Source organism: Bradyrhizobium sp. USDA 241 (genome assembly GCF_049739505.1).
GTDB lineage: Bacteria > Pseudomonadota > Alphaproteobacteria > Rhizobiales > Xanthobacteraceae > Bradyrhizobium > Bradyrhizobium liaoningense.
Genome location: NZ_JBMGPZ010000005.1, coordinates 1,763,696 through 1,820,116, shown reverse-complemented (window position 1 = coordinate 1,820,116; position 56,421 = coordinate 1,763,696). Strand labels below are relative to the sequence as shown.

General features: G+C 64.7%; 54 protein-coding genes and 1 pseudogene (2 of these 55 only partly in view). 15 read left to right on the top strand and 40 right to left on the bottom strand.

Features of this window, described 5'->3' with window-relative positions:
* A protein-coding gene (locus ABIF91_RS30535; RefSeq protein ID WP_038960272.1) for an IS256 family transposase crosses the window boundary here: on the top strand, positions 1-366 show its final stretch. 861 nt of this gene lie to the left of the window's left edge; the window shows 366 of its 1,227 coding nt (coding positions 862-1,227); its start codon lies off the left edge, out of view; its stop codon occupies positions 364-366.
* 35 nt (positions 367-401) lie between these two features.
* Here the strand turns inward: ABIF91_RS30535 and ABIF91_RS30530 are convergent, their stop codons facing one another.
* The 25 genes and pseudogenes from ABIF91_RS30530 to ABIF91_RS30410 form a co-directional block, all read right to left on the bottom strand.
* Positions 402-839 carry an IS66 family transposase zinc-finger binding domain-containing protein gene (locus tag ABIF91_RS30530; protein WP_424579563.1) on the bottom strand — a complete coding sequence of 146 codons (438 nt, stop codon included), beginning with the start codon at positions 837-839 and terminating at the stop codon, positions 402-404.
* 50 nt (positions 840-889) lie between these two features.
* Positions 890-1,246: an IS66 family insertion sequence element accessory protein TnpB gene (tnpB, locus tag ABIF91_RS30525; RefSeq protein ID WP_018273742.1), complete on the bottom strand. Its 357-nt coding sequence runs from the start codon at positions 1,244-1,246 to the stop codon at positions 890-892.
* On the bottom strand, positions 1,243-1,665 hold the full coding sequence (tnpA, locus tag ABIF91_RS30520) for an IS66-like element accessory protein TnpA (protein ID WP_424578819.1): 423 nt from the start codon (positions 1,663-1,665) through the stop codon (positions 1,243-1,245). Before tnpA ends, tnpB begins: the two co-directional genes overlap by 4 nt.
* Positions 1,666-1,825: 160 nt before the next feature.
* Entirely contained in the window at positions 1,826-2,776 is a 951-nt protein-coding gene (locus ABIF91_RS30515) for a sugar-binding transcriptional regulator (RefSeq protein WP_028177152.1), read from the bottom strand.
* Positions 2,777-2,783: 7 nt separating this feature from the next.
* Entirely contained in the window at positions 2,784-3,446 is a 663-nt protein-coding gene (locus ABIF91_RS30510; protein WP_028177153.1) for an HAD family hydrolase, read from the bottom strand.
* 72 nt (positions 3,447-3,518) lie between these two features.
* Positions 3,519-3,776 (bottom strand): annotated as a pseudogene (locus ABIF91_RS30505) (protein norD); the annotation flags it as partial.
* A 15-nt stretch (positions 3,777-3,791) separates the two neighbouring features.
* Positions 3,792-4,982, bottom strand: coding sequence for a multiple monosaccharide ABC transporter permease (gene mmsB, locus ABIF91_RS30500; protein WP_028177154.1), 1,191 nt, complete (start codon positions 4,980-4,982; stop codon positions 3,792-3,794).
* Entirely contained in the window at positions 4,979-6,556 is a 1,578-nt protein-coding gene (gene mmsA / locus ABIF91_RS30495; RefSeq protein WP_028177155.1) for a multiple monosaccharide ABC transporter ATP-binding protein, read from the bottom strand. Before mmsA ends, mmsB begins: the two co-directional genes overlap by 4 nt.
* Before the next feature lie 191 nt (positions 6,557-6,747).
* Complete coding sequence (gene chvE / locus ABIF91_RS30490; protein ID WP_028177156.1) at positions 6,748-7,818, bottom strand: multiple monosaccharide ABC transporter substrate-binding protein; 1,071 nt, start codon at positions 7,816-7,818, stop codon at positions 6,748-6,750.
* Positions 7,819-7,890: 72 nt separating this feature from the next.
* Positions 7,891-8,769 (bottom strand): SMP-30/gluconolactonase/LRE family protein, encoded by an 879-nt coding sequence (locus ABIF91_RS30485; protein WP_028177157.1) that lies wholly within the window; start codon positions 8,767-8,769, stop codon positions 7,891-7,893.
* Positions 8,769-9,845, bottom strand: coding sequence for an aldose epimerase family protein (locus ABIF91_RS30480; protein ID WP_028177158.1), 1,077 nt, complete (start codon positions 9,843-9,845; stop codon positions 8,769-8,771). The genes ABIF91_RS30485 and ABIF91_RS30480 overlap by 1 nt, the downstream gene beginning before the upstream one ends.
* Positions 9,846-9,847: 2 nt before the next feature.
* Entirely contained in the window at positions 9,848-10,774 is a 927-nt protein-coding gene (locus ABIF91_RS30475; RefSeq protein WP_028177159.1) for a Gfo/Idh/MocA family protein, read from the bottom strand.
* The gene (locus ABIF91_RS30470) at positions 10,771-11,547 is read right to left on the bottom strand and encodes a FadR/GntR family transcriptional regulator (RefSeq protein WP_035669732.1); all 777 of its coding nucleotides are present in this window, start codon (positions 11,545-11,547) and stop codon (positions 10,771-10,773) included. Before ABIF91_RS30470 ends, ABIF91_RS30475 begins: the two co-directional genes overlap by 4 nt.
* Positions 11,544-12,524 carry a galactofuranose ABC transporter, permease protein YjfF gene (gene yjfF / locus ABIF91_RS30465; RefSeq protein ID WP_028177160.1) on the bottom strand — a complete coding sequence of 327 codons (981 nt, stop codon included), beginning with the start codon at positions 12,522-12,524 and terminating at the stop codon, positions 11,544-11,546. Before yjfF ends, ABIF91_RS30470 begins: the two co-directional genes overlap by 4 nt.
* Entirely contained in the window at positions 12,521-13,513 is a 993-nt protein-coding gene (locus ABIF91_RS30460) for an ABC transporter permease (protein WP_028177161.1), read from the bottom strand. Before ABIF91_RS30460 ends, yjfF begins: the two co-directional genes overlap by 4 nt.
* Positions 13,510-15,054, bottom strand: a complete 1,545-nt coding sequence (locus ABIF91_RS30455; protein WP_028177162.1) for a sugar ABC transporter ATP-binding protein — start codon at positions 15,052-15,054, stop codon at positions 13,510-13,512. Before ABIF91_RS30455 ends, ABIF91_RS30460 begins: the two co-directional genes overlap by 4 nt.
* Before the next feature lie 120 nt (positions 15,055-15,174).
* Complete coding sequence (ytfQ, locus tag ABIF91_RS30450) at positions 15,175-16,140, bottom strand: galactofuranose ABC transporter, galactofuranose-binding protein YtfQ (RefSeq protein ID WP_028177163.1); 966 nt, start codon at positions 16,138-16,140, stop codon at positions 15,175-15,177.
* Between the two features lie 559 nt (positions 16,141-16,699).
* Complete coding sequence (locus ABIF91_RS30445) at positions 16,700-17,872, bottom strand: fumarylacetoacetate hydrolase family protein (protein WP_028177164.1); 1,173 nt, start codon at positions 17,870-17,872, stop codon at positions 16,700-16,702.
* Between the two features lie 124 nt (positions 17,873-17,996).
* Complete coding sequence (locus ABIF91_RS30440; RefSeq protein WP_028177165.1) at positions 17,997-19,055, bottom strand: YeiH family protein; 1,059 nt, start codon at positions 19,053-19,055, stop codon at positions 17,997-17,999.
* Positions 19,056-19,165: 110 nt separating this feature from the next.
* Entirely contained in the window at positions 19,166-19,384 is a 219-nt protein-coding gene (locus tag ABIF91_RS30435; RefSeq protein ID WP_028177166.1) for a hypothetical protein, read from the bottom strand.
* Between the two features lie 166 nt (positions 19,385-19,550).
* Complete coding sequence (locus ABIF91_RS30430) at positions 19,551-20,264, bottom strand: ABC transporter ATP-binding protein (protein WP_028177167.1); 714 nt, start codon at positions 20,262-20,264, stop codon at positions 19,551-19,553.
* Positions 20,261-21,016 (bottom strand): ABC transporter ATP-binding protein, encoded by a 756-nt coding sequence (locus ABIF91_RS30425; RefSeq protein ID WP_028177168.1) that lies wholly within the window; start codon positions 21,014-21,016, stop codon positions 20,261-20,263. The genes ABIF91_RS30430 and ABIF91_RS30425 overlap by 4 nt, the downstream gene beginning before the upstream one ends.
* A 2-nt stretch (positions 21,017-21,018) precedes the next feature.
* Complete coding sequence (locus ABIF91_RS30420) at positions 21,019-22,038, bottom strand: branched-chain amino acid ABC transporter permease (protein ID WP_028177169.1); 1,020 nt, start codon at positions 22,036-22,038, stop codon at positions 21,019-21,021.
* Positions 22,035-22,937 (bottom strand): branched-chain amino acid ABC transporter permease, encoded by a 903-nt coding sequence (locus tag ABIF91_RS30415; RefSeq protein WP_028177170.1) that lies wholly within the window; start codon positions 22,935-22,937, stop codon positions 22,035-22,037. Before ABIF91_RS30415 ends, ABIF91_RS30420 begins: the two co-directional genes overlap by 4 nt.
* A gap of 87 nt (positions 22,938-23,024) precedes the next feature.
* Positions 23,025-24,284, bottom strand: coding sequence for an ABC transporter substrate-binding protein (locus tag ABIF91_RS30410; RefSeq protein ID WP_028177171.1), 1,260 nt, complete (start codon positions 24,282-24,284; stop codon positions 23,025-23,027).
* 173 nt (positions 24,285-24,457) lie between these two features.
* Between ABIF91_RS30410 and ABIF91_RS30405 the strand changes: the two genes are divergently transcribed.
* Genes ABIF91_RS30405 through ABIF91_RS30395 form a run of 3 tightly spaced genes read left to right on the top strand, consistent with a single transcriptional unit; the run spans position 24,458 to position 28,496 of the window.
* Positions 24,458-25,951 (top strand): AMP-binding protein, encoded by a 1,494-nt coding sequence (locus tag ABIF91_RS30405; RefSeq protein ID WP_035669721.1) that lies wholly within the window; start codon positions 24,458-24,460, stop codon positions 25,949-25,951.
* Positions 25,948-26,589, top strand: coding sequence for a TetR/AcrR family transcriptional regulator (locus tag ABIF91_RS30400; RefSeq protein WP_028177173.1), 642 nt, complete (start codon positions 25,948-25,950; stop codon positions 26,587-26,589). The genes ABIF91_RS30405 and ABIF91_RS30400 overlap by 4 nt, the downstream gene beginning before the upstream one ends.
* Positions 26,586-28,496, top strand: a complete 1,911-nt coding sequence (locus ABIF91_RS30395) for a flavin-containing monooxygenase (protein WP_028177174.1) — start codon at positions 26,586-26,588, stop codon at positions 28,494-28,496. Before ABIF91_RS30400 ends, ABIF91_RS30395 begins: the two co-directional genes overlap by 4 nt.
* 72 nt (positions 28,497-28,568) lie before the next feature.
* Here ABIF91_RS30395 and ald read toward each other — a convergent pair whose 3' ends face one another.
* Positions 28,569-29,684, bottom strand: a complete 1,116-nt coding sequence (gene ald, locus ABIF91_RS30390; RefSeq protein WP_424579561.1) for an alanine dehydrogenase — start codon at positions 29,682-29,684, stop codon at positions 28,569-28,571.
* 144 nt (positions 29,685-29,828) lie between these two features.
* Between ald and ABIF91_RS30385 the strand changes: the two genes are divergently transcribed.
* The 6 genes from ABIF91_RS30385 (at position 29,829) to ABIF91_RS30360 (ending at position 37,197) form a co-directional block, all read left to right on the top strand.
* Complete coding sequence (locus ABIF91_RS30385; protein ID WP_028177176.1) at positions 29,829-30,308, top strand: Lrp/AsnC family transcriptional regulator; 480 nt, start codon at positions 29,829-29,831, stop codon at positions 30,306-30,308.
* A gap of 137 nt (positions 30,309-30,445) precedes the next feature.
* On the top strand, positions 30,446-30,937 hold the full coding sequence (locus ABIF91_RS30380) for a (2Fe-2S)-binding protein (RefSeq protein WP_028177177.1): 492 nt from the start codon (positions 30,446-30,448) through the stop codon (positions 30,935-30,937).
* A complete protein-coding gene (locus ABIF91_RS30375; RefSeq protein ID WP_035669718.1) occupies positions 30,934-31,950 on the top strand; it encodes an FAD binding domain-containing protein in 1,017 nt (338 codons plus the stop codon). Before ABIF91_RS30380 ends, ABIF91_RS30375 begins: the two co-directional genes overlap by 4 nt.
* 7 nt (positions 31,951-31,957) lie before the next feature.
* Positions 31,958-34,159 (top strand): xanthine dehydrogenase family protein molybdopterin-binding subunit, encoded by a 2,202-nt coding sequence (locus tag ABIF91_RS30370; protein WP_028177179.1) that lies wholly within the window; start codon positions 31,958-31,960, stop codon positions 34,157-34,159.
* A 99-nt stretch (positions 34,160-34,258) separates the two neighbouring features.
* Complete coding sequence (locus tag ABIF91_RS30365; protein WP_028177180.1) at positions 34,259-36,616, top strand: Orn/Lys/Arg decarboxylase N-terminal domain-containing protein; 2,358 nt, start codon at positions 34,259-34,261, stop codon at positions 36,614-36,616.
* A 5-nt stretch (positions 36,617-36,621) separates the two neighbouring features.
* Positions 36,622-37,197 carry a GNAT family N-acetyltransferase gene (locus tag ABIF91_RS30360; RefSeq protein WP_028177181.1) on the top strand — a complete coding sequence of 192 codons (576 nt, stop codon included), beginning with the start codon at positions 36,622-36,624 and terminating at the stop codon, positions 37,195-37,197.
* 3 nt (positions 37,198-37,200) lie between these two features.
* Here ABIF91_RS30360 and ABIF91_RS30355 read toward each other — a convergent pair whose 3' ends face one another.
* Positions 37,201-37,413 carry a hypothetical protein gene (locus ABIF91_RS30355; protein ID WP_028177182.1) on the bottom strand — a complete coding sequence of 71 codons (213 nt, stop codon included), beginning with the start codon at positions 37,411-37,413 and terminating at the stop codon, positions 37,201-37,203.
* A gap of 62 nt (positions 37,414-37,475) precedes the next feature.
* Here ABIF91_RS30355 and ABIF91_RS30350 point away from each other — a divergent pair, with 62 nt between their 5' ends.
* The gene (locus tag ABIF91_RS30350; RefSeq protein ID WP_424579560.1) at positions 37,476-38,510 is read left to right on the top strand and encodes an ornithine cyclodeaminase family protein; all 1,035 of its coding nucleotides are present in this window, start codon (positions 37,476-37,478) and stop codon (positions 38,508-38,510) included.
* 71 nt (positions 38,511-38,581) lie between these two features.
* Here the strand turns inward: ABIF91_RS30350 and ABIF91_RS30345 are convergent, their stop codons facing one another.
* Positions 38,582-39,031 (bottom strand): flagellar basal body rod protein FlgC, encoded by a 450-nt coding sequence (locus ABIF91_RS30345; protein WP_028177184.1) that lies wholly within the window; start codon positions 39,029-39,031, stop codon positions 38,582-38,584.
* Between the two features lie 122 nt (positions 39,032-39,153).
* Positions 39,154-40,203 carry a hydroxyacid dehydrogenase gene (locus tag ABIF91_RS30340; protein WP_035669715.1) on the bottom strand — a complete coding sequence of 350 codons (1,050 nt, stop codon included), beginning with the start codon at positions 40,201-40,203 and terminating at the stop codon, positions 39,154-39,156.
* A gap of 240 nt (positions 40,204-40,443) precedes the next feature.
* Between ABIF91_RS30340 and ABIF91_RS30335 the strand changes: the two genes are divergently transcribed.
* The 3 genes from ABIF91_RS30335 (at position 40,444) to ABIF91_RS30325 (ending at position 42,066) form a co-directional block, all read left to right on the top strand.
* Positions 40,444-41,007 carry a thiamine pyrophosphate-binding protein gene (locus ABIF91_RS30335; RefSeq protein ID WP_028177186.1) on the top strand — a complete coding sequence of 188 codons (564 nt, stop codon included), beginning with the start codon at positions 40,444-40,446 and terminating at the stop codon, positions 41,005-41,007.
* A gap of 8 nt (positions 41,008-41,015) precedes the next feature.
* Positions 41,016-41,612 (top strand): thiamine pyrophosphate-dependent enzyme, encoded by a 597-nt coding sequence (locus tag ABIF91_RS30330; protein WP_028177187.1) that lies wholly within the window; start codon positions 41,016-41,018, stop codon positions 41,610-41,612.
* 76 nt (positions 41,613-41,688) lie between these two features.
* Complete coding sequence (locus ABIF91_RS30325; protein WP_028177188.1) at positions 41,689-42,066, top strand: hypothetical protein; 378 nt, start codon at positions 41,689-41,691, stop codon at positions 42,064-42,066.
* A 42-nt stretch (positions 42,067-42,108) separates the two neighbouring features.
* On the opposite strand, the gene ABIF91_RS30320 is transcribed toward ABIF91_RS30325, so the two are convergent.
* The 11 genes from ABIF91_RS30320 to ABIF91_RS30270 all read right to left on the bottom strand — a co-directional run bounded on the left by ABIF91_RS30320 (position 42,109) and on the right by ABIF91_RS30270 (position 55,410).
* A complete protein-coding gene (locus ABIF91_RS30320; protein ID WP_028177189.1) occupies positions 42,109-42,492 on the bottom strand; it encodes a DUF1236 domain-containing protein in 384 nt (127 codons plus the stop codon).
* 114 nt (positions 42,493-42,606) lie between these two features.
* Positions 42,607-43,494: a 2-hydroxy-3-oxopropionate reductase gene (locus ABIF91_RS30315; protein WP_424579559.1), complete on the bottom strand. Its 888-nt coding sequence runs from the start codon at positions 43,492-43,494 to the stop codon at positions 42,607-42,609.
* A gap of 210 nt (positions 43,495-43,704) precedes the next feature.
* Positions 43,705-44,490: a hydroxypyruvate isomerase gene (gene hyi, locus ABIF91_RS30310; RefSeq protein ID WP_028177191.1), complete on the bottom strand. Its 786-nt coding sequence runs from the start codon at positions 44,488-44,490 to the stop codon at positions 43,705-43,707.
* Between the two features lie 9 nt (positions 44,491-44,499).
* The gene (gcl, locus tag ABIF91_RS30305) at positions 44,500-46,290 is read right to left on the bottom strand and encodes a glyoxylate carboligase (protein ID WP_028177192.1); all 1,791 of its coding nucleotides are present in this window, start codon (positions 46,288-46,290) and stop codon (positions 44,500-44,502) included.
* A 152-nt stretch (positions 46,291-46,442) separates the two neighbouring features.
* Positions 46,443-48,248, bottom strand: a complete 1,806-nt coding sequence (locus ABIF91_RS30300) for an adenine deaminase C-terminal domain-containing protein (RefSeq protein WP_424579558.1) — start codon at positions 48,246-48,248, stop codon at positions 46,443-46,445.
* A gap of 85 nt (positions 48,249-48,333) precedes the next feature.
* The gene (locus ABIF91_RS30295; RefSeq protein ID WP_028177194.1) at positions 48,334-49,134 is read right to left on the bottom strand and encodes an NYN domain-containing protein; all 801 of its coding nucleotides are present in this window, start codon (positions 49,132-49,134) and stop codon (positions 48,334-48,336) included.
* Positions 49,135-49,187: 53 nt separating this feature from the next.
* Entirely contained in the window at positions 49,188-50,687 is a 1,500-nt protein-coding gene (locus ABIF91_RS30290) for a tripartite tricarboxylate transporter permease (RefSeq protein ID WP_028177195.1), read from the bottom strand.
* A complete protein-coding gene (locus tag ABIF91_RS30285) occupies positions 50,687-51,172 on the bottom strand; it encodes a tripartite tricarboxylate transporter TctB family protein (protein ID WP_028177196.1) in 486 nt (161 codons plus the stop codon). The genes ABIF91_RS30290 and ABIF91_RS30285 overlap by 1 nt, the downstream gene beginning before the upstream one ends.
* Positions 51,169-52,137, bottom strand: coding sequence for a Bug family tripartite tricarboxylate transporter substrate binding protein (locus ABIF91_RS30280; protein WP_028177197.1), 969 nt, complete (start codon positions 52,135-52,137; stop codon positions 51,169-51,171). The genes ABIF91_RS30285 and ABIF91_RS30280 overlap by 4 nt, the downstream gene beginning before the upstream one ends.
* A 107-nt stretch (positions 52,138-52,244) precedes the next feature.
* Positions 52,245-53,087: an IclR family transcriptional regulator gene (locus tag ABIF91_RS30275; RefSeq protein WP_028177198.1), complete on the bottom strand. Its 843-nt coding sequence runs from the start codon at positions 53,085-53,087 to the stop codon at positions 52,245-52,247.
* Positions 53,088-53,280: 193 nt separating this feature from the next.
* Positions 53,281-55,410 (bottom strand): acetate--CoA ligase family protein, encoded by a 2,130-nt coding sequence (locus ABIF91_RS30270; protein ID WP_028177199.1) that lies wholly within the window; start codon positions 55,408-55,410, stop codon positions 53,281-53,283.
* A 351-nt stretch (positions 55,411-55,761) separates the two neighbouring features.
* Between ABIF91_RS30270 and ABIF91_RS30265 the strand changes: the two genes are divergently transcribed.
* Positions 55,762-56,421: the 5' portion of a GntR family transcriptional regulator gene (locus tag ABIF91_RS30265; protein WP_162131044.1), read on the top strand. It continues 36 nt past the right edge of the window; only the first 660 of its 696 coding nucleotides appear in the window; its start codon is at positions 55,762-55,764; the stop codon falls past the right edge of the window.

Below are 56,421 nucleotides of genomic sequence, written 5' to 3'. Positions count from 1 at the left end.
CATGCCGAGAATGCCGACGCCGCTCTGCTCAGGCTCGAGGACTTCGAAGCCGAGTGGGGCAAGCGCTATCCCGCGATCGGGGCGGCCTGGCGCCGGGCGTGGGAGCACGTCATTCCGTTCTTCGCCTTCGCGCCGGAGATACGCAAAATGATCTATACCACCAACGCGGTCGAGGCGCTGAACCGTTCGCTGCGCAAGATCATCAAAACACGCGGCAGCTTCCCCAACGACGAGGCGGCGATGAAGCTGCTTTACCTCGCCATCAGAAATGCCGGCATCCATTGGCGACGACCGGTTGCATGGACGGCCGCAATGGGCCAGTTTGCCATCCAGTTCGGCGAGCGCTTTGCAGGCTCAGCGGACTGACCCCATGGGGTCAGTCCGCTGACCCCGCAAACCCCTCACAGAGACGCTCTTACACAAAACTTCTGACACTCCCACGCGGGAACCCGATCGAGCGCTTCGCTGCTCTCCTCGCCGATCCGATGCATCTGACCCGTGCAGCACGGGCACAGCGTGGACGCCGGCTCGATCACCCGCTCGACCCGAGGCAGATGCGCCGGCAGCGCGCCGATGTTGCGCTTCGCTTTGCGCCGCTCCGGCCGCGGCGCGTCCGGTTTGTCGTCATTGGCCGGGAGCTGTGAGCCGGCGGTCCGTTCCAGATCAAACGCGATCTGTTCGGCGCAGACGATCGCCGCGCGCTCCGATCGTGCGCCGAAGATCAGGCTCTTCAACGTGGCGATCTCTGCGCGCAGATCATCGTTCTCGCCTTCGAAAGCCAGCACCATCTCGGCAAGAGCCGCAGGGTCAGAGGGGAGATCTTCGGGGCGAAGCGCCATATCGCAGAGCTACACGAACGCACTCGCAATCGCCAGCAAAACAAGACGCTTCAGGCAACCTTCGTCGGCCGCTTCGTCACCTTCGGGACCACACGCGACCACTCCGCAAGACCTTCAATCAGCATCGCCAGTTGCGCCCCCGTCACCGGCATCGTACCCTCGCGAACAGGTGGCCAGGCAAAGCCCCCATTCTCCAGCCACTTCGTCGCTAGAACCATTCCCGAGCCGTCAAAAACCAGTAGCTTCAAACGATCCGATCGCTTCGATCGGAAGACATAAACGTCACCGCTGTAGGGCTTGCCGCCTAATCCCTCCGCTACCAGCGCGACAAGGCCATGAACGCCTTTACGAAAGTCAATCGGCTGCGTCGCGACGAACACACGGACCATTGGACCGAAAGAGATCATCGCGTCGATCTCACCGCCGCCAGCACGCGCTCCAGCGTCGCGGCGTCGACGCCGACGGGCACGCGCACCGTCGCGCCCGCGATCATCACCTCGATCCGCTCGGCCGGATCCGTCAGAACATGCGCCTTATCGATCGCGTTCGGCTGCGCCTCGACGGCGGCCTGGAGCCTGACTTGCACGAACTGCGGCGCTTCGCTCGACGCGAGCCGCGCCTGGCGCCGCCACACACTGAGCAGTCCCCGGTTCACCCCGTTGCGTCGAGCCACCTCGGAAATGCTCGTCTCCGGATCGGCACTCTCGGCCACGATCCGCGCCTTCTCCGCATCGCTCCAACTGCGCCGTCGCCTCTCCCCTGTGATCACCTCGATCCGCTGATAGGAGGCGGCATCATGCCCGTCTTGATGTCTGTCTTGATGCATGGAACGAGCGTCCCTCGCGTTGTCAAATCCACGCGCGAGTCTCGCTCATCCCGTCCACCTAAACGAGGTGGGGTCGTCGTACCGCTATCGACCCTCTCCCCAACCCTCTCCCGCACGCGGGAGAGGGAGCGAAGTCCCGCTGCCGTGCTAGCCCCGCCCCCTATCGCTCCAGAATCGCCCTGGCGGTCGTCTCGTCGGTAATCAGCCCGTTGATCAGGCCCCCGTTCAACGCCGCGGCGATCGCCGTAACCTTGGCCGCGCCCACTGCCGCGCCGATCGTCGTGGTCTTCGCTGGCACTTCCGGCGGGATGCTGGTCAGGCGCTTGTTGGTGCCGGCCTTGAGCAGACGGCCCCTGGAATCATAGGCCCAGCCGGTGATCTCGCCGATGGCGCCAAGCCGCATCATCTCGAACAATTCGTCGCGGGTGACGAAGCCGTCGATGTGGACCTGCGCCTTCTGGTCCATCTGGCCGATGCCGACCAGACGCAAATCTGCCTTGGCCGCGACCGCCTTCACCTTCGCGATCGGCTCGATGCGCACCATCCTGTTGCGCTCGTCCTCCGACGACATCAGGAACGGCAGCGGCATCGGATAGTGCCGCGCGCCGGTGCGGTCGGCGAGCCGGCCGACGGTGTCGTAAAAGCTCGCCGAACCGTCGGCAGAGATGTTGCCGACCAGCGAGACGATCTGGTGATTGGGCCGGTCGATCGGCGTGACGCGCTCGACCGCGGCGCGCACCGCGCGGCCGGTGCCGAGCGCGACGATGACGGGCGTCTCCGATCGCAGCGTCGCGTCGAGCAGATTGGCGCAGCGTTCGGCGATTCCGGCGGTCGCCTGCGGCGCGTCGGGATCGGCCGGCACCACCTCGCAATGGACGAGATCGAACCGCTCCTTCAGCCGCGCCGCCAATTCCATGCAGGCGGCGATGGGATGCTGGAGCCGGAAGGTGATGAGACGTTCGGCCAGGCACAGCGACACCAGCCGCTGCGCCGAGGCGCGCGAGACCTGGAGCATCCTTGCGATCTCGTCCTGGGTATGGCCGGCAATGAAATACAGCCAGCCGGCGCGGGCGGCATCGTCGAGCCTCGACTTGTCGTTCTCGGCGGCCATGCGGGCCTCACGCCTCCCAGAAATCGCTCATATGCGCGAAGACCCGATCGGCCCCGGCGGCGGACAATATAGCGCGGCCGTCGCGCGCGCGATAATGGCTGCCACCGACAAATCCCCAGACGGTCATGCCGGCCGCCTTGCCCGCCTGCACGCCGCTGACACTGTCCTCGATCACCAGCGTGCGCGCAGGTTGCGCCCCCATCTTCTCCGCCGCGTAGAGGAAGAGATCGGGCGCCGGCTTGCCGCGCGCGACCATCTGTGCGGTATAGATCCGATCGCCGAAATGCGTCCGCAGATCGGTGACGTCGAGCGAGAGCGAGACGCGATCGATGTCGCTCGATGAGGCCACGCAGACCGGCACGGACAATCCCGAGATCACCGCCCCTACCCCCGGGATCGGCTCCAGCGAGGCGGCAAACGACTCGAGCACGCGCGACTTCAATCCCGGCAGGAAGCTGTCCGGTAGCGACTGCCCGAGATCACGATAATGCTGCTCGATCGCCTTGGTGCTGCGCCCGAGAAACAATTCCAGCGCCTGCGCCTCGCTGAGCGTGAAGCCGAACCCGGCCAGCACTTCGGACAGGCAACGACAGCTCAAAAGCTCGCTGTCGACGAGCACGCCGTCGCAGTCGAAGATGATCAGATCGGGTTGTGGCGGGCGCTGGTCCATCCGGGCATTCGATCATATACCCACCATCTGAGCAATAGCTCGCAAAAGACAACCGCGGTTCGTTCGACCGGGTCAATGCGCCACCTGCCGGTAGATCGCCGGCAGCGCCCCCGGCAACCGCTTGATGTTGCCGACGATGGCGTAGCCACCGCGTCCGAACAGCGTCGGAAAGTAGGTTTGTGCCGCCGCGTCGATCGTCACACCGAACACCGCAATGCCGAGACGGCGCGCTTCCTGCACGGATTTCCTGGTGTCTTCGACCGCAAAGCGCCCTTCATAGTGATCGACGTCGTTCGGCTTGCCGTCGGTCAGGACGAGCAGCAGCTTCTTGGACCGTCAATGCGGCTACCGCCTCTGATTGTACACGTCGATGCACACCGCCCCCAGCAGCACCAGGCCCTTGATCACCTGCTGGTAATCGATGCCGATGCCGAGGATGGACATGCCGTTGTTCATCACGCCCATGATCATGGCGCCGACCACGGCGCCGCCGACGCGCCCCACGCCGCCATAGGCCGAGGCGCCACCGATGAAGCAGGCGGCGATGACGTCGAGCTCGAAGCCGAGACCTGCCTTCGGGGTCGCGGTGTTCAGCCGCGCGGCGAAGACGAGGCCGGCGAGCGCGGCGAGCACGCCCATGTTGACGAATGTCAGGAACGTCAGCCGTTCGGTCTTGATGCCCGACAGGCTCGCCGCCTTGGCGTTGCCGCCGACGGCATAGATCTGCCGCCCGATCACGGTGCGGCGGGTGACGAAGCCGTAGAGCGCGATCAGCGCACCCATAATCACCAGCACGTTGGGCAGGCCGCGATGCGAGGCGATCAGATAGGTAAAATAGAGCACGGCGCAGGCCAGCAGGATGCTCTTGCCGAGGAAGAACGCATAGGGCTCGACCTCGATTCCATGCGATTGCTCGCGCGATCTCCCCTTGGCGCTGGCGTAAACCAGGCCGAGCGCCAGCACGGCGCCGATCAGCATCGATGTCGGATGCAGCGTCCCGGCCTCGGGCAGCAGTTCGGGAATGAACCCCGACGACAATTTCTGGAAGGTCGCCGGGAACGGCCCGAGCGACTGGCCCTGCAGCACCGCCAGCGCGAGGCCCTTGAACACCAGCATCCCCGCCAAGGTGACGATGAAGGACGGGATCTTGAAATAGGCCACCCAATAGCCCTGCGCAGCGCCGATGGCGGCACCGACCAGGAGGCAGGCGATGAAGGCGAGCGTGTAGTCGACCTTGTAGGTCACCATCAGCACCGCGGCCACGGCGCCGATGAAGCCTGCGACCGAACCGACCGAGAGGTCGATATGGCCGGTGACGATCACCAGGAGCATGCCGAGCGCCATGATGACGATATAGCTGTTCTGCAGCACCAGGTTGGTGAGGTTGAGCGGCTGCAGCAGCGTGCCGCCGGTCACGACCTGGAAGAACAGCATGATCGCGATCAGCGACATCAGCATGCCGTAATTGCGCAGATTGTTCTTGATGAAGCTGCCGTGCCGGCGCTCCTCGGGCAGCGACACCGTCTTGTCGGTCATGGCTGCGATCCTCCCATCTCCGCGGCCTCAGGCACGCCGTTTCCATTGCTTCGTTGGTTGCGCATGATGGCGCGCATGATCTTCTCCTGCGTCGCCTCGGAGCCCTTGAATTCCCCGACGAAGGCGCCGTCGTTCATGACGCAGATGCGGTCGCAGATGCCGAGCAGCTCGGGCATCTCCGAGGAGATCACCACGACCCCGCGGCCGGCCTCCGCCAGCTCGTTGATGATACAGTAAATCTCGTATTTGGCACCGACGTCGATGCCCCTTGTCGGCTCGTCCAGGATCAGCACCTTGGGGTCGGTCATCAGCCATTTCGACAGCACCACCTTCTGCTGGTTGCCGCCGGAGAGCTGGCCGGTCTCCTGGTAGACGTCGGAGCAGCGGATGCGCATGCGGCCGCGGTAGTCGCTGGCGACCTTCAGCTCGGCGATGTCGTCGATCACCCGCCTCGGTGCGATCTGGTCGAGGCTGGCGAGCGTGATGTTCTTGCGGACGTCGTCGGCGAGGATCAGGCCGAGTTGCTTGCGGTCCTCGGTGACATAGGCGAGGCCGGCGTCGATCGCGGACGCGACGCTCGGCAGCACCATCTCCCTGCCTTCGAGCCGGAGAGAGCCGCTGATCGTTGTGCCCCAGGAGCGGCCGAACAGGCTCATGGCGAATTCGGTGCGGCCGGCCCCCATCAGGCCGGCGATGCCCACGACCTCGCCTCGCCTGACGCTGAAATTGACGTTCTTGATCACCTGTCGTTCGGGATGGATGGGGTGATAGACCGACCAGTTCGCGACGTCGAGCACCGGTTCGCCGATCTTCGCGCTACGCTCCGGGAAGCGATGCGCGAGATCGCGGTTCACCATGCTGCGGATGATGCGATCCTCCTGGATCGGCTCGGCGTGACAGTCGATGCTGTCGACGGTGCGGCCGTCGCGCAGCACCGTGATGTGGTCGGCGACCTTGGCAACCTCGTTGAGCTTGTGCGAGATCAGGATCGAGCCGATGCCCTGCTCGCGAAATGTCATCAGGCGTTCGAGCAGCGCGGCGCTGTCGGCTTCGTTGAGGCTCGCCGTCGGCTCGTCCAGGATCAGCATGCGCACACGCTTGGACAGCGCCTTTGCGATCTCCACCAGCTGCTGCTTGCCGACGCCGAGATCGGTGATCAGCGTGTCCGGCGATTCCTTGAGGCCAACCTGCGCCAGGAGCTCCCGGGTGCGGCGGTAGACCTCGTCGCGGTCGATCACGCCGAACTTCGACGGCGGATGCGACAGGAAGATATTCTCCGCGATCGACATCAGCGGGATCAGCGCCAGCTCCTGATGAATGATGATGATGCCGAGCGCCTCGGAATCGTTGATGTCGCGGAAGCGCCGCTCCTCGCCTTCGAAGATGATGGTGCCCTCGTAGCTGCCATGCGGATAGACCCCGCTCAGCACCTTCATCAGCGTCGACTTGCCGGCCCCGTTCTCGCCGACGAGGGCGTGGATCTGCCCGGCCTCGACCTGGAAGTTGACGTCGCGCAGCGCCTGCACGCCGGCAAAGCTCTTGCTGACGTTGCGCATCTCCAGCATGGCGGTCATCGGATCATTCTCCCGGACTTTGCCACGTCGTCATGACCGGGCTTGTCCCGGCCATCCACGTGCCACCGCTTGCGGGGAAGGCCGTGGATGCCCGGGACAAGCCCGGGCATGACGGAGTACGTGGACTACGCTTCGTCCCTCATAGAGAGCTGCCTCTCGCACGCACGCGGGGTGAGGGAAAAGAAACAGTCTCACTGGAACTGCGACTTCTTGTAATAGCCGCTGTCGACCAGCACCTTCTCCCAATTGTCCTTGTAGACCACCACCGGCTTGAGCAGATAGGACGGCACGGTCTTGACGCCATTCTCGTAGGTCTTGGTATCGTTGACGGTGACCTCCTTGCCGGCGAGTGCGGCGTCGACCATGTCGGCTGTCACCTTGGCGAGATCGCGGGTGTCCTTGAAGATGGTCGAATACTGGTCGCCGCGCAGCATGGCCTTGATCGAGGGCACCTCGGCGTCCTGACCGGAGATGATGGGCATCGGCTGGTCGGCGCTGCCGTAGCCGACACCCTTCAGCGAGGAGATGATGCCGATCGAGATGCCGTCATAGGGCGACAGCACGGCGTTTAGCTTCTTGTTGCCGTAGTAGGCGCTGAGCAGATTGTCCATGCGCGCCTGCGCGGTGGCGCCGTCCCAGCGCAGGGTCGCAACCTTGTCCATGCCCATCTGGCCCGACGCGACGACGAGCTTGCCGCTGTCGATGTAGGGCTTCAAGACGCTCATCGCGCCGTTGTAGAAGAAGTAGGCGTTGTTGTCGTCGGGCGAGCCGCCGAACAGCTCGATGTTGAAGGGACCCTTGCCTTCCTTCAGCCCGAGCCCCTGCTCGATCGACTGCGCCTGCAAGACGCCGACCTGAAAATTGTCGAAGGTTGCATAATAGTCGACGTTCGGCGTGCCGCGGATCAGACGGTCATAGGCGATCACCGTGATGCCTTTTGCTTTCGCCTGCTTGAGCACGTCCGACAGCGTGGTGCCGTCGATCGCGGCGATCACCAGCGCTTTCGCGCCCTTGGTCACCATGTTCTCGACCTGCGAGAGCTGGTTCGGAATGTCGTCCTCGGCATATTGCAGGTCGGTGTTGTAGCCGCGCTCCTTCAGCACCTTGACCATGTTGTTGCCGTCGTCGATCCAGCGCGCCGACGACTTCGTCGGCATGGCGATGCCGACGGTCGCCTTCTGGGCGAAGGCGGTGACGCCCGTGGCCATCGTGGCAGCGCCGGCCAGCGCCAGCGCGAGGAACGTCGTCTTCAGTTTCAGCATGTTTCACTCCCTTGGGTATCAGACTGTTTCTTCGTGACGTCGAGAACGTGGTCGTGTGATGCCTCTGGTCTCCTATGCGAGCTTGACGTCGGGCTCAGCGCGTCCGCGCGCGGATGCCTCCAACAAGAAAGTGCAACCGGCTTGCGGATCGGCGGCGCGCGCGGTCGCGTCCATGTCCTGCCAGGCCGAGGTGACGAGCAGGCGCGACAGATCCGGGCCGACAAAGGCGGGACAGCTCGCCTGCCTTGCGGGCACGCTGAGTGAGCGCAGGCGCTCGCCTTGCGGAGAATAGACATCGATCCGGCTCGCGCCCCAGCACGCGTTCCAGATGTTTCCTTCGGCATCACACACCGAGCCGTCGAGGCCGCCGATGCCGCTGTGGCGCAGCAAGACCTCCGGCTCGCCGCGCGGCAGGCCGGTCGCGGGATTGAGCGGCACGGCGTAGAGCACGGCGCGCGCGCTGTCGGCGAAATAGCCGATCGCGCCATCCGGCGAGAAACAGATCGAGTTGGGAATACTGATGCGGGGAAACAGCAGCGCGATCTTGCCGCGATGGAACGCGTAGATCGCGCCTACCCCCGGCTCCGCCTCGCGTCCCATGGTGCCGATCCAGAACGTGCCGGACTGATGCACCCGCGCGTCATTGGAGCGGGTCGCGTGATTGTCGGCTTCGAGCGGACAGAGCAGCGTCATCACGCCATCGACGAGCTTGCGGATGTAGAGACCGTCCTCGGCGACGATCAATTGGCGCTCCGCATCGATGCGTCCGAGTGCGCTCGCCATCCGGCCGAGCGCGTGGACGCGGATGCTGCCGCTGTCGAGCTGGGCCTCGAACAGCAGCCCTTCGCGGATGTCGAACCACCAGGCGGTGTCAGTGGTCACGTCATAGGTCGGCCCTTCGCCCAGATGGCAGGGATGATCCGAGAGCACAGTCGTGGGCACCTGTTCCATCATGGTGACCTCACTGAAAAGCGATAGATCGTATGATGGCGATAGACTTCGCCGGGGTCGAGGCGCGGGCTCGGGAAATCCGGCCGGTTCGGCGCGTCCGGCCAGATGTGAGGTTCCAGGCACATGGCGTCCGATTGACGAATGAGCTTACCGCCCTTTCCCAAGATCGTGCCATCCAGATAATTGCCAGAATAGATCTGGAGCCCGGGCTGATCGGTGAACAGCTCCATGATCCGCCCCGCGCGCGGCGCTACCAGCCGCGCCGCGAGCCCGAGCCTGCCGTCGCGCCTGAAGCAATAAGTGTGGTCATAGCCTCTGCCGCTCTGCAATTGCTGATCGCTCTCACGGATACGCTCGCCGACCGGCCGCGGCTCGCGGAAGTCGAACGGCGTGCCCGCCACCGGGCGTGGCGGCTCCCGCAGCGGAATGGCGGTGGGATCGATCGCGAGGAAATGCTCGGCGGCGACTGTCAGCTCATGGTCGAGAACGGACCTGCCCGACGTCGCGCCCTCGAGGTTGAAGAAGCTGTGGTTGGTCAGGTTGACGATGGTCGGCCGGTCCGTCCGCGCCTCCATGATGAGCGAGAGTTCGGTCGGGCCGGTGACGCGATAGGTCATCCGCACGTCGAGCCGGCCGGGATAGTTCTCTTCGCCATGCGGGCTGACACAGGTAAGCGTCACCGCGGGTTCGGCGCCCTCGTCAAGATCCGCAATCTCCCAGAGCTTGCGGTCGAATCCGTCGAGGCCGCCATGCAGCGCATTGGGGCCGTTGTTGACGGCAAGCTGCACGGTCTCGCCGTCGAGCGAGAACTGCCCGTTGGCAATGCGGTTGGCGTAGCGGCCGACGGTCGCGCCAAAAAACTTTCGTTCGGCGAGATAGCCGGCGAATGTGTCATGGCCGAGCACCACGTCGTCGTGGCCGCCCCGCGCGTCCGGGGCGATCAACGCCTGAAGCACGGCGCCATGGGTGATGATCCGCGCTTCGAAGCCGCCCTTCCCGCGCAGCACGATGCGCTCGACCTTGCGGCCGTCCGACAGCGTCCCGAAAACGTCTCTGGTGATTTTTGATGCGGCCATGTTCAGTCCACAAATGGCTCGACGATCGTGCGTTTGCCCAGCAGGAAGGCGTCGGCGACGAGACGCAGCGGGGTCAGGTCCACGTCACTCGCGCCGGTCGCTGCGAGTTCGACGAAGCGCCGGTAGAGCCCGCGATATTCCTCATCGGGCGCCTCGGCAAGCACCTTGCCGTCGACGGCCATGCGCGCGCCTCCGCTGGACAGTGTCATCCGGCCCCGATCCGTTTCGACGACGATATCCCAGCTCTGCGGCCCGGTCTGGCGAAAATCGAACTCGGCGGTCACAGGCAGACCGCTGATATCAGTCAGTGTCAGGTTCGCCGCGATCGGCGCCTGGCAATTGGCCGGGAAGGCCAGCTCGGCCGCGGTGACGAACACGGGCTTCGGTAGAATCCTGGTCAGGATCGACAGCGCATTGATGCCGGGATCGAACACGCCGAGGCCGCCCGGCTCCCAGATCCAGGCCTGGCCGGGATGCCAGACGCGGACGTCTTCCTTCCAGCTGATCTGCACGGAGGCGATGCGACGCTCGGCGAGCCATTGCCGCGCCGGCTCGACCGCCGGCGCATGGCGCGAATGCCAAGTCGCAAACAGCGTGCGCTTCGCCTCCACCGCCATTGCGATCAACGGATCGAGCTCGGCAACGCCGGTGCCCGGCGGCTTCTCCAGCATGACATGCTTGCCGGCGGCGAGAGCTGCTGCGGCCTGTGCGCGCCGTACCTGCGGCGGCGTGCAGAGCGAGACGGCGTCGATCGGCGGCCCCTGCTCCAACAATTCCTCGATGGTGGCAAAATGCGGCAGTTCCGGCAGCGAAGCGTTGCGGCTGGCGACGGCCGCCAGCGTCGCGCCCGGCACCGCGGCGATCGCGCCGACATGCTGGTCGCGCGCGATCTTGCCGAAGCCGACGATGGCGATGCGAAGGTCTGTCACGCTCGTTCTCCAGTATCCGCCGACGGCAGCGCCTCGGCCGGCGCGGTCTCGATCGCGGCACCCTCGTGGCGATGCATTCCATTGTGAATGACGAAGACCATCGCTTCGGCGGCGGCATCGGCGTCGCCGGCCGCGATGGCATCGACGATCCTCTGGTGCCACAGCAGCACGGTATCGCGATCCTCCGGCTCAACCGGGGCGCTGAGCAGGAAGGACGCGCGCAGCGCGGCCTCGATGACATGCCCGATCGAGCGCATGAACAAATTGCCCGAGGCGCGCGCCACGGCCACGTGAAGCGCGAGATCGGCATCGGCAAAGCCCACCGAGTCGGACGCTTCACGCCGCATGCGCTCCATGCTGCTCCGGAGCTCGGCAAGGTCTTCCTCCGACCGCCGCGTCGCCGCGAGCATGGCCGCACGCGGCTCGACCGCAAGACGGATCTCGGCGAGATCGTTGAGGAAGCGCTTGTCAATGCCGGCGTCGAGGTGCCAGGCCAGCACATCAGCGTCGAACATGTTCCAGGCGCCGCGCTCGCGCACGACGGTCCCGACCCGCGCCTTGGTGGTGAGCAGGCCCTTGGCGACCAGCGTCTTCACGCTCTCCCGCAGCACCGGCCGCGACACGCCGAACATCGCGATCATCTCGGCATCGCCCGGCAGGCGCGTGCCTTCCGCATAGCGGCCGGCGATGATGTCGACGCCGATCGAACGGGCCACCTCCGCATGGTTGGAGTGGGCCCGCCGCGTCGGGATGACGAGGATGCGCGAGGTCATGACGCCGCTCCTGCGCTCTTGACCACCGGCCGGCGCGCCAGCGCGACCAGTCCCTGCTGCAAGGCGATGAAGGCGAACAGTAGCACGCCGGTCGCGATCTTGGTCCACCAGCTCGACAAGGTGCCGTCGAAATTGATGTAGGTCTGGATCAGGCCCTGGATCAGCACGCCGAGGAAGGTGCCGATCACCGAGCCCTGGCCGCCCGTGAGCAGCGTGCCGCCGATCACGACGGCGGCGATGGTGTCGAGCTCGACACCGACGGCGGAGAGCGAATAGCCGGCGCTGGTGTAGAAGGAGAAGACGATGCCGGCGATGCCAGCGAGCAGGCTCGACAGCATGTAGATCTTGATCGTCATCTTGCCGACGGCAACGCCCATCAGGCTTGCGGCGGTCCGGTTGCCGCCGAGTGCATAGACGTTGGCGCCGAACCGGGTGAGATGCAGAAGCAAGGCGCCGCCGATCACGATCACGAGCATGATGATCGCGATCGCGGTCAGTCGCCCCCCGCCAGGCATCCGCAGCGCGAAGTCCGACACGGTGGAATAGACCGGCGCGGTGATCGGCACCGATTCGGTGGAGAGCAGGAAGCTCGCGCCGCGCGCCAGGAACATGCCGGCAAGCGTCACGATGAACGGTGGCAAATCGAAGACATGGATCACCGCGCCCATCGCCGCACCGAAGGCCGCCGAGAGCACGAGAATGGCGACGAAGGCGACCAGCGGCGGCATGCCCCAGCGCTCGATCGCGAGCGCGACGAACACGGTGGTGAAGCCGATCACCGATCCGACCGAAAGATCTATGCCGCCGGAGATGATCACAAATGTCATGCCGGTCGCGACGATTCCGAGGAAGGCGTTGTCGGTGAGGAGATTCCCGACCACGCGCGTCGAGGCGATATTGGGAAACTGCATCGCGCAGAGCGCGAAGCCCGCAACGAGCACGATGGCCGTGATGAGGACGGGCGGCAGGCCTTTCATGCTTTGGTCCTCCGCAGCCGCATAGCGATGCTGGCGAGCCCCGACAGTTTCGGCGATTGAAGCAGCAACACCGCGAGCACCACCACCGCCTTGACCAGCAGGTTGAACTCCGGCGGATAGCCCGACAGCAAAATTCCAGTATTCATGGTCTGGATGATGAGCGCCCCCAACACGGCGAGCACGAGGCTGAAACGGCCGCCGAACAGCGAGGTGCCACCGATCACCACCGCAAGAATGGCATCGAGCTCGAGCCAGAGGCCGGCATTGTTGGCATCGGCACCCATGATGTCGGCCGCCGCGATCACGCCGGCGAGCGCGGCGCAGACGCCGCACCAGACGTAGACCGAAAGGATCATGGCGCGGGTACCGACGCCGGCGAGCTCGCTCGCCCGCGCATTGCCGCCGGTTGCCTCGATCAGCAGCCCGAGCGCCGAGCCGCGCACCACTGCGGCGGTGAGGATCAGCATGCCCAGGGCAATCACGACCGGCACCGGCAGGCCGAGTACCGAGCCATTGCCGAGCCAGACCAGGTCCGGTGAGGAAAAGGTGACGATGCGCCCCTCGGTGATGAGCTGGGCGATGCCGCGTCCCGCCACCATCAGGATCAGCGTCGCCACGATCGGCTGCATGCCGAGCACGGCGACGAGGAAGCCGTTCCACAAGCCGCAGACGAGTCCGGCGCCAAGCGCGGCCGCCAGCACGATCGGCAGCCCGTAGCTGTCGGCGAGGCTCGCCGCGATGGCGCCCGAAATCGCCATGACGGCGCCGACTGAGAGATCGATACCGCGCGTCGCGATCACCAGCACCATGCCGAGCGTGAGCAGCGCCACGGGCGTGCCGCGATTGAGCACGTCGATCAGGCTGCCGAACAGCCGCCCGTCCTGCAGGCGCAGGTCGAAGAACTGAGGCGATACGATGCGATCGACCGCCAGGATGACGATCAACGCCATGACCTGGGCAAGGCCGCGGCGCGGCAACAGTGCGGTCATGCCCGGCCCTCATGCGCAGTCGCGGCGTCATCGGCGGCGATCGCCGCGAGAATGTTGCTGACGTCGATCGCCTCGCCCGCGAGCTCTTCGACATGGGCGCGGTCGCGCAGCACCACGACGCGATCCGAATAGGTCACGATCTCGTCGAGCTCGGAAGAGATCACGAGCAGCGCCAGACCATCGTCGCAGAGCTCGCGGATCAGGCGGATGATCTCGGCATGCGCGCCGACGTCGATCCCGCGGGTCGGCTCGTCCAGCACCAACAGGCGCGGCGACGTCGCGAGCCAGCGCGCCAGCAACACCTTCTGCTGATTGCCGCCGGAGAGCAGTCCAACGGGACGTTTTGGATCAGGCGGGCGGATGTCGAGCATCTTGACGTAGCGGCGCGCGATCTCGTCCTGCTCGCGGCGCGACAGCGGGCGATGCAGGCCGCGCTTGGCCTGGAGCGCGAGCACGATATTCTCGCGCACGCTGAGTTCGGCAATAATGCCGTCGGTCTTGCGTTCCTCCGGGCAATAGCCAAAACCGTGGCGTACACCGTCGCGCGGCGACTGCAGCCGCACTGGTGCACCTTCCACCCTCGCCTGCCCGCGATCGGCGCGTTCGGCGCCGAACACCAGCCGCGCCGTCTCGGTCCGGCCCGAGCCGAGCAGTCCGGCAAGGCCGACGACCTCGCCATGGCGCAGCTCGAGATTGAACGGCGCGACGTAACCGGCCTTGCCGTAACCTTCGAAGCTCGCACAGATCTCGCGTGCCTTATGCTCGGTGGCAGAAGCCCGCGCGCTGGTGGTCTCCGCAAGCTCGCGACCGAGCATCATCCGAATCAGCTCGAGGCGCGGCAGTGAAGCTGTCTCACGCTCGCCGACCAGGCGGCCGTTACGCAGCACCGTGATGCGGTCGGAGATCTCGTAGACCTGGTCGAGGAAGTGGCTGACGAAGACGATGCCGATGCCGCGCTGCGCGAGCTGGCGCATGATGCCGAAGAGAACCTCGACCTCATGGCGGTCCAGGCTCGCGGTGGGTTCATCCAGGATCAGCACGCGCGCGGAGAGATCGACGGCGCGCGCGATCGCGGTGACGTGCTGGATGGCCACCGAATAGTTGCCGAGCGGCGCGGCGACATCGATATCGAGACCGAAATCTGCAAGCAGTGCCTTGGCGCGGCGGCGCATCTCGCCTTCGCGCACGATGCCGAAGCGCATCGGCTGGCGGTCGAGGAACAGGTTCTGCGCCACCGACAGGTTCGGCAGCAGGTTGACCTCCTGGTAGACGGTGGCGATGCCGGCGCCAAGCGCCGCCTTGGCCGAGCGCGGCACGACCTCTTCGCCACCGAGCCTGACAGTGCCGGCATCGCGGGGAAACACGCCGGTGATCACCTTGATCAGCGTGGACTTGCCGGCGCCGTTCTCTCCGAGCAGGGCATGGATCTCGCCGGCGCGCAGGGTGAAATCGACTTCCTGCAACGCGCGCACCGCGCCGAAGCTCTTGCTGATCCCGCGCACGTCAAGGAGCGGCGAAACAGGATCGGGGCTGCTTTCCATCGCAACGTCACTCCCACCGGCGTCCGCTTATGATGCGGATGCCCAGCCTATTCGTTCGCGCAGCGGTTTCGAAGGGGGACCGCCAGGCCGCAAGAAGCAGCCCGGCGAGGCGTGCCCGCCTCAGTAACCGAGGCCCTTCTTGCTGTCGTAGATCTTCTGCGGATCGTCGGCCGCGGTATAGAGCTTGGACTCGGTCTGGATCCATTTCGGCGGCACCGTGCCCTTCTCCTTGAACGCCGCAATGGCATCGAGCGCGGGGCCGGCCATGTTCGGGGTCAGCTCGACCGTTGCGTTGGCTTCGCCGGCGGCCATCGCCTTGAAGATGTCGGGGACTGCGTCGATCGAGACCGTGAGGATTTCCTTGCCGGGCTTGAGGCCGGCTTCCTTCATGGCCTGGATCGCGCCGACCATCATGTCATCGTTGTGGGCGTAGACCGCGCAGATCGACTTGCCGCCGCCTTCGGCCTTGATGAAGCTCTCCATCACCTCCTTGCCCTTGGCGCGGGTGAAGTCACCGGTCTGGCTGCGCACCACCTTCAGGTTCGCATGCTTGGCGATCGCGGTGTCAAAGCCCTTCTTGCGGTTGGCTGCGACGCTGGCGCCGACCGTGCCCTGCAACTCGACGATGTTGCAGGCCTTCGTCCCCACCGTCTTGGCGAGCCAGTCGCCAGCAACGGCGCCTTCATGCACGCTGTCCGAAGTAACAGCAGTGAGATAGAGGTCCTTGCCTGAGGGGTCGATGTCGCGATCGAGCAGCACGACCGGGATCTTGGCTTCCTTGGCTTCTTTCAGCACCGAATCCCAGCCGGTCGAAACGACGGGCGCGAGGAAGATCGCATCAACGTTCTGCGCGATGAAGGAGCGGATCGCCTTGATCTGGTTCTCCTGCTTCTGCTGCGCGTCGGCGATCTTGAGATTGACCTTCCGCTTGGCGGCTTCCTGCTTGGAGACCGAGGTCTCGGCCGCGCGCCAGCCGGACTCCGATCCGATCTGCGAGAAGCCGATGGTGAGCTGGGCAGCGCTGGCTGGCAGCGCGAGCAACAAGGCGGCCGTGGCGCTGGCCGCAAAGAGGACTTTAGGGGTCATCAGGCGTGTCTCCCAAGATGTTTTCTAGGGCGCCAGATCGGTAGCATGGCACCCGTGAGCCGAGCTTTGAGCCGGTGGGAGGCACTATTTCACGGAAGTTTGGTTCCGACTAGTCATATTATTTGACTATTTAGCGGAGATCGCGGCTTGGCGAAGCGGCCGTTCTATGACACGCGCAGAGCGATTTTGTTCCGCAGATGCAACGCGGAGATGAAGGAAATGATGGAAGCTGCTGCGACACCGACGGTGCGCTCCGTTGCCCCGTCCTTACGGGGCCGCGACGAGATTCGCTCGCACGGAGAAGGCTCGGCTGAGGGGCTCCCTCCACGCAAAAGGTAAAGGACAAAAGCTCGCGCCTCTCGGCGTCATTGCGAGCGCAGCGAAGCAATCCAGAATCCCTCCGCGGAAAGACTCTGGATTGCTTCGCTGCGCTCGCAACGACGGTATCGCGAGGGCTCTGCGTATCTCGACTATATCGACTCGTGGTGAGTCCCCCTCACCCGGGCCGCATCTTCCATACAATCCGGCCTCTCCCCACAGGCGGTGAGAGGCGCAGAAACTAGATCAGCTTCCGTTGCGCCAGGTTCTTCATCAGCGCGCCGATGCCAAAGGTCCACGGCTCGCACTCGTCGCTGGTGCGCATGCGGTTGACGAGCTTGCCGAGCTGGGGCGCGGAGATCGTGACGATGTCGTCGCGCTTGTGGGTGAACCCCTGCCCCGGCGCATCGCGATCCTTGACCGGTGCGAACATCGTTCCCAGGAACAGCACGAAGCCATCAGGGTATTGATGGATCTTGCCGATGGTCTGCGCGACCAGATCGGTCGGGTCGCGGCTGATCTTGCTGATCGAGGAATGGCCGTCGAGGACGAAGCCGTCCGTGCCCCTGACATTCAGACTGATGTCCAGCTTGCGCGCGTCGTCGAGTGAGAACGTATCGTCGAACAGGCGCAGCAGCGGACCGATTGCGCAGGACGCGTTGTTGTCCTTGGCCTTCGACAGCAGCAGCGCCGAACGGCCCTCGAAGTCGCGCAGGTTGACGTCATTACCGAGCGCCCCCCCGACGATCTTGCCGCGGCTGGAGACGAACAGCACGAGTTCCGGCTCGGGATTGTTCCAGGTCGATTTCGGATGCAGGCCGGCGTCCATGCCGGTGCCGACCGACGACAGCGTCGGCGCCTTGGTGAAGACTTCAGCGTCGGGGCCGATGCCGACCTCGAGATACTGGCTCCAGGCGTTCTGATCGATCAGCACCTGTTTCAGGTGCATCGCCTGGTCCGAGCCCGGCTTGAGCTTGGACAGATCGTCGCCGATCAGCCGTGTGACTTCTTTGCGGATCGCCTCGGCCGAAGCCGGATTACCCTTGGCCCGCTCCTCGATGACGCGCTCCAGCATCGAGATGGCGAAGGTGACGCCCGCAGCCTTCAATGTCTGGAGATCGACCGGTGCAAGCAACCACGGCTTTTTCGGGTCACGCCCGTCGGGTGCCGTGTTGGCAACAATTGCTTCGAGATCGCCGATGCGTTCACCCTTGGCCGCAGCAAGCGCCTGGGCGGGATTGTCTTCTTCGCAGAGCGCGCTGATGGTCGGGAATCTCGCGGTGACATCGAACACGCCGTCGCCCCGCACGGCGACCACGGCCGGACCATTGACCTGCGGCAGCCAGACGCGGCCGGCCAATGTTCCCCGCGTGCCATCCTCGGGGAGAAGATCCTTCACAGTCAATGTGGTCATGGCCGGCGTCCTCGCTGTTTCTAAGGACCGGCCGCGCTCGAAGACGGCCGATCGCATTGGCGAAGACCAATAAACGTCTGGCGGGGGAAGTCCAGAGCGGCAGCGAGGCCGCGTCCTGCTCCAATCACTTAAACCAATGCACCAGCGCGAGGCTGATGCCCAGCAACAGCAGCAGCGAGAGCGTGACGGCGGCCGTCACCCTGCCTCCGACATTGGCCAGCACACGGACGTCGACGCCTAGGCCGAGTGCGGCCATCGACACCACGGTGAGAAAACCAGTGATCTTCGTCACGGGGCCGACCACCGTCGCCGGCACGATCTCCAGCGAACGCAGGGTCGCGAGCACGAGAAAGCCGAGGATGAACCACGGGACCAGGCGGAAGAAGCCGACATTGGTCTTCTTGGCATCGCTCTGCCAGCGCGAGGCAATGAGGGAAAGGCCGACGACGACGGGCCCGAGCATCAGGACGCGCATCAATTTCACCAGCGTGCCGATCTGGGTCGAGACGAGACCGGCCGGCACCGTTGCGGCCAGCACCTGCGGCACCGCATAGACCGTGAGGCCCGCAAGGATGCCGTATTGCGTGGCCGACAATTGCAGCAGCGGGATCAGGAGCGGCAGGCCAAGCACCATCATCACGCCGAGGATGGCTGTGAAGGAGATCGAAGATGCGATCTCCTCGTTGTTGGCGCCGATGATCGGCGCCACGGCAGCAATCGCCGAATTGCCGCAGATCGAGTTGCCGCAGGCTATCAGGATCGACAGGCGTGTCGACAGACCTAACAGACGGCTGAGGCCGAAGGAGACACATAGCGCGATCACGACGACGGCCGCGATCGAAAGGAGGAGCGCGATGCCCGAGGCGGCGATCGCGGCGAAGCTGATCGAGGCTCCCAGCAGCATGACCGCGACCTCGAGCAGCTGTTTTGCGCTGAATGCGATCCCGGTCTGCCACCGGGGCGCCGGCTTCCAGAAGCTGCGGAGCGCCATGCCGAGCAGGATCGCCATGACGAGCGCTTCGACATAGGGATGCTCGAACATACCCAGCTCGGCGCGCTCCAGCAGGGCGGAGACGCCGGCGATCAGAATGCAAAGGAGAATGCCGGGAATCAGCGCCGCAATGCGGCTCGCGGCTGTGGCCGGCTTGGCGTCGGCCGGGCTGGATGCTTGATTCTGCGACACAAATTTCTCCCTGAGGAGAAAGATTTATACGCAGCCGGGCCCAGGAGGGAAATAAGTTTTCGACATATCAGGCCCGAGGGGAGTTCTATCCTCAGCCCGGACAACCAGCCTCAGAAGATCAGGCTCTTGGCGAGGGAAGCGACGCGGCTGAAGCCGTCATAGACGCCGGGCTCGAAGAAGGCGGCGCGGGCAAGCACGATACCCGCAACCAGCGACCAGAACAGTCCGGTGCCGACACGCAGCAAGAGCTTCGACGTACGTGACCCCGGCTGGGTGTCCGTCGCGGACACCAACTGCTCGCCGAAGGGTTCAAATCCGGTACGTTCCATGGCTCTGGCCAATCCATCAAATTCTGATGAGAATGTCGTCGTTTCGGCCCCAAACGGCAATGGAAGCGATTGGCGTTTTTGCCCTCTCGAAGGAAAACTCCTTCCGTTCGACAACCTCAGGACAATAGTTTTCTTCTTCCGGCCTATTTGGACACCGGCGCCCGACTTACAGGGCCAGATAGCGGCGGCGGATCGCCTCGTTGGCCTTCAACTCGTCAATTCCGGCGGCATAGACGATCTGGCCCTTGTCGATGACGGTGGCGTGGCTCGCCAGCCCCAGGCAGAAATGCATGTTCTGCTCGGCGATCAGCACGGTCGATCCGAGCTGCCGGAGTTGCCGCAACAGTTCGCCGATCCGCTGCACGATGATCGGCGCGAGGCCCTCGCTCGGCTCGTCCAGCAGCAGCAGCGCCGGATTGCCCATCAGCGTGCGCGCGATCGCCAGCATCTGCTGCTCACCGCCGGAGAGGCGCCCGGCGATGCGATGGCGCAGCGGCTCCAGGAGCGGAAAGACATCGTAGATGCGCTTGATCGGCCATTCGTCCTGACCGTCCGGTCCCTTCTTCTTCCCGATGATGAGATTGTCTTCGACCGTGTGCTCCGGAAAGATCTGGCGGTCCTCCGGCACGAAGCCGAGGCCGGCGCGCGCGATGGTGTACGGCTTCATGCCGGAGATCACGGTACCGCGCAGGCTCACCCTGCCCCGCCGCGGCGGCGCCAACCCCATGATCGCCTTCATCGTCGTCGACTTGCCGGCGCCATTGCGGCCGAGCAGCGCCATGGTCTCGCCCTGCCGCACCGACAGGCCGACGCCGAACAGGATCTGGCTGGTGCCGTAGTAGACATCGAGATCAGCGACTTCGATGACGGCGGTGCTCATGCCACCGCTCCCGCATGCTCGGTGCCGAGATAGGCGTCGATCACGGCGCTGTTGTTGCGGATTTCGTCGGGCGTGCCGGTCGCGAGGATGCGGCCGTAGCACAGCACGACGATCTTGGGTGCGATCTTGAACACGATGTCCATGTCGTGCTCGATGAAGACGACGGTGATCTTCTGGGTCTCCCAGAGCTCGCGCACCTTGTCGATCATGCGCCAGCGCTCCTCCGGTCCCATCCCGGCGGTCGGCTCGTCCAGCAGCAGCACCTTCGGTTCGAGCACGAGCGCGAGCGCAATGTCGAGCAGCTTCTGGTCGCCATGCGACAGCGTCGCCGCCGTGCGATGACGCTTGCTCGCCAAACCCAGCAGCTCCATCACATGTTCGGCGCGGTCGCGCGTCTCGGGTAGCGGGAAGCGCTTGTGCAGCACCGCGGAGGAGCGTTGATCGGCGCTGACCGCCGCCAGCATCGTCTCCTGCACGGTGAGCGATTTGAAGATGCTGGCAACCTGGAAGGCGCGACCGATACCGTGCCGCACGATCTCCGGCGGCGAGCGGCCGGCGAGATCGACCCCGTCGAGCAAGACCTGACCCGAATCCGGGCTCAAGGCGCCGGTGATCAGGTTGAAGAAGGTGCTCTTGCCGGCGCCGTTCGGGCCGATCACGGCCGTGAGCGAGCCGTCGGGGAAGTCGAGCGAGACGTCGTTGGTCGCCTTCACGCCGCCAAACGACTTCGAGAGGTTGCGGATCTCGAGCATCGTTAGCGCCCCTTGCCTGCATCACGCCGGTGCGAAAACCATTCGGCGACGAAATCCAGCAGGCCCTTGCGCAAACCGAGCGCGAAAAACAGGATGACGACCCCAAGCACGATGCCGTGGTATTCGGTGAACCGCGTGACGGTATCGTTGAGCAGCAGAAGCAACACGGTGCCGACCATCGGGCCGAGGAACGTCGAGACGCCGCCGAGCATGTTGATGAAGATGCCCTCCCCCGAGATCGTCCAATAGGCGAACTCCGGATAGGCTCCCGACACGAACAGCGCCATCACCATGCCGCCCATCGACGCGAACAGCGCGGCCAGCACGAACACGGTGAGCTTGGCGCGCCAGACGTCGATGCCGAGAAAGCTCGCGCGCGCGGCGTTGTCGCGGATCATGCGCAGCGTGTAGCCGAACGGCGATTGTGCGATCTGGCGCATCGCGAGCAGGCCGAGGATGAGCAGCGCGCAGCTCGTGACATAGAGATGGACATGATTGGACAGATCGATGCCGAGAAAGACGGGCCGCGGGATGCCGCCGCGCAGGCCCTGATCGCCACCAGTGAACGAGGCCCAGGACAGGATGGTCGAGTGTATCAGCATCTGGAAGGCGAGCGTGACGAAGGCGAAATAGATCTCCTTCAGCCGCACGCAGATCGCACCGATGACTGCCGCGAAGACCGCCGTGACGGCCAATGTCGCGACGAAAGCCACCGGAATCGGCACACCGAGCTTCTGCATGATCAGGCCGAAGCTGTAGGCACCAAGGCCGAAGAACATGCCGTGCCCGAACGAGGTCAGGCCGGTGTAGCCGACCAGGAGGTTAAGCGAGGTCGCGAACAGACCATAGGCCGAGCAGCGGATGACGAAATCGAGCAGCGCCTTGCTGCCGGTGAACAATGGCAGGCTCGCCAGCACGGCAAAAGCGATCAGCGCGATCAGCACGTCGCGGTAGCGTTGCAGCACGGCGCCGCTGCGCACCGACACCACCGCTTGCGCGCGTCCGGCCTCCAGCTCGGTCATGCCGCCTCCTTGCCGAACAGGCCGGTGGGCTTTGAGACCAGCACGATCACCATGAACAGATACATCAGGCCTTCCGTGAAAAGGGGAAACCCGAGCGACCCGAAGGAACGGATCAGGCCGAGCAGCAGCGCGCCGATCAGCGCGCCCAGGATCGAGCCCATGCCGCCGATCACCGTGACGATGAAAGACTCGATCAACACCGAGAAGCCCATGCCGGGAGTCAGCGAGCGCACCGGCGCTGCGAGCGCCCCGGCAAGGCCCGCCAGCATGCCGCCAAGCGCAAACACGCCGCCATAGATCAGGCCGGTGTTGATGCCGAGCGCGGACACCATGCCGGGGTTATGTGCGGCTGCGCGGATCACCTTGCCGATGCGGCTGCGCGACAGGCCGATGCCGAGCACGATGGCGGCGAGAAGCGCGACACCGATCAGCAGCAGATAGTAAGGCGGCACCACGCCGCCGGCGATGAACAGCGGCATCACCTGGAAGGCCGCCGGCATGCCCATCGCCTTGAACTCGGGCCCCCAGATGATGCGCACGACGTCGTCGAAGATCAGCACGAAGGCGTAGCAGACGAGGAGCTGCATCAAGACGTCGGCGCCATAGACGCGGCTCATGAAGACACGCTCGAAGATGAGGCCGAGGACCGCGGTGCCGGCCGCGCCCGCGAGCATCGCCAGCGCAAAACTGTCGGTGAGCTGATAGGCCGTCATCGCGAAATAGGCGCCGAACATGTAGAAGGCGCCGTGGCTGAAATTGACCACCTTGAGCACGCCGAAGATCAGCGTCAGCCCGACGGCGACGAGGAACAGCAGCATGCCTATGATGAGGCCGCTGGTGGTTTGCGTCACCAGGCACGCGGAACTGGAGAGACAGCCGGCAAGCGCATCGAGATCCACGGGAGCACTTTCATTGCGACGCGCCTGACACGGCGCGGAAAACGAAACGACGGCGGAGACGGTCGCCCGTCCCCGCCGCTTGCGCGATCAGGTATAGCCCTTGCTCTTCTTCCATTCGGCTTCCAGCTCGAAGATGGTCTTCCAGTCCCCGGCCTTGACTTCGGGCACATACGGCTCCTGTGGGATCGTCGTGCCCCAGCCGATGGCGTAGCCGACGAGGGTGTGATCGTCGCCGCGCATGGTCACGGTGCCGTCGGCGCCGAACGGGCACTTGATCGTGAGGCCCTTCAGCACCTCTGCGATCTTCTTGCCGTCGGCCGAGTTCGCCTTCTTCGCAGCTTCCGCCATCAGCATGATTGCGGTGGCATTCTCCCACGACCAGTTGGTCGGATATTCATTGAACTTTGCCTTGTAGGCATCGCCCCAGGCAGCATTCTCCGGCGTGGTCGGGAAGGTCTTGATGTAACGGTTGCCGGAGTGGATGCCCTTGGGCAGGTTCTTCACCACGGTGAGCGCAGTGTAGTCAGCCATATTGACCGCGAACACTTCCATCTGGCCGAACATCGCGTAGATGTTGGCCTGGTCGATATAGGAGGTGAGATCGCCGCCCCACAGGCAGGAATAGAGCGCCTGGGGTTTGGCTTGCAGGATCTTCGTCACCACCTCGGTGTAGTCCGGCTGGAACAGCTTCGGCCAGGACTCGCTGATGATCTCGACCTCGGGCGCGAAACGCTTCAGGTACAGCGTGAACTCCGCCGTGGTGTCGCGGCCATAGGCATAATCCGGCGAGCAGGTCGCCCATTTCTTCAAGCCCTTCGCCTTGGCGATCTCCGCGGCATAGCGGCCGCCGACGATGGAGTCGTGCACGCCCTGCCGCGCGGTGCGGAACGCGTTGGGAATGTGCTGCTTGGGATCGGCGGTCAGGGCCGAGGTCTCCGAATTGGTGTGAATGCAGAAGACGCCGAGATCGCGCGCGACCTCGTGCACGGCGAAGGCGCCGGAGGAGGCTTCGGCATCGATCATGAGCTCGCAGCCGTCGGTGTTGACGAGCTCGCGCGCGACGCGGGCGGCTTCCTGCGGCTGGCCCTTGGAATCGCGGATCACCATCTCGATCTGCCGGCCGGCAAGGCCGCCGGCGGCGTTGACCTTCTCGACCTCGAGCATCACCGCATTGCGCGAGGACGTGCCGAGCTGCGCGACGCGGCCCGACAAAATCGTCGGCATTCCGATCTTGATGGTCTTGGCTTGCGCACGCGCCACCCAGGGCGCGGCAACACTCATCGCACCGGCGCCCATCAGCGCCAGTGTTGAACGGCGGCTGATGCCCGGCGTGCGGGTCCTCGTCATTTTCCCCTCCCTCTTTCGGGTCGGCGTTTCCTGATCCCTGTCGGAGATCGTCTCGTCTCCGTGTCTCGAAGGATTTCAGAGGTAGGGGGGTGACGTCAAGCCAAAGATGAATTACGAGTCAGAATTCATCAGGGAAGGAAACGAGGCCAGGAATCGGCCCGAAACCAGCGAAAATGGTCAATCTGTCGAGCTTCATCGCCTTTCATGCCCGACGCACGCCGGCGCGGCCCGCGCTGAAATATCGCGGCGAAGAGATTTCCTACGCGGCCCTTGATGCACGCGTCCGCAAGATCGCCGGTTGGCTCGCCGCGCAGGGCATTGGCCCCGGCGACGTCGTCGCCGTCTTGATGAAGAACAGCGCGGCGTTTCTGGAATTGATGTTTGCCACCAGTCATCTCGGCGCAGTCTTCTTGCCGATCAACTTTCGCCTCTCGCGCGATGAGGTCGGCTACATCGTCGGCAATGCCGGCGCGCACCTGCTGATCGTCGATGAAGAGCTGGCAGCGAATGCCGCGGGCGCGAAGGTTGTCGTGCTCGATGAAGCCGCGCAGCACAGCGTCATGCGCCTCGCGAGCAGCGCTGCACCCGCGCCGATGCATCCGCTCCAGCCATCGGACCTGATGCGGCTGATGTACACCTCGGGCACGACCGATCGTCCCAAGGGCGTGATGCTCTCTTACGATAATTTCTACTGGAAGTCCGCCGACCAGACGATTGCGCTCGGCCTCAGTCCCGAGACGCGGCTTCTCGTCGTCGGCCCGCTCTATCACGTCGGTGCACTCGACCTGCCGGGCGTCGCCGTGCTCTGGCATGGCGGCTTCATCCGCATCGAGCGCAGTTTCGAACCGGAGGCGGCGCTTGCGGCGATCGCCGAGGACAGGCTCAACGCCGCCTGGTTCGCGCCGGTCATGACCACGGCGATGCTCACCTGTCCCACCCGCGATCGCTACGACGTCTCCAGCCTGACATGGGCGATCGGCGGCGGCGAGAAGACGCCGGAGTTGCGGATCCGCGCCTTCTCCGAGTACTTCCGTAACGCGCGCTATATCGACGCCTATGGCCTCACCGAGACCGTCGGCGGCGACACCTTCATGGAAGCCGGCCGCGAGATCGAGAAGATCGGTTCCACCGGCCGCGCCATTGCCCATGTCGAGATCGAGATCCGCGATGAGGACGGCAAGGTACTGCCACCGAACGTCAACGGCGAGATCTGCCTGCGGGGGCCGAAAATCACGCGCGGCTATTGGAAGGATCCGGACAAGACGGCCTCGGCCTTCTTCGGCGACTGGTTCCGCAGCGGTGACGTCGGCTATCTCGACGACGAGGGCTTTCTGTACCTGACCGACCGCAAGAAGGACATGATCATCTCCGGCGGCGAGAACATCGCCTCCTCCGAGGTTGAACGCGTCATCTACGATCTGCCCGAGGTGCGCGAGGTCGCCGTGATCGGCCTGCGCGATGCGCGCTGGGGCGAGCGGCCGGTCGCCATCGTCGTGCTCGCCGAAGGCGCACACCTCGAGCTGCCTGACCTCATCGAGCACTGCCGCGCGCGACTGGCGAGCTTCAAGGTGCCGAAACAGCTCGTCGTCCGCGACAGCCTGCCACGCAATCCAAGTGGAAAGATCCTCAAGCGCGTGCTGCGCGCCGAGCTGGAGACGTCTGAATGACGCAAGTGAACGCCAAGGTGACGAAGCTCAACCGCGTCGAGCGCAACGCCTGGACCAAGCAGAAGATCTTCGAGGCCGCCACCAAGGTCGTGGGCAGATACGGCTATGCCGAAGCCTCGGTCGCCCGCATCACCGAACAGGCCGGCGTCGCGCAAGGCACCTTCTACAATCATTTCGAGAACCGCCAGGAATTGCTCGACCAGCTCCTGCCCAAGATCGGCCTCGACATGGTCGAGTTCATCCGCGCTCGCACCGGCACGGCGGATGCGGCACGGCAGGAGATCGCGCGGTTCTCCGCCTTCTTCGACTTCATCCGCCAGGTGCCGGAATTTCTGCGCATCCTCAACGAGGCCGAGTTCTTCGCACCGATCGGGTACCAGAAGCATCTCGACAACATCTCGGTCGCCTATGTCCGCATCCTGCGCCGGGCTCGTCTTGCAGGCGCGATCGCGGATTACAGCGATGAGGAATTCGAGGCGATCGTCCACATGCTGATGGGTGCGCGCGGCTATCTCAGCCGCCGCTATTCCTATTCGGAAAGCGGCGTCACCGCCGTCCCCGATCACGTCATCTCCGCCTATCGCAAGCTGATGACGCGCGGCCTCTTCACTGCCTTCGGAGATCAGGACACGCCATGAACATCGATTCTCCGCACAAGCCGCTCGACCTCGCCTCGGCCATCGCCGAGGGCGATATCCGTTGCCTGCTGATGGTGCTGGTGCACATGACCGGCGACGAGAAATGGCTGGAACCGCCATACTTGCCCAAGCGCGATATCCGCCTCATCCCCGATCCCGAGGCCGGCGTGGCTCGGGAGGTCCAGGACGAGATCCGCGCCGCCGTGGTCAAGCTCTTCGCCGACGGCACGCCAAAGCCCGTCATCACCGACCCCGGCGAGGAATTGCTGCTGAGGATGATGCGCGCCTGCCTCGGCGAGAATGTCGCGTCGGAATATGCGCCCTTGATGCGCGAAGAGATGGGCTTTGTGGCGCGCGAGGCACGCTGGACGGCGCGCCCTTCCGACGAGAAGCTTGCGGACCAGCACGTGCTGATCGTCGGCGCCGGCGTCTGTGCCATCGCGCTCGGCGTGGCGCTCGGCCATCTCGGCATCCCCTACACCATCGTCGAGAAGAACGAAGAACTCGGCGGCACCTGGTGGATCAACCGCTATCCCGGCTGCGGCGTCGATACGCCGAACCACTCCTATTCGTATTCGTTCGGATCGCGCAATGCCTGGACGCGCTACTTCTGCCAGCGCGAGGAGCTGCTCGGCTATCTGCTGAAGGTCGCCGACGAATACGGCATCCGCAAGCATCTGCGCGTCAACACCGAGCTGACCTCGTCGCGCTGGGACGAAGGCAGGCGGCGCTGGATCTCCACGCTGAAAACGAAGAATGGTGAAGAGACCTTCGAATCTACGGCGCTTGTCTCGGCCATCGGCCAGCTCAACGATCCCTCACGCGCCCGCTTCGAAGGCGAGGGCAGCTTCAAGGGAACGATCCTGCATTCAGCATTGTGGTCCAATGACATCAACGTCGAGGGCAAGCACGTCGCCGTGATCGGCACCGGCGCCACCTCGATGCAGCTCGTGCCCGCGATCGCCGGCCGGGCCGCCTCGGTCACGGTCTACCAGCGCAGCGCGCAATGGGCTCGCCCGGTGAAGGGCTATGCCGACCCGATCAGCGAGGGCGCGCGCTGGCTGCTGGCGCATCTGCCATTCTATGTGCAGTGGTATCGCTTCAACATGTTCTGGCGCTACGGTGATGGCCTCTTGCCCTTCCTGCGCAAGGACCCGGCCTGGCCGCATCCCGAGCGCGCCGTGAACAAGGGCAATGACCGGCACCGCCAGGAGCTGACGGACTTCATCCTGTCGGAACTGCAGGGACGCCCCGATCTGATCGAGAAATGCGTGCCGACCTATCCGCCCTATGGCAAGCGCATCCTGCTCGACAACAATTGGTTCAAGACTTTGAGGCGAGACAACGTCGAGCTCGTCACCGAGACGATCAGCCATTTTGAAGAGAGCGGCATCGTCACCGCCGACGGCAGGCAGCGCCCGGCCGACATCATCGTTGTCGCCACCGGCTTCAAGGTGACGGAGATGGCTGCGCGCCTCAACATCAGCGGGCGCGGGGGCACCAATCTGCGTGAAGCCTGGACCAACGACAATCCGACCGCGTTCCTCGGCCTCACCGTGCCGGGCTTTCCAAACTTCTTCTGCATGCTGGGTCCCAATTCAGGGCCGGCCCATGGCGGCAGCGTCATATTCCAGTCGGAATGCCAGAGCCGCTACATCTCGACATGTCTCGTCGACATGATCGAACGGGACATCGCCGCGATCGATGTCCGTCAGGACGTGCTCGACGAGTACGTCCGCAAGGTCGATGCCGAGCACGAGGCGATGATCTGGACCCATCCGGGCATGAGCACCTACTACCGCAACAGCAGTGGCCGCGTGTTCTCGGCGATGCCGTGGCGTTTCGTCGATTATTGGCGCATGACGCATGACCCCGATTTGGGGCAGTACAAGCTGACGAAGGCGTGAAGCCATCTGTTGGCACACGGTGGCCGACGCTCAAGTTGCGCTCGACCCACATCGTCATTGCGAGGGCGGCCTTTACGCCGCCAGCTCGCTCCCAACGGGGGCGAACTCCAGCCCGAGGCTCTCTGCCACCGCCTTGTTCGTAATCCGGCCGCGATGCACGTTCAGGCCGTTACGCAAATGCGGGTTCTCCAGCACCGCCGCAAACCCCTTGTTTGCGAGCATCAGTCCGAACGGCAGCGTCGCATTGTTCAGCGCCTGACTCGAGGTCACCGGCACCGCGCCCGGCATGTTCGCGACGCAATAGTGCACGACGCCGTCGACCTCGTAGGTCGGCTCGGCGTGCGTGGTCGGATGAGAGGTCTCGAAGCAACCGCCCTGGTCGATCGCGACGTCGACCAGCACGGCCCCCGGCCGCATCGATTTCAGCATGGCGCGCGTGACGAGCTTCGGCGCACTGGCGCCCGGCACCAGCACTGCACCGATCACGACGTCGGCCGCGAACACCTCGTCCTCGACCGATTCAATGGTCGAGAAACGCGTGCGCACGCGTCCGGCAAAGAGATCGTCCAGCTCGCGCAAGCGCGGAATCGAGCGGTCGATCACGGTGACCTCGGCACCGAGGCCGGCGGCCATGCGCGCAGCCTGCGTTCCGACCACGCCGCCGCCGAGCACGACGACGCGCGCCGGCTGCACGCCCGGCACGCCGCCCAGGAGCAAGCCGCGGCCGCCGGCCGAGCGCTTGAGCGCGGCGCCGGCGGCCTCGATGGCGAGGCGGCCGGCGACTTCGCTCATCGGGGCGAGCAGCGGGAGGTGACCGCTCGCGTCCGTGACGGTTTCATAGGCGATCGCGATGCAGCCGGAGTCGATCAGGCCCCTGGCCTGCTCCGGATCCGGCGCAAGATGAAGATAAGTGAACAGGATCTGGCTTTCGCGGAGCTGGGCCCATTCGCTCTTCTGCGGCTCCTTGACCTTCACGATCATGTCCGACTTGGCAAAGATCTCGCGGGCGGTCTCGGCAATGGACGCCCCTGCCCGTCGATACACCTCGTCGGACGCGCCGATGCCACTTCCGGCGCCGGTCTCGACCGTCACCTGGTGCCCGGCGGCGACATACTCGCGGACGGCGCCCGGGGTGAGCCCGACGCGATATTCCTGCACCTTGATCTCCTTGGGCACACCGACGCGCATCCCGAGCTCCCTTGCCAACGCACTGATTCCGCTCATTCATCGTAGCGACGGCGCCCGTTTGGTTTCGTGCAAATATCCGCTAGGTTCGGCACGCGCGCGCCGGTTTCCGGCGCAAAAGTGCCCTTTCACGCTGGAAACGAAACCTTGGCCCTCGACCGGAAAGACCTCGCGATCCTCGCGGAACTCACGACCAATGCGCGGGCCAGCCACACCGAGCTTGCCAACAAGATCGGCCTGTCGAGCACGGCGCTGGCGCGGCGGCAGAAGGCGCTGGAGGACGACGGCTACATCCAGGGCTACCAAGCCACGCTCGACCTCGCCCAGTTCGGCCTCACCACCACCGTGCTGGTTCGCATCGCGCTGGAGAGCCAGAGCGACGATGCGCTGAAGGCGTTCGAGGCGGAGGTGGTGAAATGCCCCTCAGTCGTGCGCTGCTTCCTGATGTCGGGCACCGACGACTACATCCTGATCGTGCTCGCCCGCGATATCCAGGATTTCGAGCGGATCCACCGCACCGAGCTGTCCCGCCTGCCCCGCGTCGCGCGCGTGCAATCGAGCTTCGCGCTGCGCGAGATCGTCAACCGCGCGGTGCCGACCGTGGTGTTCGGCGAGACCAAGCGCTGACCTCGTCCGCCCGACCGGAGAACCGGTCGGGAACCAAGCAGCCCGTCATCCGTTGGGCGCTATTGGCCAGCGGCGGCAATGCACCCTCGCGTCACATCCACGATTGCCCAGCTCGGCCTTTCCGCAGGGAACAGACCATGGCCGACATCACGGATCAGATCCCCGAACGCATTCCGATCAACCTCGTCGTCAATGGCGCAAGGCGCACACTCGAGGTCGTGCCGTGGACCACGCTTCTGGATGCCCTGCGTGACCGCCTGGAGTTGACCGGCACCAAGAAGGGCTGCGATCACGGCCAATGCGGCGCCTGTACCGTGCTGATCGACGGACGACGGGTCAACTCCTGCCTGACCCTCGCTGTCATGAAGGATGGCGCTGAGATCACGACGATTGAAGGCCTTGCCAAGGACGGCGCGCTGCATCCCCTGCAACAGGCCTTCATCGACCATGACGCCTTTCAGTGCGGCTATTGTACGCCGGGACAGATTTGCTCGGCGGCCGGCCTGCTGGCCGAAGGCCGTGCGCGGGATACCGACGAGATCCGGGAGCTGATGAGCGGAAATCTCTGCCGGTGCGGCGCCTACCCCAACATCGTGGCTGCGATCGAACAGGCAATGAGCCGGTCATGAACAACTTCCAGTATTCCCGCGCAAGCGACGTTGCCGACGCCATTCGCCTGCTCGCCGCCGATCCAAGCGCGAAGCTGATTGCCGGCGGCACCAACCTGATCGACCTGATGAAAGAGAACGTCGAACGGCCCTCCCGGCTGATCGACATTTCCCGCCTGCCGCTCCGCGACATCGAGGAGACCGCCGACGGCGGCCTGCGCATCGGCGCCTTGGTGCCGAATTCGGATCTCGCCTACCATCCGCTGATCGAGCAGCGCTATCCTCTGCTCGCCAGCGCCATCCTGGCAGGTGCCTCCGCGCAACTGCGAAACATGGCCTCGGTCGGCGGAAATCTGATGCAGCGAACGCGCTGCGCCTACTTCTATGACACGACGACGCCTTGCAACAAGCGAAGTCCCGGTACGGGCTGCTCGGCACGCGATGGCCTCAACCGGAACCATGCAATCCTCGGCACCAGCACGTCCTGCATCGCGACCAATCCATCCGACATGAGCGTGGCGCTGGCCGCACTCGGCGCGCTCGTGCACATCGCAGGCGCCAGCGGTCAGCGCACCATCGCGCTGACGGATTTCCATCGGCTTCCTGACGACAAGCCTCACCTCGATACGAATCTCGGCAGCGGCGAGATCATCACCGCAATCGAGCTGCCGCCGCAGGGTTTTGCCCGGAACTACAGCTACCTGAAGATCCGCGACCGCCTGTCCTACGCCTTCGCCTTGGTCTCGGTCGCAGCCGCGCTCGAGCTGGAAGGCAACGCGATCAGCGAAGCGCGCCTGGCGCTCGGCGGCGTTGCTCACAAGCCCTGGCGAAGTCCCGAAGCCGAAGCGGCACTGCGCGGCCAGGCGGCAACACCGGATCATTTCGGGCGCGCCGCCGATCTGCTGCTGCAGGGAGCAACCGCTCGCTCGCACAACGGATTCAAGATCGAGCTCGCGCGCCGAGCCGTCGTGCGTACGCTGATCCAGGCCACAAGCGCCACACCGCAATCACAAGCTCACAAGAAGATCGCATGAGGGCCCGATGAACGCCTATGTCGGAACACCAACGTCGCGCGTCGACGGCCGGGCCAAGGTCACTGGAGCTGCGAAATATGCCGGCGAGTTCACCGCCGAGGGCCTGGTCCATGGTTTCGTGGTGGAGGCCACCATACCGCGCGGTCGTATCGTGCGGCTCGACACCAGCGAGGCGCTGAAGGTGGCCGGAGTGCTCGACGTGCTCACGCACGCCAATCGTCCTTCCCTCGCCGACAAGGACGAGGCCTGGAAGGACGAGGTGGCCCCGGAGGGTTCGCCGTTCCGGCCGCTATACGACGACTTGATCAGGTTCAACGGGCAGCCGATTGCTCTCGTCATTGCGGAAGAATGGGAGACCGCGAAGTTCGCCGCAACGCTGGTGCGGATCGACTACGAGCAGGATGGGTTTGCAACCGATCTCGAGGCCGAGCGCGGCAGTGCCCGCGAGATGGACAAGCCGCACAAGCCCCGCGGCGACGCCAAAGCGGCGCTTGCGGCCGCACCCCTGCGGCACGAAGCGGACTACCTCATTCCGACCGAGCATCACAATCCGATGGAGCTCTATGCGACGACGGCGGTCTGGGAAGGCGACGGCAAGCTCACGGTCTACGACAAGACGCAAGGTGTCCAGAACGTGCAGAAGTTCCTCTGCGGCGTGTTTGACAAGAAGTCTGAGGAGATCCGCGTGCTTTCGCCCTATGTCGGCGGCGCATTCGGTTCCGGCCTGCGGCCGCAATACCAGGTCGTGCTGGCGACGCTGGCCGCCCTCGCACTCAAGCGCTCCGTCCGCGTCGTGCTGACACGGCAGCAGATGTATGGGCTGGGCTATCGACCGATGACCATCGAGCATGTCGCGCTCGGGGCAAGGCCCGACGGCACGCTTGATGCCGTCAGCCACGAAGCGATTGCCGTGACCTCACGCTACGAGGATTTTTCGCGCAATGACGCCGGCTGGGCCGAGCAGCTTTACAAGAGCCCCAACAGCCACTTTTCCCACAAGCTGGTCGACCTCGACGTCTCGACGCCCTGCGACATGCGCGCGCCGGGCGCAGCAACGGGCGTCTTGGCGCTCGAATGCGCCATGGACGAACTGGCCGTCGCGCTGAAGCTGGATCCGATCGAGCTGCGCCTGAAGTGCTACTCGGATCGCGACCAGAGCGAAGACCTCCCCTACACCAGCAAGCAGTTGCGGGAATGCTACGCCCGCGGCGCGGAAGCCTTCGGCTGGGCCCGGCGCACCCTCGCCCCGCGGTCCATGCGCGACGGCAAGGAACTGGTCGGCTGGGGCATGGCGACGGGGGTGTGGGAGGCGCTGCAGATGCCGGTCGCCGTCCGGATCGTGCTGACGGCCAACGGCCATGCCGAGGTCTCCTGCGCTGCGTCCGATATCGGCACCGGCACATACACCATCGTGGCGCAGGTAGCGGCCGATGCTCTTGGGCTGCCGATCGAGAACATCAGCGTCAGGCTCGCCGACTCGACCTTGCCGCAAGCCCCTGTCGAGGGCGGCTCCTGGATGGCGGCGTCCAGCGCGCATGCCGTGCTGGGAGCGGCCGAAGACATTCGCCAGGAGCTCGCACGTCTAGCAAAGGCAATGCCGGGCTCGCCGCTCGCCGACCTCGACGCCGCCAACGCGACCCTGGTCGACGGGATGATCGCCAGCAACGGCAAGGACGGGGCTGCCGTCCCGATTGCGGATGTCATGCGCCACGGAAAGCTCGAGCGGATCGAAAAGGAGAAGCTCAATCAGTTCGCGGAGGACAAATCGCATGCCCGCAACACGCATTCGGCGGTCTTCGCCGAGGTGAAGGTCGACGAGGAGCTCGGCGTGATCCGCGTCACGCGGGTCGTGAGCGCGGTGGCTGCCGGCCGCATCCTGAACACCAAGACGGGCCGCAGCCAGATCATGGGCAGCGTGGTCTGGGGGATCGGGATGGCACTGCACGAGGAGACGATGATGGATCACCGCTTCGGCCGCATTATGAACGCGAACATCGCCGAGTACCACATTCCCGTGAACGCCGACATTCACGATATCGACGTCATTTTCGTCGATGAGCCCGACAGCCGGATCAACAGGATGGGTATCAAGGGTCTCGGCGAGATCGGCATCGTCGGCGTGCCTGCGGCGATTGCAAACGCCGTCTATCATGCCACCGGCAAGCGCATCCGGCGCTTCCCGATCACGCTGGACAAGCTGATGGACTGAAGCCGCAAACACTCGAACATTCCCGCGGCACTCGGGCGTGTCATCCAACTGTCATCGAATGTGCCGAGAGCTGTGTCTCTGCCACATTCGGGACTCGACATGGACTATTTCAAGCGCTTCAACTTCCTGTTTGCCGCACCCATGTTCGATAGCGACGACCTCGAAGGCGTTCGCTTCAACCAGATCATCGAGGAGATCCAGCGCTCCGGATTCGAGGTGGTCCGGGCCCGCAAGCTGGAGGATGCCGAGATGGCGGTGCAGACCGATGCGGCGATCGGCTGCATGGTGGTGGACTGGGGCAAGAAGGGCCTCGAGGGCAAGACCTCGGCGCTGATCAATCTGATGCGCCGCCGGGGCCTCGACTTTCCCATCATCCTCCTGATCCGTCGCAAGCGGTTCGAGGATCTGCCGGTCGAGGTGCTCGATTTCATCGACGGCTATGTCTTTCTGTCCGAGGAGACGCCGCCCTTCATTGCCAAGAACCTGATCAGCCGTCTCAAGCAATATGCCGAGACGCTGAAGACCCCGTTCTTCGGCGCGCTGGTCGACTATGCCGAGGAAGGCAACCAGCTCTGGACCTGTCCAGGCCATAACGGCGGCGTGTTCTACAACCGCAGCCCGATCGGACGCGTGTTCGTCGAGCATCTCGGCGAATCCGTGTTCCGTGACGACCTCGACAATTCCGTGCTCGATCTCGGTGACCTCCTCACCCATGAAGGCCCGGCGCTGAAGGCGCAGAAGGAAGCGGCCCAGATCTTCGGCGCCGAAAAGACCTATTTCGTGCTCAACGGCACCTCGACGTCGAACAAGGTCGCGCTCGGCGCCCTCGTCACCGACGGTGACCTCGTGCTGTTCGACCGCAACAACCACAAGGCCGCCCATCACGGCGCTCTGATGATCAGTGGTGGCGTCCCCATCTACGTCCCGACCGTCCGCAATGCCTGGGGCCTGATCGGCCCGATGCGCTGGGACATGCTCGACGAGAAGGCCTTGCGCGAGGCCATCCGCAACCATCCGCTGGTCGGGGACCGCGACGCCTGGCGCAAGGAGCGTCCGTTCCGCGTCGCCGTGGTTGAGCAATGCACCTATGACGGCTCGATCCACAGCGCCGAGATGATCCTGAAACGCATCGGCCATCTCTGCGAATACATCCTGTTCGACGAGGCCTGGGCCGGCTTCATGAAATTCCATCCGCTCTATGCCGGCCGCTTCGCCATGGGGCTGGCCAATCTTCCACCCGAGGCCCCCGGCATCATCGCGACCCAATCGACCCACAAGCAGCTGGCGAGCTTCTCGCAGGCCTCGCAGATCCACATCAAGGATCGTCACATCCGTGGCCAGAAGCGCCGCGTCGAGCATCGCCGCTTCAACGAGAGCTTCATGCAGCACGCATCGACGTCCCCCTTCTATCCGCTGTTCGCCTCGCTCGACGTCGGTGCGCAGATGATGAAGGGTCGCTCCGGCGAAGTGCTGTGGGACGACACGATCCGGCTCGGCATCGAGCTGCGCAAGAAGATCCGGGCGATGCGCCGGGAGTTCGAGGAGAAGGAGCAAAATCCGGAGCGGCGCTGGTTCTTCGAGCCCTTCGTTCCCGATCGGGTCGCCATTCCCGATGTCGGCCGCCCCGTCGCCGCGCACAACGTCGCCTGGGAGACGCTCTCCACCGACGAGCTCGCGACCAATCCCGCGCTGTGGCAGCTCTCTCCGGACACCAACTGGCACGGCTTTCCCGATCTCGCGGAAGGCTTTGCCATGACCGATCCGAACAAGCTGACCTTGCTCACCCCCGGATTCGATCGTGCGACCGGTGCCTATGCCGAGCACGGCATTCCCGCACCGGTGGTCGCGCAATACTTGCGCGAAAACCGCATCGTCCCCGAGAAGAACGACCTCAACTCCCTGCTCTTCCTGCTCACGCCCGGCGTCGAGGCGAGCAAGGCCGGCACGCTGATCTCCGGCCTCGTCGCGTTCAAGAGGCTGCATGACGACAATGCGCTGCTGGCCGACGCGATCCCGGAATTCCATCAGCGGCGACGGGCGCGCTACGCAGGCGTGCGCCTGCGCGATCTCTGCGGCGAGATGCACCGCTTCTTCCGCGCCGCCGACGTCAGTGCACTCCAGGCTCGGCAGTTCATGCCCGAGCACATGCCCGAGATCGCGATGTCGCCCCGCGATGCCGCGCGCTATCTGTTCCGCAACGATGTCGACTATCTGCCGATCGAGGCGATCGCCGGCCGCATCGCCACCACACCCTTCGTGGTCTATCCGCCCGGCATCGCCACCATCGTGCCCGGCGAGCGACTGACGGAGCGGGCCAAACCCATGATCGATTATCTCAAGATGTTCGAGGCCTGCTTCAACACGTTCCCGGGCTTCGACGTCGAGATCCAGGGGGTCTACAAGGAGGTCGATGCGAACGGGCGCATCGGGCTCTACACTTACGTGGTCGCCGAGTAGTGCCGATGAACGAAACAGCTGCGCGCGCGAGTGACGAGCCCGTTCTGGTCAGGCCGTCACGCGAAAGCGATGTCGAAGCGATGCTGGCGATCTATCGCCATCACGTTCGCAACGGTGTGCCGCGCGACGTCGAGGGAACCGGCGCCCCTGAGCCGGATGATTTGCGCGAGCGGCGCAAGAACCTGAAGCAGACCCGCCTGCCGCATCTGGTCGCGACCTATCGCGGCGAGGTCGTCGGCTATGCCTATGCCGTGCTGTTCCGCAAGCGTCCCGCCTACCGATACACGGCCAAGCACTCGATCTACGTCCACCACGCGCATCTCGGCCGCGGAGTCGGACGGCTGTTGCTCCAGGAATTGATCGATGCCTGTGCGGCGGCCGGCTTCCGCCAGATGATCGGCTACATCGATGCCGACAACGCGCCCTCGCTGACATTGCACGAGAAATTCGGCTTCACGCGCGCCGGCCTGCTTTGCGGCGTCGCCTATCGCCACGGCCGCTGGTCCGACACCGTGATGGTGCAGCGATCGCTCGGCGCCGGGACGACAACACCTCCGCCCATCATGACGCCGGGCCGGTAGCCCTTACGACGGAAAGTCGGCCGGTCTCACATGGATGCGGTCGGCATGCAGCGACCAGTCATGCAATGCCTGTTCCTTGCAGAATCTCGCTTTCGCCCGCTCCTTGGCCTCATTCTCGTCGGCGGCATCGATCTCGAGCGTACCCTGACAAACCTCGCTCTGTCGGCCGTATTCGCCGAGCACGTTCTTCATGAACCTGACGACATAAGTAGCCATGGGACCTCCTGCTGCCCTCGCAGCACTCTAGTCCCATTTAGGGCGGAGCGGGGAAGGAGATTTTGACGCGGATCAAGGCGGAAAGGACAATCCATTGCGGAACCTGCCGGCCGGGGATAAGCCGGAATACCGGCCGCCCCCATGAGGATCTTGCCTTGCACTTTGTCTCCGACACCGAAGTCACGAAAGTTCTGACGTTTCCGATTCTTATTGCCGCGCTGGAGGAGGCCCATCGCCGGCCGAAGATGGAAGTCCTGGACGCCTTTCTCGGCGGCGAGGGGGCGCAATACGTCGTCCGCAGTGCCGTCGATCCCGGCCGCTACATGGCGAGCAAGATGTTCACCAGCTTCCCGGCCAATCTGGCGGAGGGCAAGATGCCGGCCGTGCAGGCGGTGTGCGTGCTGTTCGACGGCACCAACGGGAAGCCGCTGGCGGCGATGGACGGAACCGAGATCACGCACTGGCGCACCGCTGCCGACTCCGCGCTGGGCACGAAGCTGCTCGCCCCGCCCAGTCCCGAGACACTGCTTTGCGCCGGTGCCGGGGAGATGTCCGAGTGGCTGATCCGGGGGCATCGTACCGTGCGACCGTCGCTCGAGCGCGTGCTGATCTGGAATCGGAGCCCGGAACGGGCCGCCGATCTCGCTCGGCGTTTGGCGAAGGACGGTGTCAAGGCCGAGACGATCACGGATCTCGACGCGGCGACGCGAGAGGCTGACGTGATCACCACCTGCACCCGCGCGCATCAACCGCTGATCAAGGGCCGAAACTTGCGGCCGGGCACGCATCTGGACCTGGTCGGCGGCTACACGCCGCAAACGCGCGAGGCTGACGACGATGCCGCCAGGTTGTCGCGCGTCTTCGTGGACCGGCGGGAATCGGCCTTCCATGGCGTCGGCGACATCCTGCAGCCGATCGCCAGCGGTGCGATCAGCGAGGCCGATGTCCTCGGCGATCTCTACGATCTCGCCAGCGGCAGCGCGCAGGGACGCGCCTCACCGTCCGACATCACCTTCTTCAAGAACGCGGGCGGCGGCCATCTCGACCTCATGACCTGCGAGGCCGTGTTCAAGCAGCTCGGCACCAGGTTCGGGTAGCGCCCTGCCCTTGGCATCTCGCCGGTGGAGGCGGACGAGCGAAGGCAGGCGGACAGAGCCGACATCAGCCATCACGTCGTGATGTCGAGCAGCGACTCCGTCGTTTCCGAGTAGGCCTGAATGACCTTCGCATTGGCGATGAAGCTGTACTTTGCGGCCGCCAGCTCAACGAATTCGCGGGTGATATCGACATTCGGCGCCGCGACCAGGCCGTCCTGGTTTGCGAAGGGGGCGCCCGGGTCGGATTGTGCGATATAGCTCGGCGAAACCGTCGACACGGCCGCTTTCGTACCGCCTGGCATCGAGCCACTCGATTGGTCGACCTGATCGACGCGCAACGGCACATAAGCCGCGGGATAAGTCGAGCTCGTGCTCAAGCTGGCTGCATCGGCCGACGTGGCAGATCCGCCTGATGCTGGCAGCGGCCCGGTCGTGCGGACGTTGGCGATATTGCTCGCGGCCACGTTTACGCGCAAACTTGCCGCAGAAAGTCCGGATGTCGCGATCGAAAAGATGCTCATGGACTTTCAACTACAGGACAAGTGATACGCGTTCACTTACCCGGTCGATAAGATGCGGCGCTTTGGCTTTCCAACGTGGTAACCAATGATCGAAGCGCATCCAACTTGGCGCGGCCGGCCCCTTACCCGGGCGTCACACCAAAAGCCTGCTTGAAGCGCTCCGCATAGCGCGGCCAGACTTCGGGATTGATGATGCGCGGCGGGCGCTTGCCGTCGAGCACATCCAGCACCTGCTCGGCGGCGATGCGGCCCATGTTCTGGCGCGCCTCGATGGTGACGCCTGCCGTGTGCGGGCTCGCCAGCACGTTGTCGAACTGGAGCAGCGGATGCTCCGGCGGCGGCGGCTCCTTGGACCAGACGTCGAGGCCGGCACCCGCAATGCGCTTGTCGCGCAGCGCCTGAAGCAACGCGTCCTCGTCGTGGATGAAACCGCGCGCCGTGGTGATGAAATAGGCATGCGGCTGCATCAGCGCGAATTCACGCACGCTGATCATGTTCCGGCTGCCCTTGTTCAGCGGGCAGGAGATCGAGACGAAATCGGCTCGGCGCAGGAGCTCGTCGAGCTCGACCTTCTCCCCGCCCCGCTCCGCCATCACCTCGCCCGACAAATACGGGTCGTAGGCCAGTACCGTCATGCCGAGCAGGCCCTTGCACAGTGCGGCGATGCGCCGGCCGACATTGCCGAGGCCGACGATGCCGACGGTCTTGCCCTCGACCTCGTTGCCGACGAGTTCGTTGCGGTTGACGTCGAGCTCGCGGCGCAGGCGACGATCCGACTGGATGATGCGCTTGGACAACGTCAACATCATCGCCAGCGCATGCTCGGCAACCGAATGGGCATTGCCGCCGGACTGGTTGACGACCAGCACCCCCGCGTCCGTGCAGGCCTCGACGTCAACAGGGTCGAAGCCCGCGCCATTGCTGGAGACCAGCAGCAATTTCGGCGTCCGCTTCAGAAAGGCGGCATCGACGTGGAAATGCGGCGCCAGTTCGTCGCGGGCCGCGCCGATCTGGTAGACATGGGCCGCGCTCAGGATCGGCGCATAGAAATCTTCGGGGCTCTCGTTCTCGATGCGATCGAGCCGGACGTCGGGCCGCGCCTTCAGAATGTCGATGTAGATCGGATTGGCGAGGTACTTGACGTAGAAGACGCGCTTGTTGTTGACGGACATCAGGACCCTTCCGGCTCGCTCGCGAGAGGCTCGGCAGGGTCGGCGCGACGCGCTCCCTCCGCTGCTTCCTCCCGTTTCTTCATTGCCGCACTTATGACACGGCGGTGCCGGCCGCGGCAGGCCTTCTGGCGCAGATCACGGTGCCGGCGCGGACATGTTGACAATCCCACTGCCTGCGTCAAGTTCGGCGGGCCGCCGCGACGGCCAGAAAGAAGCAGGCGCGGCTGAAGGGAGAACGCAATGGCGATTGCGGAACAACGGACCTCGCCCCAGGCGGCTCAAGGCTCCGAAGGAAGCTGGCACGGCATCGTCCTGCAAACGTTGAAGCGGAACGAGATCAGCCTCGTCCCCTACGTGCCCGACCGGGTGCTGACGCCGCTGATCAAGAACCTGCACGCCGATCCCTTCTTCACCACCTTTGCCACCGCCCGCGAGGAGGAGGCGGTCGGCATCGTCTCCGGCGCCTGGATGGGCGGACGGCGCGGCGCGGTGCTGATGCAGACCTCCGGCTTTGCCACGCTGGCCAACGTGCTGGCCTCGCTCGCGGTGCCCTACCAGATTCCGCTGATCATGTTCGTGTCCGAGCGCGGCACGCTCGGCGAGTTCAACTACGGCCAGTCGCTGGTCTGCCGAACCATGCGCCCGGTACTCGATTCGCTGGCGCTGGAGCACCACACCATCACCCGGCTCGACGAGCTCGAATTCATCACGGACCGCTCGATCAGGCAGGCCGTCACCACGCAGGCGCCGGTGGCATTGATCCTCAACCCGCTGCTCACGGGCGGCAAGGTCTTCGACAAGTGAGGCCGGTCATGAACACGCGCAACACCAAGGTGATGAACCGCTTCGACGTCACCTCGCGCCTCATCGCGAAGCTCAAGCACGACGAAGCCGTGATCGGCGGCATCGGCAACACCAATTTCGATCTGTGGGCAGCCGGCCACCGCCCGCAGAATTTCTACATGCTGGGCAGCATGGGGCTCGCCTTTCCGATCGCGCTCGGCGTGGCGCTGGCGCAGCCCGGTCGCCGCGTCTTCGCACTCGAAGGCGACGGCTCGCTGCTGATGCAGCTCGGCGCGCTGTCGACCATTGCCGCCCTGAAGCCGAAAAACCTGACGATGATCGTGATGGACAACGGCGTCTATCAAATCACCGGCGCGCAGCCGACACCGGCAGCGAACGTCGCCGACATCGTCGCCATCGCCATCGGCTCGGGCCTCGCCAACAGCGCCTGGGCCGCGGACGAGGAGGATTTCGAGCGGCTGGTCGACGATGCGATGGCTGCCACCGAGCCGAGCCTGATCGCGGTCCGGATCGACGACAAACCGGGCGTGGGCACCACCCGCCGCGACCCCGTGCAGATCCGGGAACGCTTCATGCACGGCCTCGGCGTGCGCGAGCCACTTTAACATTTTGTCATTAACTACACGGCGATCTGATACCGACCTCGCGACAACCCCGCCAGATCCGTGCTAAGCGGTCGGAATGTCCTTTTTCATGCGTACCATTGCCTGGCTGCTCGCGGCCGCCGTCACTTTCGCCACTCTCGGTCCCCCCGGCCTGAGGCCCCATTCCGATCTCGGCCAGGACGGCGAACATGCGCTCGCCTTCATTCTGGTGGGACTGGCGTTCGGCCTCGCCTATGGGCGACGACGTCTGCTGGTCGCAGGGGCCGCGGTCGTGCTGATTGGCGTACTCGAGCTGATGCAATTTTGGGCACCCGGCCGCCATGCGCGGATGGGGGATTTTCTGGTCGATGCCGCCACCGCCTGCCTCGGCTTTGCACTCGCCGCAGCGGCCGATTGGCTGCTCACGCGCTTTCGCACCAGCACTGCCCTGACAAGCGAAGGCCCCGCGGAGTGACACTCCGCAGGGCCTGTCTGTCAGCGCCTGGATTGCCGCCGATCAATCGATGATCTTGACGACGCGTCGGGTACGCGGCTCGACGATCACGCGGCGATCGTTCACGACCGCGTAGCGATACTCGGTGTAGTTCGGCACGGGGCGGAGCACAACGGTGGGCGGCAGCGGCTCGCCGACGACAACGCGCTCCTCCACGACGACCGAATCGCTTCGCGGGATTCCGCCCAGCACGGCATTCGGAATTTCGAGACCGGCGCCGACGGCCGCGCCAACGGTGCCGCCGACCATCGCGCCGATCGGGCCGCCGATGTCGCCCCCCGCGCGCGCGCCGTCCGCGGCGCCCTGGGCGGTCGTTGACTGAGCGAAGGCTGCGCTCGACGCCAGAAGCGAGGCGGCAGCGAACGTAATCGCAAGACGGGTTTTCATATGCTTATCTCTCCAGTGATTGTCCTGCGCCTTCAACCGCGGGGCGGGAGCATTGTTCCGGTTCCCTACGGCCAAAGAAGCGCCAGAATCTGGAGACTGTTACGCGGTAACACATCAAGCTGCGGCGATCTCGTGCCCCGCCATCAGTTCCAGCGCCCGCACCATCGCCGAATGATCCCACGCCTTGCCGCCATGCGCCGCGCAGGACGAGAACAATTGCTGTGCCACTGCCGTGCTCGGCAGCGACAAGCCGAGTGAGCGAGCGCCTTCGAGCGCGAGGTTGAGATCCTTCTGGTGCAGCTCGATGCGGAAGCCCGGATCGAAATTGCGCTTCACCATGCGCTCGCCATGCACTTCGAGAATCCGCGACGAGGCGAAGCCGCCCATCAGCGCCTTGCGCACCAGCGCTGGGTTCGCACCGGCCTTGGATGCGAACAGAAGCGCTTCGCTCACGGCCTCGATCGTCAGCGCGACGATGATCTGGTTGGCGACCTTCGTCGTCTGGCCGTCGCCATTGGCCCCGACATGCGTGACATTCTTGCCCATCTTGTCGAAGATCGGCTTCATGGTGCCAAAAGCCCGCTCCGGCCCGCCGACCATGATGGTGAGGCTCGTAGCTTTCGCTCCGACCTCCCCACCCGACACCGGCGCGTCGAGATAGCCCGCCCCGAGCGCCTCGATCCTCTTGGCAAACTCCTTCGTCGCCAGCGGAGAGATCGAGCTCATGTCGACCACGATCTTGCCCTTTGAAATGCCGCTCGCGACCCCGTCCTCGCCGAACAGCACGGCTTCGACATGCGGCGTATCCGGCACCATGATGATGACCGCATCCGCCTCCTCCGCCACCTGCTTGCCGGAGTTGCAGGGAATGCCGCCCGCCGCAATCAGCTCGGGGGCAACAGACGCGACGTCATGCAGGAGAACGCGATGGCCCGCGGCCAGGAGATGGCCGGCCATCGGCCGTCCCATGGTCCCAAGTCCGATGAAACCGATGTCGATCATGTCTTCGTTTCCTCTGCGAAAGTTTCTGGTAAGTCTATCCACCTGCCCAGTGCACCTCTCCCGCTTGCGGGAGAGGTCGGCACGCAGTGCCGGGTGAGGGTTCTGTCCGCGTTGGGATTTTCTCCGCAAGAACCCCACCGCGGAGATACCCTCTCCCCAACCCTCTCCCGCAAGCGGGAGAGGGGGCCCACCGTCGGCTTGGCTACAGTCTCAAGTCTCGAACGTCTGTGCGGCGTGCCAGGACAGGCCTTCGAGCGTCGTGGTGCGGGGCTTGTATTCGCAGCCGATCCAGCCGCGATAGCCGATCGCGTCGAGATGGCGGAACAGGAAGGGATAGTTGATCTCGCCGGTGCCGGGCTCGTGGCGGCCGGGATTGTCGGCGAGCTGGATGTGGGCGATCTCAGGCAGGTATTCCTGCATGGTGCGAGCGAGGTCGCCTTCCATGATCTGCATGTGATAGATGTCGTACTGGATGAAGAGGTTATTCGACCGCACTTCCGAGATCAGCTGCACCGCCTGCTCGGTGCCGTTGAGATAGAAGCCGGGAATGTCGAGCGTGTTGATCGGCTCGACCAACAGCTTGATGTTCTCCCGCGCCAGCGTCGAGGCGGCAAAGCGCAAATTTCCGACCAGGGTCTCGTTCAGCTGGCCCGGGTCCGCATCGACAGGCGCGATGCCGACGAGGCAGTTGAGCTGCTCGCAATCCAGCGCCTTGGCGTAGTCGATGGCGCGGAATACGCCGTCGCGGAATTCACTGACGCGATCGGGCAGGATGGCAATGCCCCGCTCGCCCGCCGCCCAATTGCCGGCCGGCAGATTGTGCAGCACCTGCGTCAGCCCGTGGGCCTCCAATTGTTCGCGCAGCTGCGCCTTGTCGAAATCATAGGGAAAGAGATATTCGACGCCGGCGAAACCCGCCGCCTTCGCAGCGGCAAAGCGGTCGAGAAACGACATCTCGTTGAAGAGCATGGTGAGGTTGGCGGCAAACTTCGGCATGATGCTCCCCTATTCCGCCGGCTGCAGCACGCCCGGGCGCGCCCGCTCGACCTCGTCGAGCGGAAGGTCCAGCACCTCCTCGAACTCGACGATGTTGTCGATCTCGGTGCCCATCGCGATGTTGGTGACGCGTTCGAGGATGAACTCGACCACCACGGGCACGCGATGCCTGGCCATCAATTCACGCGCGGTGGCAAACGCCGCTTGCGTGTCCTCGGGGCGGGTGACGCGGATCGCCTTGCAGCCGAGGCCTTCGGCAACTGCGACATGGTCGACGCCGTAGACGCCGATCTCGGGTGCATTGATGTTCTCGAACGAGAGCTGGACTTGATAGTCCATCTCGAAGCCGCGCTGGGCCTGGCGGATCAGGCCGAGATAGGAATTGTTCACGACGACGTGGATGTAGGGCAGATTGAACTGCGCGCCGACCGCGAGCTCCTCGATCATGAACTGGAAGTCGTAGTCGCCGGAGAGAGCGACGATGTCGCGATCCGGGCACGCCGCACGCACGCCGAGCGCGGCGGGGAGCGTCCAGCCGAGCGGTCCCGCCTGTCCGGCATTGATCCAGTTGCGCGGCTTGTAGACGCCGAGGAATTGCGCGCCGGCGATCTGCGACAGGCCGATCACGGTGACATAAGTGGTGTCGCGGCCGAACGCCTTGTTCATCTCCTCGTAGACGCGCTGCGGCTTGATCGGCACGTTGTCGAAATGGCTCTTGCGCAGCATCGTCTTCTTGCGATCGCGGCAGGAAGCGGGCCACGCCTGGCGCTCGCGAAGCCTGCCTGACCGGCGCCACTCCCTGGCGACGGCGACGAACAGTTCGAGTGCGGCCTTCGCATCCGAGACGATGCCGAGATCGGGATTGAACACGCGCCCGATCTGCGTCGGTTCGATATCGACATGCACGAAGGTGCGGCCCTTGGTGTAGGTCTCGACCGAGCCGGTGTGGCGGTTGGCCCAGCGGTTGCCGATACCAAGCACGAAGTCGGATTCCAGCAGCGCGGCGTTGCCGTAGCGGTGGCTGGTCTGAAGCCCCACCATGCCGGCCATCAGCACATGGTCGTCGGGGATCGCGCCCCATCCCATCAGCGTCGGGACGACGGGCACGTTGGTGATCTCGGCAAACTCGACCAGCAGATCCGAGGCATCGGCATTGATGATGCCTCCGCCGGCGACGATCAGCGGCCGCTCAGCCGCGTTCAGCATCTCCAGCGCCTTCTCGACCTGCTTGCGCGTGGCAGTGGGCTTGTAGACCGGCAGCGGCTCATAAGTCTCGTCGTCGAACTCGATCTCGGCGAGTTGCACGTCGAGCGGCATGTCGATCAACACTGGCCCTGGCCTGCCCGAGCGCATCACGTGAAAAGCCTGGCTGAACACGCGCGGCACCAGCGCGGGTTCGCGCACCGTCACCGCCCATTTGGTCACGGGCTTTGCGATCGACTCGATATCGACCGCCTGGAAGTCCTCCTTGTACAGCCGCGCCCGGGGCGCCTGTCCGGTGATGCAGAGGATCGGGATGGAATCGGCGATCGCGGAATAGAGCCCGGTGATCATGTCGGTGCCGGCCGGCCCCGAGGTGCCGATGCAGACGCCGATATTGCCGGCCTTGGCCCGCGTATATCCTTCCGCCATGTGCGAGGCGCCCTCGACATGCCGCGCCAGGATGTGGCGGATCGAACCGCGCTTCCTGAGCGCCGAGTAAAGCGGGTTGATCGCGGCCCCTGGGACCCCGAAGGCAGTCGAGATGCCTTCCTTCTCCAGGACACGCACGGCTGCATCGACGGCTCGCATCTTCGCCATATCGGACCTCGCTTCAGTTGCGTCAGTGAGCGAGATCATCGGTTGCGCAGAAGCCGATCTCAACGAGATCGGTTTTATTTTCCACGATGCGGCAGCCGCGGAAAAATCACGGCGGTCTCAATCGGTTATATCGAGGAATGCGTGAAAGCGGATCACTCGAACAGCGGCGCCAGCTCCATCTGCGGCACCAGCACGAGACCCTTGTCGGTGATGCGAATTTCCGGAATGACCGATAGCGGAATCAAATTGAAGCCCATGTAGGGGATGGTGCAGCCGGCCTCCGCCCATTCCTTCTTCAGCACCTTCATTTCTTCCGCCACTTCGGTGACGCGCTTGTCGGAGAGCAGCCCGGCGATGGGCAGCGGAACCAGCGCCCTCACCTTGCCGTCGGCGACGACGCACACGCCGCCCTGATGCTCCTTGATCGCGGCGATGGCGACCTGCATGTCGTTCTTCTCGTTGGTGCCGGCGACAATGAGGTTGTGACTGTCGTGCCCGACGCTGGAAGCGACCGCGCCGCGCTTCAGGCCGAAATCCTTGAGAAGGCCATGGGCGACATTGCCGGCCGACTTGCCGTGGCGCTCGACGACCGTGACGAAGCAAAGTCCGTAGCGGGCGAACAGGGATGGCCAATCCTTTGCAGGTTCGATCGCGACCTTCTCATGGATCAGCATGATGCCGGGCAACGCGGTCTTGATCGCGTTGACGGTGCAGGCCTTCGTCGGCAGCTCCGGCGTCAGCTTCAACTTCTCCGGAAGCTTCACCGTGGCGTAGGCGGCCCTCGGATATTGATAGCGTTGCGACAAGGCCTGATCGAGAAGCCCGGTGATCTTGCGGTTCTCGACCACGAGCTCGCCACCGTACCAGGTGCATTGCGGCTTGAGCTGGTCGTCCATCAGCACGAGATCGGCGCGGCGGCCGCCGCCGAGTCCGCCGATGTCGCCATCCATGCCGAAGCGGGTCGCGCCATGCAGCGAGCCCATCGACCAGGCCTGCTCCGGCGACATCCCCGCCTTCACCGCCTCGCGCACCACGCAGTCGAGACCGAACAGCAGCAGATCGTCGGCATCGCGATCATCTGTGCAGACCGCCGTGCGCTTGTGCGAGGCCCCGAGTTCGGTGATCGTGCGGATCGCCTGCGGCAGCGAATGCCAGGGCGTCGTCGGCGGGCCGCCGCGCAAGAACACCCAGACGCCGGCGTCGAGCAGATCGTCAGCGATGTCGCGGTCGATCGCCTCATGGGTATCGGTGACGCCGCTCGCCGCATAGGCGGCGACGAACTCGCGGCCGTAGACATGGCCGGACACCGGCCGTCCACGCTTCAACGCGGCCGCCAGGATGGCATGGCTGCGCTCGTCGCCCATGGTGACTGGCACGAAATCCATCTTTTCGCCGAGTGCGACCGCCTCAGGCCAGCGATCGAACAGGCCCGCGATCTTGTCCGGCGTGAGGTCGCCGCCGGCGGTTTCCAGTTCCGCGGACGTAGCTGGCACCGTGCTGGGCACCGTCAAGAAGATCGAGAGCGGCGCCTCGCGTGCGTCCTCCAGCATCGCCTCGACGCCGGCGACGTCCATGACGTTGCCGATCTCGTGGCTGTCGCAGAAGATCGTGGTGGTTCCGTTGAGCAGCGCAGCTTCCGCGTAGGCACAGGCCGTCACCATCGAGGATTCGATGTGGATGTGCGGATCGACCAGCCCCGGCGCGATGATGCCGCCGGCCGCGTCATAGAGCGGCACGCCGCTCCAGACCTTCTTCGCCGTGCCGGCCGGCTTCACCGCAGCGATGCGGCCGCCGGTGATCCAGACCTCGCGGCCCGGATGGATGCGCTCCGAATAGGTCGAGAGCACCCGGGCTCCCGTGACGACGAGATCGGGCGCAACGCGCGCCGAGGCGACGTCGGCGAGGCGACGCGTCATGCTGTGCAGCGGCGCAACGGAGAAACGGGTGAGTCTGGTCATCGGCGCTCTCTGGTGACGTTACGGCCGAGCGATGGTTACGCCCGACCCCACCCCGGGCAAGCTCAAATATAGCGGCAGGACCTGCTTACGTCTTCGGCGCCGAAGCACCTGCTGCTCCCACGCCCGAAGCCCTGCGCGGGTTCCGCCTTCGCCTCGGCGGTGCGGCAGTGGGCTTGACCCGAATGCGCATCGACCGGCCTTTTTGCTCATCGATCTCGAACGCATTCGTCTTTCGCACGAGGTCGCTCAACTTGCGAAAGCCGAACGTCCTCGGATCGAAATCAGAAGCCAGATTGGCGAGCTGCCGTCCGACTTCACCAAGGGCGACCCAGCCGTCCTCGCTCTCCATCTGGGTGATCACCTTCTTGATGATGGGCGTGGCGGCATCGGGCGGCTGAAGCGGCGCCGACCTCGTGGCGGCATCCTGGGTGTTCGCCGGGGCAGCAAGCAGGTTCTCAGTATAGACGAATCTCCTGCAGGCCTGCCTGAAGCTTTCCGGCGTCTTCTGCTCGCCGAACCCGAAGACGTCGACGCCCTGCTCCCGGATGCGGGCGGCGAGACGGGTAAAGTCGCTGTCGGAAGACACCAGACAGAAGCCGTCGAACCGGCCGCTGTGAAGCAGGTCCATCGCGTCGATGACCAGGGTTATGTCGGACGCATTCTTTCCCGTCGTATAAGCGAACTGCTGCTGCGGGATGATGGCGTGCTTCGACAGAATGTCGGCCCAGCCCCTGGAACGCGCATTGGAGAAGTCGCCGTAGATGCGTCGGACGCTGGCCTCGCCGATCTTGGCAATCTCCTCGAAAAGTCCATCCGCGATCTTCGCAGAGGCATTGTCGGCGTCGATCAGGACGGCCAGACGGGGCGAGCGAAGTTCCGACGGCATGGTATTTCTCCACGGGATGGGCGCAGCATTAGAACATGCGCGCGTCTTAACGGCTAATCCTCGTTCGCCTTGAATCGCCCGAGCCCCTTCAGCACGAAGGGCGCCAGCAGCGCGATCAACGCCACCGCCAGCAGCGTCGCCGAGATCGGGCTTTGGACCAGCGTCATGGGATCGCCGAGGCTGATCGCGAGTGCGCGACGCAATTGGCTTTCGGCGATCGGGCCGAGGATCAGGCCGACGACCACGGGAGCGATCGGAAAATCGAACCGGCGCATCAAGAAGCCGAGCACGCCGAAGCCGGCCAGCATCGACAGTTCCACCACCGACGGCTTGGCGGCGATGGTGCCCATGGTCGCGAAGACGAGGATGCCGGCATAGAGCCAGGGCTGCGGAATCGCGAGCAGGCGCACCCACAGTCCAACCAGCGGCAGGTTGAGCACCAGCAGCATGCAGTTGGCGATGAAGAGGCTCGCGATCAGACCCCAAACGAGATCAGGCCGCTCGGCGAACAGCAGCGGCCCCGGATTGAGGCCGTATTGCTGGAAACCCGCCAGCATCATCGCGGCGGTCGCCGAGGTCGGCAGCCCGAGCGTGAGCAGCGGCACCAGCGTGCCGGCGGCGGAGGCGTTGTTGGCCGCTTCCGGGCCCGCCACACCTTCGATCGCACCCTTGCCGAATTCTTCGGGGTGTTTGGTCAGGCGCTTTTCGGTCGAATAGGACAGGAAGGTCGGGATCTCGGCGCCACCCGCAGGCAAGGCGCCGATCGGGAAGCCAAACATGGTGCCGCGCAGCCACGGTTTCCACGACCGCTTCCAGTCTTCTTTCGTCATCCACAGCGAGCCGCGCACCGGCTCGAGCTTCTCCTCGGTATGGTGACGGCGCGATGCGACATAGAGCGCCTCGCCCACCGCGAACAGGCCGACCGCGAGCGTCGTCACCTCGACGCCGTCGAGCAGCTCAGGGATGCCGAACGCAAGCCGCGCCTGGCCGGTCAGCTTGTCGATGCCGACGAGGCCCAGCGTCAGGCCGATGAACAGGCTGGTCAGACCACGAACCGGCGAATCTCCGAAGGTCGCCGACACCGTGACGAAGGCAACGCACATCAGCGCGAAGTAATCCTCTGGGCCGAAGCGCACGGCGAAATCGACCAGCCACGGCGCAAGGAAGGCGAGTCCGATGGTGGCGATGGTGCCGGCAACGAAGGAGCCGATCGCGGAGGTCGCGAGCGCCGGCCCACCGCGGCCGGCCTTGGCCATCTTGTTGCCTTCGAGCGCGGTCGCCATCGAGGCGCTCTCGCCGGGCGTGTTGATCAGGATCGCCGTGGTCGATCCGCCATACATGCCGCCGTAATAGATGCCCGCGAACATGATCAGCGAGCCGCCGGGGTCGAGCTTGTAGGTGACGGGCAGCAGCAGCGCGACGGTCAGCGCCGGGCCGATACCCGGCAGCACGCCGACGGCCGTGCCGAGGAACACGCCGATCAGCGCATAAAGCAGGTTCATCGGCTGGACGGCGACCGCCATGCCGTGGGCGAGCGCGGCAAAAGTGTCCATCACAGCAGTCGCTCCAGGGGCCCGGCCGGAAGGCTCAGCGTCAACAGGCGGTCGAACGCGAGATAGATGACGGTCGACATCACGAGGGCGATGATGCTGTCGACCAGGATGGCACGGCGTCCAAACGCCGCCGACGTCGTCACGAACAGCGCGGCCGTCGCCAGGATGAAGCCGCCGCCGAAGCCGATGATCGCGATCAGCAGCGCCAAGCCGACCAGGATCAGAAACACCGGAACGGGATCGGCGCTCTCGCGCGCCGGCAGGTTGCCACGTAGCGCGTCGATGAAACTGCCGATCGCAAGCAAGGCAAGGCCGGAGGCGACCACAACCGGCATCGCCTCGGGCCCCATCCCGTACATCGCGGCGGATTGCAGGCCACGCGCATCCCAGACCAGCACCGCGGCGAGCCCTGCGAGCAACGCGGCGATAACGAGGCCGGCGCGGTCGACGCGCCGCGGCGGCTGCGCAGGATCGCCTGAGGTCATGACTTGACGAGGCCGACCGATTTCAGCACGTCGGTGACGCGCGCCGTTTCCTTCTTCAGGAAGTCGGCGAAAGCGTCGCCGCCGAGATACGCATCCTCCCAGCCTTTCTGCTTGAGGATCTCCTTCCAGGCGTCGGATTTCACCATCTTCTCGACCGCATCGCTCAAGGTCTTGCGCTGCTCCGGCGTGATGCCGGGAGGCGCGACCACCGAGCGCCAGTTGGCAATCACGAGGTCGATGCCCTGCTCCTTGAAGGTCGGGATGTCACTGCCGGCAATGCGCTTCTCCGAGGTCACGCCGATCGCGCGCAGCTTGCCGGACTTGATCTGCCCTTCATATTCGCTCAGGCCCGAAATGCCCGCGGTGACCTTGCCGCCGAGAATCGCCGCCAGCGACTCGCCGCCGCCGGAGAACGGGATGTAGTTGATCTTCTTCGCATCGGCGCCGACGGCGCCGGCGAACAGGGCTGCCATCACATGGTCCACACCGCCGGCCGAGCCTCCGGCGAAGGTGACCCTGGCGATATCGGCCTTCACCGCGGCGGCGAGATCCTGCGCATTCTTGATCGGCGAATTCGCGGGAACCACGATCACCTGGATCTCCTCGGTGAGGCGGGCAATCGGCGTCACCTGCTCCAGCGTCACCGGCGACTTGTTCATGGCGAGCGCGCCCGCCATGACGAAGCCGCTGACCATCATCTGGTTGCCGTCGCCCTTGGCGCCATTGACGAACTGCGCGATGCCGACGCTGCCGCCTGCACCGGGAACGTTGGTGACCTGCACGCTGCGCGCGACGCCCGAAGCCACCAGCGCCTGCTGCATCGAGCGCGCGGTCTGGTCCCAGCCCCCGCCCGGAGCTGCCGGCGCCATCAGCTTGAGCTCGAGTTGCTGGGCAAAGGCCGGATTGGCTGCCGCCAGGGTCAGCGCGACGGCTGCGCCGACAAGGCGCGGGGGAAATCGAAACATGGGGGCATCTCCAGGCTCATGCGGACGTTTGCCGCATTGTGTCGTTTGGTCGCATATCAGCCAAAACGGCCGATACTGTCCAGTGACATCGCCCAGGGCTTTTTTGGTCAGCGAGGCGCCGGGATCGCCCCGCCAAGCGCGGCCGTCAGTTCGGCAGCGACATCCCGGACGATTTGCCCGATCTCCGGCAACCGCTGATCGGTCAGCCGGCCGGTCATGCCGGAGACTGAAATCGCCGCGAGCGGCTCGGCGCAGTCGTTGTAGACCACCGCTGCAACGCAACGCAGGCCCATGCAGGCCTCTTCATCGTCGAGGGCATAGCCCTGCTTGCGAATCTTTTCGAGCTCCTTGAACAGGTCGCTCGGCCGGACGATCGATTTCTCAGTCAGGCGGGGCATGCCGTGATGGCGGATGACGGCGCCGACGTCCTCGTCCGAATAGGTCGCCAGCACGGCCTTGCCGACGCCGGAGGTCACCATGGGAACGCGGCCGCCCACCTTGGTCAGGGAGCGCATGATCTCGCGGCTTTCCATGCGGGTCAGCACAATGATGAACTCGTCGTCGACCACGGCGAGATTGGCCGTCTCGCGGGTGAGATCGCGCAGCTTGCGAAGGTATGGAATCGCCTGCGCGGAGAAATTGCGCCGCCGCGCGAAGCTGGCGCCGACGGTGAAGCTGCGCACGCCGACATGCCATTTGGATTCGGCACGGTCGAACTGCACGAAACGGCGGCTTTCGAGGGTTGCGAGTAGCCGGTGCACGGTGGACGCCGACAGGCCGGTGCGGATCGCGAGATCGCTAAGGCGATAACCTTCGTCGTCCTCGGCCAGCGTCTCGATGATCGACAGCGCACGGTCAACGGACTGCACGCCGCCGTCGCGGCCCTCGTGATCGGCTTCCGCGACCGATTTGGGCTCGAGCGATTTGCGCCGGATCACGTTCTTGCTCATCGCGACCTGCATTCAGTCTTCTCCTCTCCCCGCCTGTGGGGCCGCGACGCGTTTCGCTCGCGCTGAGAGGGTCAGAGTGAGGGGAGTCTCCGCGAGGACGGAGGCAGTCAGACTCGTGGAGGGTCCCCCTCACCCGGAATTTGCTGCGCAAATCCCGGCCTCTCCCCGCGGGCGGGGAGAGGCGAACGACGGCTCAGAGCAGCCCTGCCCCGCGCGCCCACTTGTACTTGGCGCCGAGCACCTCGACCGGCAGCTCCGTCGAGTAGGCGTAGGCCGGAATGCCGTTCTGGTAGAGATATTCGGCGGCTTCCTCGACCTCGACGTCGCCGGCCAGAGACGCGACCATCGGCTTCACAAAACCCTTGGCCTCCATCTCCTTCTTCACCTCGACCATGTTGCGGGCGAACACCATCGGCGGGGTGACGATGGTGTGCCAGTAGCCGAGGATCAGCGCGTGGATGCGCTCGTCCGAGAGGCCGAGCTTCACGGTGTTGACGTAGGTGATCGGCGGCTCGCCGCCGGTGATATCCACAGGATTTCCGGCCGCACCGAACGGCGGGATGAACTTGCGGAAGGCCGCATCGAGATCCGGCGGCATCGACATCAGCGACAGGCCGTTGTCGACGCAGGAGTCCGAGAGCAGCACGCCCGAGCCGCCGGCGCCGGTGATGATCAGCACGTTCTCGCCCTTCGGCGTCGGCAGCACCGGCACGCCACGGGCGAATTCGAGCAGCTGGCGCAAGGAGCGAGCGCGGATCACGCCGGACTGCTTGAACACGTCCTCGTAGATGCGGTCGTTACCGGCGAGCGCGCCGGTGTGCGAGGATGCCGCCTTGGCACCGGCCGAGGTGCGGCCGGCCTTGAGCACCACCACCGGCTTCTTCTTGGAGACGCGTTTTGCCGCTTCCGCAAAGGCGCGACCATCCTTGAGGTCTTCGCAGTGTTGCGCGATCAGGTTCGTGTTCGGATCCTGCTCGAAGAAGGCGAGCAGATCGTCCTCATCGATGTCGGACTTGTTGCCGAGACCGACGATCGCCGAGACGCCCATTTTCGCTGAGCGCGAGAAGCCGATGATGGCCATGCCGATGCCGCCCGACTGCGACGACAGCGCCGCATGGCCCTTGACGTCGTAAGCAGTACAGAAAGTCGCGCAGAGATTGGCGGGCGTATAGTAGAAGCCGTAGATGTTCGGCCCCATCAGGCGGATGTCGTACTTCTTGCCGACCTCGACGATCTCGGCCTGCAGCTCCGGCGCGCCGGCTTCAGCGAAGCCCGACGGGATCAGCACCGCGCCCGGGATTTTCTTCTCGCCGCACTCGATGAGCGCCGCAGCCACGAACTTGGCGGGGATCGCGAACACCGCGACGTCGATCACGCCGGGCACGTCCTTGACGCTCTTGTAGGCCTTGTAGCCGAGGATCTCGGTGGCCTTGGGATGGATCGGATAGATCTCGCCCTTGTAGCCGCCGTTGATGAGGTTCTTCATCACGGAGTTGCCGATCTTGCCGTCCTCGGCGGAGGCGCCGACCACGGCGACCGCCTTCGGCTGCATGATGCGGTTCATCGCGGTGACGATCTCTTCGGTCGGGCGCGGCTTCGGCTTCGGCTTGAAGGCGAAGTCGACGACGATGCGGACGTCGGCTGCCGTCGCGCCCTTCGCCGTCGCGAACACCGGGTTGAGGTCGAGCTCGACGATTTCGGGGAAATCAGTGACGAGCTGCGACACCTTGACGATGATTTCGGCGAGGGCGTTGCGATTCACCGGCTCGCTGCCGCGCACGCCCTTCAAAATCTCATGCGCCTGGATGCCGTCGAGCATCGAGAGCGCGTCCTCCTTGGTCGCGGGCGCGAGGCGGAAGGTGATGTCCTTCAACACCTCGACCAGCACGCCGCCGAGGCCGAAGGCGACGAGCTTGCCGAACGAGCCGTCGGTGATCGAGCCGACGATGACCTCGGTGCCGCCGGCCAGCATCTGCTGCACCTGGACGCCCTCGATCTTGGCATCGGACTTATATTTCTTGGCGTTGGAAAGAATGGTCTCGTAGGCCTTCTCGGCTTCTTCGGTAGTCTTGAGACCGACGATGACGCCGCCGGCTTCGGTCTTGTGGAGAATGTCCGGCGAAACGATCTTCATCACGACCGGGAAGCCCATGGACGAAGCTATCTTGCCGGCTTCGCCTGCCGACTTTGCCACGCCCTCCTTCGGTACCGGAATGCCGTAGGCGTCGCAGACCAGCTTGCCCTCCGGCGCCGTTAGGCTGGTGCGGTTGTCCGCCTTGACCTGGTCAAGCACCTTGCGGACGGCATCTTTGGAATTGGACATCTGGCTTCTCCCTTGACCTGAGTTCGTTCTTTTCAAAGCGCGCGCGTGGTTTGCGGCTGCCCGTGATGCTTGCCATTGGCCGCGCTCTGTTCCATGCGGCGGAACGGAGTGGCATAAAGCCCGAGACTACTCCGCCGGCTTGGATCAAAAATGGCTGGCGATGGCATTTGGTATGCCAGAAGCCAACTTGTCAAGCTGAAGCGTGCCTTGGAACGCCGCAAAAAATCGTCAGCTTGACATTCTGGCATGTGGTATGCCAAAAACTTTCCCATTAATATTCCTGTAAAAGACGACTCCCACTGGAGGAGATTCGTCGTGTCACTACGGAAACCAACCAAGGCGTTGCCGAACATGGCCGAGGCAGACATCGCAATCGTTCGTATTGCCCCGGAGAGCAGCTTCAAGAACAAGGCGTATGACGCCTTGAAGGAAGCCATCCTCAAGATGGACATCTACTCGACGCCCGAGCCGGTGATGCTCGACGAGCGCGCATTGTCCGAGAGGCTTGGCGTCAGCCGCACGCCGATCCGCGAAGCGATCGCGATGCTCGAGCAGGACGGTTTTGTGAAGACGGTGCCGCGCCGCGGCATCATGGTGGTGCGAAGGACCAAGAGCGAGATCGTCGACATGATCCGCGCCTGGGCGGCGCTGGAGAGCATGGCCGCGCGCCTCATCACCACCACCGCACGCAAGAAGGACATCACGGCGCTGCGCGACTTCTTCAAGGATTTCAGCAAGGACCGCCTGCCCGAGGATCACGTCGAGGAATATTCCCGCGCCAACATCGCCTTCCACCAGGCGCTGATCTCGCTGTCGGAATCGCCGGTGCTGGTCGATCTCACCAACGACCTGCTGCTGCACGTGCGCGGCTATCGCCAGCTGACCATCGGACGCAAGGACCGCACCGCGACGTCGCTGCCCGAGCATCTCGGTATCATCGAAGCGCTGGAAGCGCGCGACACCGAGCTCGCCGAGAAGCGCGCCCGCGATCACACCCTCGGCCTTGCCGCT

What these genes read in the sequence shown, in the direction of transcription:
- ABIF91_RS30530 (WP_424579563.1), bottom strand. Translation starts at nt 839, where the DNA reads ATGGCGCTTCGCCCCGAAGATCTCCCCTCTGACCCTGCGGCTCTTGCC.
- tnpB (WP_018273742.1), bottom strand. Translation starts at nt 1,246, where the DNA reads ATGATCTCTTTCGGTCCAATGGTCCGTGTGTTCGTCGCGACGCAGCCG.
- tnpA (WP_424578819.1), bottom strand. Translation starts at nt 1,665, where the DNA reads ATGCATCAAGACAGACATCAAGACGGGCATGATGCCGCCTCCTATCAG.
- ABIF91_RS30515 (WP_028177152.1), bottom strand. Translation starts at nt 2,776, where the DNA reads ATGGCCGCCGAGAACGACAAGTCGAGGCTCGACGATGCCGCCCGCGCC.
- ABIF91_RS30510 (WP_028177153.1), bottom strand. Translation starts at nt 3,446, where the DNA reads ATGGACCAGCGCCCGCCACAACCCGATCTGATCATCTTCGACTGCGAC.
- mmsB (WP_028177154.1), bottom strand. Translation starts at nt 4,982, where the DNA reads ATGACCGACAAGACGGTGTCGCTGCCCGAGGAGCGCCGGCACGGCAGC.
- mmsA (WP_028177155.1), bottom strand. Translation starts at nt 6,556, where the DNA reads ATGACCGCCATGCTGGAGATGCGCAACGTCAGCAAGAGCTTTGCCGGC.
- chvE (WP_028177156.1), bottom strand. Translation starts at nt 7,818, where the DNA reads ATGCTGAAACTGAAGACGACGTTCCTCGCGCTGGCGCTGGCCGGCGCT.
- ABIF91_RS30485 (WP_028177157.1), bottom strand. Translation starts at nt 8,769, where the DNA reads ATGGAACAGGTGCCCACGACTGTGCTCTCGGATCATCCCTGCCATCTG.
- ABIF91_RS30480 (WP_028177158.1), bottom strand. Translation starts at nt 9,845, where the DNA reads ATGGCCGCATCAAAAATCACCAGAGACGTTTTCGGGACGCTGTCGGAC.
- ABIF91_RS30470 (WP_035669732.1), bottom strand. Translation starts at nt 11,547, where the DNA reads ATGACCTCGCGCATCCTCGTCATCCCGACGCGGCGGGCCCACTCCAAC.
- yjfF (WP_028177160.1), bottom strand. Translation starts at nt 12,524, where the DNA reads ATGAAAGGCCTGCCGCCCGTCCTCATCACGGCCATCGTGCTCGTTGCG.
- ABIF91_RS30460 (WP_028177161.1), bottom strand. Translation starts at nt 13,513, where the DNA reads ATGACCGCACTGTTGCCGCGCCGCGGCCTTGCCCAGGTCATGGCGTTG.
- ABIF91_RS30455 (WP_028177162.1), bottom strand. Translation starts at nt 15,054, where the DNA reads ATGGAAAGCAGCCCCGATCCTGTTTCGCCGCTCCTTGACGTGCGCGGG.
- ytfQ (WP_028177163.1), bottom strand. Translation starts at nt 16,140, where the DNA reads ATGACCCCTAAAGTCCTCTTTGCGGCCAGCGCCACGGCCGCCTTGTTG.
- ABIF91_RS30445 (WP_028177164.1), bottom strand. Translation starts at nt 17,872, where the DNA reads ATGACCACATTGACTGTGAAGGATCTTCTCCCCGAGGATGGCACGCGG.
- ABIF91_RS30435 (WP_028177166.1), bottom strand. Translation starts at nt 19,384, where the DNA reads ATGGAACGTACCGGATTTGAACCCTTCGGCGAGCAGTTGGTGTCCGCG.
- ABIF91_RS30430 (WP_028177167.1), bottom strand. Translation starts at nt 20,264, where the DNA reads ATGAGCACCGCCGTCATCGAAGTCGCTGATCTCGATGTCTACTACGGC.
- ABIF91_RS30425 (WP_028177168.1), bottom strand. Translation starts at nt 21,016, where the DNA reads ATGCTCGAGATCCGCAACCTCTCGAAGTCGTTTGGCGGCGTGAAGGCG.
- ABIF91_RS30420 (WP_028177169.1), bottom strand. Translation starts at nt 22,038, where the DNA reads ATGACCGAGCTGGAGGCCGGACGCGCGCAAGCGGTGGTGTCGGTGCGC.
- ABIF91_RS30410 (WP_028177171.1), bottom strand. Translation starts at nt 24,284, where the DNA reads ATGACGAGGACCCGCACGCCGGGCATCAGCCGCCGTTCAACACTGGCG.
- ABIF91_RS30405 (WP_035669721.1), top strand. Translation starts at nt 24,458, where the DNA reads ATGGTCAATCTGTCGAGCTTCATCGCCTTTCATGCCCGACGCACGCCG.
- ABIF91_RS30400 (WP_028177173.1), top strand. Translation starts at nt 25,948, where the DNA reads ATGACGCAAGTGAACGCCAAGGTGACGAAGCTCAACCGCGTCGAGCGC.
- ABIF91_RS30395 (WP_028177174.1), top strand. Translation starts at nt 26,586, where the DNA reads ATGAACATCGATTCTCCGCACAAGCCGCTCGACCTCGCCTCGGCCATC.
- ald (WP_424579561.1), bottom strand. Translation starts at nt 29,684, where the DNA reads ATGCGCGTCGGTGTGCCCAAGGAGATCAAGGTGCAGGAATATCGCGTC.
- ABIF91_RS30380 (WP_028177177.1), top strand. Translation starts at nt 30,446, where the DNA reads ATGGCCGACATCACGGATCAGATCCCCGAACGCATTCCGATCAACCTC.
- ABIF91_RS30375 (WP_035669718.1), top strand. Translation starts at nt 30,934, where the DNA reads ATGAACAACTTCCAGTATTCCCGCGCAAGCGACGTTGCCGACGCCATT.
- ABIF91_RS30370 (WP_028177179.1), top strand. Translation starts at nt 31,958, where the DNA reads ATGAACGCCTATGTCGGAACACCAACGTCGCGCGTCGACGGCCGGGCC.
- ABIF91_RS30365 (WP_028177180.1), top strand. Translation starts at nt 34,259, where the DNA reads ATGGACTATTTCAAGCGCTTCAACTTCCTGTTTGCCGCACCCATGTTC.
- ABIF91_RS30360 (WP_028177181.1), top strand. Translation starts at nt 36,622, where the DNA reads ATGAACGAAACAGCTGCGCGCGCGAGTGACGAGCCCGTTCTGGTCAGG.
- ABIF91_RS30355 (WP_028177182.1), bottom strand. Translation starts at nt 37,413, where the DNA reads ATGGCTACTTATGTCGTCAGGTTCATGAAGAACGTGCTCGGCGAATAC.
- ABIF91_RS30345 (WP_028177184.1), bottom strand. Translation starts at nt 39,031, where the DNA reads ATGAGCATCTTTTCGATCGCGACATCCGGACTTTCTGCGGCAAGTTTG.
- ABIF91_RS30340 (WP_035669715.1), bottom strand. Translation starts at nt 40,203, where the DNA reads ATGTCCGTCAACAACAAGCGCGTCTTCTACGTCAAGTACCTCGCCAAT.
- ABIF91_RS30335 (WP_028177186.1), top strand. Translation starts at nt 40,444, where the DNA reads ATGGCGATTGCGGAACAACGGACCTCGCCCCAGGCGGCTCAAGGCTCC.
- ABIF91_RS30330 (WP_028177187.1), top strand. Translation starts at nt 41,016, where the DNA reads ATGAACACGCGCAACACCAAGGTGATGAACCGCTTCGACGTCACCTCG.
- ABIF91_RS30325 (WP_028177188.1), top strand. Translation starts at nt 41,689, where the DNA reads ATGTCCTTTTTCATGCGTACCATTGCCTGGCTGCTCGCGGCCGCCGTC.
- ABIF91_RS30320 (WP_028177189.1), bottom strand. Translation starts at nt 42,492, where the DNA reads ATGAAAACCCGTCTTGCGATTACGTTCGCTGCCGCCTCGCTTCTGGCG.
- ABIF91_RS30315 (WP_424579559.1), bottom strand. Translation starts at nt 43,494, where the DNA reads ATGATCGACATCGGTTTCATCGGACTTGGGACCATGGGACGGCCGATG.
- hyi (WP_028177191.1), bottom strand. Translation starts at nt 44,490, where the DNA reads ATGCCGAAGTTTGCCGCCAACCTCACCATGCTCTTCAACGAGATGTCG.
- gcl (WP_028177192.1), bottom strand. Translation starts at nt 46,290, where the DNA reads ATGGCGAAGATGCGAGCCGTCGATGCAGCCGTGCGTGTCCTGGAGAAG.
- ABIF91_RS30300 (WP_424579558.1), bottom strand. Translation starts at nt 48,248, where the DNA reads ATGACCAGACTCACCCGTTTCTCCGTTGCGCCGCTGCACAGCATGACG.
- ABIF91_RS30295 (WP_028177194.1), bottom strand. Translation starts at nt 49,134, where the DNA reads ATGCCGTCGGAACTTCGCTCGCCCCGTCTGGCCGTCCTGATCGACGCC.
- ABIF91_RS30290 (WP_028177195.1), bottom strand. Translation starts at nt 50,687, where the DNA reads ATGGACACTTTTGCCGCGCTCGCCCACGGCATGGCGGTCGCCGTCCAG.
- ABIF91_RS30285 (WP_028177196.1), bottom strand. Translation starts at nt 51,172, where the DNA reads ATGACCTCAGGCGATCCTGCGCAGCCGCCGCGGCGCGTCGACCGCGCC.
- ABIF91_RS30280 (WP_028177197.1), bottom strand. Translation starts at nt 52,137, where the DNA reads ATGTTTCGATTTCCCCCGCGCCTTGTCGGCGCAGCCGTCGCGCTGACC.
- ABIF91_RS30275 (WP_028177198.1), bottom strand. Translation starts at nt 53,087, where the DNA reads ATGAGCAAGAACGTGATCCGGCGCAAATCGCTCGAGCCCAAATCGGTC.
- ABIF91_RS30270 (WP_028177199.1), bottom strand. Translation starts at nt 55,410, where the DNA reads ATGTCCAATTCCAAAGATGCCGTCCGCAAGGTGCTTGACCAGGTCAAG.